Annotated in this window: 40 protein-coding genes, 1 tRNA gene and 1 pseudogene (2 of these 42 only partly in view); 22 read left to right on the forward strand and 20 right to left on the reverse strand. The window is 51.2% G+C overall.

The genetic code is table 11. From position 1 onward, the window contains the following. Both Pan161_RS00890 and Pan161_RS00895 read right to left on the reverse strand, forming a co-directional pair. Nucleotides 1-1,632, reverse strand: the 5' portion of a protein-coding gene (locus Pan161_RS00890) for a DUF1553 domain-containing protein (protein WP_197995625.1). It extends 882 nt beyond the left edge of the window; the window shows 1,632 of its 2,514 coding nt (coding positions 1-1,632); its start codon is at nt 1,630-1,632; its stop codon lies beyond the left edge, outside the window. 411 nt (nt 1,633-2,043) lie between these two features. Next, nucleotides 2,044-3,708 (reverse strand): sulfatase family protein, encoded by a 1,665-nt coding sequence (locus Pan161_RS00895; RefSeq protein WP_232103576.1) that lies wholly within the window; start codon nt 3,706-3,708, stop codon nt 2,044-2,046. 293 nt (nt 3,709-4,001) lie between these two features. On the opposite strand from Pan161_RS00895, the gene Pan161_RS00900 reads away from it, so the two are divergent. The 3 genes from Pan161_RS00900 (at nt 4,002) to Pan161_RS00910 (ending at nt 11,789) form a co-directional block, all read left to right on the forward strand. Continuing rightward, complete coding sequence (locus Pan161_RS00900; RefSeq protein ID WP_145223738.1) at nt 4,002-4,913, forward strand: hypothetical protein; 912 nt, start codon at nt 4,002-4,004, stop codon at nt 4,911-4,913. A 268-nt stretch (nt 4,914-5,181) separates the two neighbouring features. Continuing rightward, on the forward strand, nt 5,182-7,557 hold the full coding sequence (gene katG, locus Pan161_RS00905) for a catalase/peroxidase HPI (protein WP_145223739.1): 2,376 nt from the start codon (nt 5,182-5,184) through the stop codon (nt 7,555-7,557). A 266-nt stretch (nt 7,558-7,823) separates the two neighbouring features. Then, nucleotides 7,824-11,789: a HEAT repeat domain-containing protein gene (locus tag Pan161_RS00910; protein ID WP_197995626.1), complete on the forward strand. Its 3,966-nt coding sequence runs from the start codon at nt 7,824-7,826 to the stop codon at nt 11,787-11,789. Between the two features lie 74 nt (nt 11,790-11,863). Here the strand turns inward: Pan161_RS00910 and Pan161_RS00915 are convergent, their stop codons facing one another. The 3 genes from Pan161_RS00915 to Pan161_RS00925 all read right to left on the reverse strand — a co-directional run bounded on the left by Pan161_RS00915 (nt 11,864) and on the right by Pan161_RS00925 (nt 15,564). Continuing rightward, nucleotides 11,864-12,592, reverse strand: coding sequence for an SGNH/GDSL hydrolase family protein (locus tag Pan161_RS00915; RefSeq protein WP_145223741.1), 729 nt, complete (start codon nt 12,590-12,592; stop codon nt 11,864-11,866). A gap of 221 nt (nt 12,593-12,813) precedes the next feature. Beyond that, on the reverse strand, nt 12,814-13,746 hold the full coding sequence (locus Pan161_RS00920) for a DUF1559 family PulG-like putative transporter (RefSeq protein WP_145223742.1): 933 nt from the start codon (nt 13,744-13,746) through the stop codon (nt 12,814-12,816). Between the two features lie 84 nt (nt 13,747-13,830). Next, a complete protein-coding gene (locus Pan161_RS00925; RefSeq protein WP_145223743.1) occupies nt 13,831-15,564 on the reverse strand; it encodes a choice-of-anchor I family protein in 1,734 nt (577 codons plus the stop codon). A 461-nt stretch (nt 15,565-16,025) separates the two neighbouring features. Here Pan161_RS00925 and Pan161_RS30350 point away from each other — a divergent pair, with 461 nt between their 5' ends. From Pan161_RS30350 to Pan161_RS00940, 5 genes are all read left to right on the forward strand, one after another. After that, nucleotides 16,026-16,175, forward strand: coding sequence for a hypothetical protein (locus Pan161_RS30350; RefSeq protein WP_197995627.1), 150 nt, complete (start codon nt 16,026-16,028; stop codon nt 16,173-16,175). 10 nt (nt 16,176-16,185) lie between these two features. Continuing rightward, nucleotides 16,186-16,257, forward strand: a tRNA-Cys gene (locus Pan161_RS30355). A gap of 805 nt (nt 16,258-17,062) precedes the next feature. Beyond that, complete coding sequence (locus Pan161_RS00930; protein WP_145232458.1) at nt 17,063-18,673, forward strand: TROVE domain-containing protein; 1,611 nt, start codon at nt 17,063-17,065, stop codon at nt 18,671-18,673. A 205-nt stretch (nt 18,674-18,878) separates the two neighbouring features. Further along, nucleotides 18,879-19,223 (forward strand): 1-deoxy-D-xylulose-5-phosphate synthase, encoded by a 345-nt coding sequence (locus Pan161_RS00935; RefSeq protein WP_145223744.1) that lies wholly within the window; start codon nt 18,879-18,881, stop codon nt 19,221-19,223. A gap of 150 nt (nt 19,224-19,373) precedes the next feature. Continuing rightward, the gene (locus Pan161_RS00940; RefSeq protein ID WP_145223745.1) at nt 19,374-20,096 is read left to right on the forward strand and encodes a DUF434 domain-containing protein; all 723 of its coding nucleotides are present in this window, start codon (nt 19,374-19,376) and stop codon (nt 20,094-20,096) included. 66 nt (nt 20,097-20,162) lie between these two features. Here Pan161_RS00940 and Pan161_RS00945 read toward each other — a convergent pair whose 3' ends face one another. The 10 genes from Pan161_RS00945 to Pan161_RS00985 all read right to left on the reverse strand — a co-directional run bounded on the left by Pan161_RS00945 (nt 20,163) and on the right by Pan161_RS00985 (nt 28,683). Then, on the reverse strand, nt 20,163-20,624 hold the full coding sequence (locus tag Pan161_RS00945; RefSeq protein ID WP_145223746.1) for a nuclear transport factor 2 family protein: 462 nt from the start codon (nt 20,622-20,624) through the stop codon (nt 20,163-20,165). 289 nt (nt 20,625-20,913) lie between these two features. Then, the gene (locus tag Pan161_RS00950; RefSeq protein WP_145223747.1) at nt 20,914-21,144 is read right to left on the reverse strand and encodes a hypothetical protein; all 231 of its coding nucleotides are present in this window, start codon (nt 21,142-21,144) and stop codon (nt 20,914-20,916) included. A gap of 39 nt (nt 21,145-21,183) precedes the next feature. Further along, nucleotides 21,184-23,085 carry a dienelactone hydrolase family protein gene (locus tag Pan161_RS00955; protein ID WP_145223748.1) on the reverse strand — a complete coding sequence of 634 codons (1,902 nt, stop codon included), beginning with the start codon at nt 23,083-23,085 and terminating at the stop codon, nt 21,184-21,186. Nucleotides 23,086-23,317: 232 nt separating this feature from the next. Then, entirely contained in the window at nt 23,318-23,866 is a 549-nt protein-coding gene (locus Pan161_RS00960; protein ID WP_145223749.1) for a hypothetical protein, read from the reverse strand. A gap of 88 nt (nt 23,867-23,954) precedes the next feature. Continuing rightward, complete coding sequence (locus Pan161_RS00965) at nt 23,955-24,599, reverse strand: hypothetical protein (RefSeq protein WP_002649586.1); 645 nt, start codon at nt 24,597-24,599, stop codon at nt 23,955-23,957. Nucleotides 24,600-24,679: 80 nt separating this feature from the next. Continuing rightward, nucleotides 24,680-24,928: a PF20097 family protein gene (locus tag Pan161_RS31320; protein ID WP_390620721.1), complete on the reverse strand. Its 249-nt coding sequence runs from the start codon at nt 24,926-24,928 to the stop codon at nt 24,680-24,682. A 195-nt stretch (nt 24,929-25,123) separates the two neighbouring features. Continuing rightward, the gene (locus tag Pan161_RS00970) at nt 25,124-25,522 is read right to left on the reverse strand and encodes a hypothetical protein (protein WP_145223750.1); all 399 of its coding nucleotides are present in this window, start codon (nt 25,520-25,522) and stop codon (nt 25,124-25,126) included. Between the two features lie 175 nt (nt 25,523-25,697). Further along, entirely contained in the window at nt 25,698-26,558 is an 861-nt protein-coding gene (locus tag Pan161_RS00975) for a hypothetical protein (RefSeq protein WP_145223751.1), read from the reverse strand. A gap of 50 nt (nt 26,559-26,608) precedes the next feature. Beyond that, nucleotides 26,609-28,108, reverse strand: a complete 1,500-nt coding sequence (locus Pan161_RS00980; protein ID WP_145223752.1) for a serine/threonine-protein kinase — start codon at nt 28,106-28,108, stop codon at nt 26,609-26,611. Nucleotides 28,109-28,119: 11 nt separating this feature from the next. Continuing rightward, nucleotides 28,120-28,683, reverse strand: a complete 564-nt coding sequence (locus tag Pan161_RS00985; RefSeq protein WP_145223753.1) for an RNA polymerase sigma factor — start codon at nt 28,681-28,683, stop codon at nt 28,120-28,122. Nucleotides 28,684-29,038: 355 nt separating this feature from the next. On the opposite strand from Pan161_RS00985, the gene Pan161_RS00990 reads away from it, so the two are divergent. Together Pan161_RS00990 and Pan161_RS00995 are read left to right on the forward strand one after the other, a co-directional pair. After that, nucleotides 29,039-29,437, forward strand: coding sequence for a BlaI/MecI/CopY family transcriptional regulator (locus Pan161_RS00990; protein WP_145223754.1), 399 nt, complete (start codon nt 29,039-29,041; stop codon nt 29,435-29,437). A gap of 13 nt (nt 29,438-29,450) precedes the next feature. Next, entirely contained in the window at nt 29,451-33,911 is a 4,461-nt protein-coding gene (locus Pan161_RS00995; RefSeq protein ID WP_145223755.1) for a M56 family metallopeptidase, read from the forward strand. A gap of 135 nt (nt 33,912-34,046) precedes the next feature. Here the strand turns inward: Pan161_RS00995 and Pan161_RS01000 are convergent, their stop codons facing one another. Beyond that, nucleotides 34,047-37,328, reverse strand: a complete 3,282-nt coding sequence (locus Pan161_RS01000; protein ID WP_145223756.1) for a LamG-like jellyroll fold domain-containing protein — start codon at nt 37,326-37,328, stop codon at nt 34,047-34,049. A gap of 455 nt (nt 37,329-37,783) precedes the next feature. Between Pan161_RS01000 and Pan161_RS01005 the strand changes: the two genes are divergently transcribed. After that, complete coding sequence (locus Pan161_RS01005) at nt 37,784-38,149, forward strand: hypothetical protein (RefSeq protein ID WP_145223757.1); 366 nt, start codon at nt 37,784-37,786, stop codon at nt 38,147-38,149. 359 nt (nt 38,150-38,508) lie between these two features. Here Pan161_RS01005 and Pan161_RS01010 read toward each other — a convergent pair whose 3' ends face one another. Then, entirely contained in the window at nt 38,509-39,885 is a 1,377-nt protein-coding gene (locus Pan161_RS01010; RefSeq protein WP_145223758.1) for a HEAT repeat domain-containing protein, read from the reverse strand. Between the two features lie 458 nt (nt 39,886-40,343). Here Pan161_RS01010 and Pan161_RS01015 point away from each other — a divergent pair, with 458 nt between their 5' ends. From Pan161_RS01015 to Pan161_RS01035, 5 genes are all read left to right on the forward strand, one after another. Further along, a complete protein-coding gene (locus Pan161_RS01015) occupies nt 40,344-40,769 on the forward strand; it encodes a BlaI/MecI/CopY family transcriptional regulator (protein WP_145223759.1) in 426 nt (141 codons plus the stop codon). Beyond that, nucleotides 40,769-44,077 carry a M56 family metallopeptidase gene (locus Pan161_RS01020; RefSeq protein WP_145223760.1) on the forward strand — a complete coding sequence of 1,103 codons (3,309 nt, stop codon included), beginning with the start codon at nt 40,769-40,771 and terminating at the stop codon, nt 44,075-44,077. Before Pan161_RS01015 ends, Pan161_RS01020 begins: the two co-directional genes overlap by 1 nt. A 592-nt stretch (nt 44,078-44,669) precedes the next feature. After that, a complete protein-coding gene (locus Pan161_RS01025) occupies nt 44,670-45,050 on the forward strand; it encodes a hypothetical protein (protein ID WP_145223761.1) in 381 nt (126 codons plus the stop codon). A gap of 56 nt (nt 45,051-45,106) precedes the next feature. Further along, nucleotides 45,107-46,342 (forward strand): B12-binding domain-containing radical SAM protein, encoded by a 1,236-nt coding sequence (locus tag Pan161_RS01030; RefSeq protein WP_197995628.1) that lies wholly within the window; start codon nt 45,107-45,109, stop codon nt 46,340-46,342. A gap of 29 nt (nt 46,343-46,371) precedes the next feature. Further along, complete coding sequence (locus Pan161_RS01035; protein WP_145223763.1) at nt 46,372-46,761, forward strand: hypothetical protein; 390 nt, start codon at nt 46,372-46,374, stop codon at nt 46,759-46,761. 472 nt (nt 46,762-47,233) lie between these two features. Here Pan161_RS01035 and Pan161_RS01040 read toward each other — a convergent pair whose 3' ends face one another. Both Pan161_RS01040 and Pan161_RS01045 read right to left on the reverse strand, forming a co-directional pair. Then, entirely contained in the window at nt 47,234-47,770 is a 537-nt protein-coding gene (locus tag Pan161_RS01040; protein WP_145223764.1) for a hypothetical protein, read from the reverse strand. A 224-nt stretch (nt 47,771-47,994) separates the two neighbouring features. After that, nucleotides 47,995-48,255 (reverse strand): annotated as a pseudogene (locus tag Pan161_RS01045) (integrase core domain-containing protein); the annotation flags it as partial. Nucleotides 48,256-48,603: 348 nt separating this feature from the next. Here Pan161_RS01045 and Pan161_RS01050 point away from each other — a divergent pair. The 6 genes from Pan161_RS01050 to Pan161_RS01070 all read left to right on the forward strand — a co-directional run bounded on the left by Pan161_RS01050 (nt 48,604) and on the right by Pan161_RS01070 (nt 57,279). Next, nucleotides 48,604-49,329 (forward strand): AsnC family protein, encoded by a 726-nt coding sequence (locus Pan161_RS01050; RefSeq protein WP_145223765.1) that lies wholly within the window; start codon nt 48,604-48,606, stop codon nt 49,327-49,329. Nucleotides 49,330-49,338: 9 nt separating this feature from the next. Continuing rightward, nucleotides 49,339-51,756 carry a GAF domain-containing protein gene (locus tag Pan161_RS01055; RefSeq protein WP_145223766.1) on the forward strand — a complete coding sequence of 806 codons (2,418 nt, stop codon included), beginning with the start codon at nt 49,339-49,341 and terminating at the stop codon, nt 51,754-51,756. Between the two features lie 40 nt (nt 51,757-51,796). Then, on the forward strand, nt 51,797-52,255 hold the full coding sequence (locus tag Pan161_RS01060) for a hypothetical protein (RefSeq protein ID WP_145223767.1): 459 nt from the start codon (nt 51,797-51,799) through the stop codon (nt 52,253-52,255). A 1,239-nt stretch (nt 52,256-53,494) separates the two neighbouring features. Then, nucleotides 53,495-53,722, forward strand: coding sequence for a hypothetical protein (locus Pan161_RS30360; protein WP_197995630.1), 228 nt, complete (start codon nt 53,495-53,497; stop codon nt 53,720-53,722). Between the two features lie 988 nt (nt 53,723-54,710). Further along, on the forward strand, nt 54,711-56,531 hold the full coding sequence (locus tag Pan161_RS01065; RefSeq protein WP_232103578.1) for a GspE/PulE family protein: 1,821 nt from the start codon (nt 54,711-54,713) through the stop codon (nt 56,529-56,531). A gap of 85 nt (nt 56,532-56,616) precedes the next feature. Beyond that, nucleotides 56,617-57,279, forward strand: coding sequence for a CvpA family protein (locus tag Pan161_RS01070; RefSeq protein ID WP_145223768.1), 663 nt, complete (start codon nt 56,617-56,619; stop codon nt 57,277-57,279). Nucleotides 57,280-57,303: 24 nt separating this feature from the next. Here the strand turns inward: Pan161_RS01070 and rdgB are convergent, their stop codons facing one another. Next, nucleotides 57,304-57,671, reverse strand: the 3' portion of a protein-coding gene (gene rdgB / locus Pan161_RS01075; protein WP_145223769.1) for an RdgB/HAM1 family non-canonical purine NTP pyrophosphatase. Its footprint extends 253 nt past the window's final position; 368 of the gene's 621 nt are visible here — the last part of the coding sequence; its start codon lies beyond the right edge, outside the window — the gene reads right to left on this strand; it ends in the stop codon at nt 57,304-57,306.

The following is a 57,671-nucleotide window of genomic DNA, read 5'->3' on the forward strand; positions in this document are numbered from 1 at the left end:
GGTGACGCGTGCGACCAGCGGATTCTCGCGGGCAACAAGCCAGCGGGCAAACTCCAGGCGGTCAGGCGTCGCGTTTGTTTTAAGGGGATGCAGTGCGTCCGGAGTGCGGGGTGTGACTGCGGCGCCTTTGCTGAGGAAATCGCCGCGTTTGAAAATATTATTCATGCGGGGCTCCGGCATCTCTACCATCACCAGCGTGGAATCGGGTTCCAGTGCAGTCAGTTGTTCGCGGACCTGGCTCAGTTTCTGGTCGAGGTCGGTGTACTCCGCGTCCTGTTGTTGTTGATACTGCGTTAAGGCGGTGGTCTGCTTTTTGGTCCTTTTTTCTGCTTCGGTTCGCAGCGATTTGCGAACGTTTGCGGGGATTTTGCCGGCTTCTTCACTGTTCTCCAGCAGCGCCAGAGTGGTCTCTTCCCATTCCGACCAGGCGGTTTTCAGATCTTTCTGACGCTGGTTCAACTGCTTCTGCAGTGCCAGGCGTTCCGCCGTCAGTTGCTCTCTGGTTTTCAGTTCTTCTTTGGCCAGGGGAATCGCCAGTTTGGGGCCGGTAACTTCAAACGTCACGCTCTTGCCAAGCTGCTTGACCTCTAGCGGGGTGTTGTTGAAGAAGGCGAAGATCTGGTAGTAGTCCTGCTGTGAGAAGGGATCGTATTTGTGGTTGTGACACTGTGCACACTCGAATGTGGAACCGAGCCAGACCAGGCCGGTGGTATTGACGCGGTCGAAAATCTGGTTGACGCGATTCTCTTCGGGGTCAACGCCTGCTTCGACATTACAGGTCGTACAGCGATGAAAGCCGGTCGCGATTTTCTGGTCCAGTGTTGCTTTGGGGATCAGGTCGCCTGCAATCTGTTGAATGGTAAACTGATCGAAGGGCAGATCCGCATTCAAGGCGTTGATGATCCAGTCACGATACAGCCACATCTCACGCAGCTGGTCGGCCTGAAATCCGTTGGAGTCCGCATAGCGGGCCAGGTCGAGCCACTGCCGCGCCCATTTTTCACCATAGCGGGGTGATTTGAGTAGCTTGTCGACATATTTTTCATACGCGGCCGGAGACGGATTTTTTTCGAATGCGATCACATCTTCGGGAGAAGGGGGCAGGCCGATCAGGTCGAGGGAGACACGTCGCAGCAGCCGCGCGGGACTGGCCTGGGGAGACTGAGCGAGTGGCGGCGTTTGTTGTGATAATTTCTTTGCAACGAAGGCATCAATGGCATTGTTAATTCGAAAAGAGCTGTTTACTTCCGGCAGAGGACTTTTCACCGGTGGGATGTAGGCCCAGTGCTTCGGTTCTTCTGATTCCGTCGGCCAGTCTGCGCCGGCTTCGATCCATTGTTTGAGAGTCTGGATTTCCTGTTGTGTAAGTCGTGTGCCGGCATCGGCGGGAGGCATCTGTTCGCTCTCGTCTCTGCTGGAGACGCGATGCAGGAGCAGGCTCTCTTTACTGTTTCCGGGAATGATGGCCGGCTCACCCGAATCGTTGCGCAGCAGAATATTTTTGCGGCTGGTTAATCGCAGGCCCCCTTCGCGGGCATCGGGTCCATGACAGTCCTGACAGTGTTTGACAAACAGCGGTCGGACCGATTTCTCAAAGTCGATTTTGTGAGTCGCCGGTTTTTCTGCTGACACAGGCGCACCATGAGAAGTGGCCGGAGTGCTCAACACAAGCGAGGTGAGAACCGCGAGACAGCTACAGACAGTTCGTGGAACTTGAGAACCATACATACGCGTTCAATCCCTGTCAGGCCACCCGTAAGACTTTAAGAATCTCAAGAGGGAACCTGGTGAGATAATTGAAAGTAATGCCGGTCCGTCAGAACCGCCGAATTCGGGGGACGGTAGTCAGACACCATTGCCTGACGGGCTGAACTCATTTTGGGGAGAGTCGATTGACGTTGTTCTTTTCCTATCGGAATAATTCAATACGTTAGAATAACGGACGAGTCGAGAAAATTCAAGTTTTTTCATCTGAACGTCAGACATTCGCATCACCGGTAATTGTGGAATCACCGGTTTACTAAAGTCCGAACAGAGTACGACTTAGGATTTCTTCTTCAGGGCTTTCTTCGCGGGCTTTTTCATGGTTTGTGCTGATTTTCCCGCTTTGAACAGATCGACTTCGCCCGTATTCGGCTGCGATTTGCCCGGAGTCGAGCGTCCACGGTCCGCATAACTCTGCAGTAATTTCGTCAGTTCTTTGACGACTTCCGGATGTTCCGCCTGCACATTTTTCTGTTCGCTGACATCGTTGTTGAGGTCATACAGTTGGATGGCGGGGAGTTCACTCAGGTTGTCTTTGCCTGGCTTGGGAAAGCTCCAGCCTCCCGAACCCGGACAGAGTTCGAGTTTCCAGTGATCTTTGCGAATGGAAAACGCACCGCGAATCGAATGGTGGACGGCGGCTTCCCTGAGTGGCGTATCGGCTTTGCTTTCCATGGCGGGAAGAATACTCACGCTGTCTTCGCCGGCATCATCGGGGACTTTTGCACCCACGATGTCGGCGGCGGTGGCAAACAGATCGGTCAGGCAGGTGAGCTGATCCGAATGCGTGCCCGCTTTAATTCGCGCGGGCCAGTTGGCGATGAAGGGGACCCGGTGTCCGCCTTCATAGATGTCGGCCTTGTGTCCGCGAAACTGGTAGCTGGGTTGATGATCTTTGTCGGTCATCTCTTTGAAGTTGGCAGCGGGAGAGCAGCCATTGTCGGCGGTGAAGATGACGAGTGTGTTTTCAGCAATGCCCTGTTTCTTCAGCGCCTGCATCACCTGGCCGACGGTGTCGTCGACCTGCATGACAAAATCACAGTAGGCGTTGATGCCACTTTTGCCCTGCCATGCGGGTGTCGGCAGAATCGGCGTGTGAGGTGCATTGAGGGGGAAGTAAATGAAGAACGGTTTTCCCTGTTTCGCAGCGGCCGCCCGTTGATCGATGATCTCAACCGTTTTGTCGGTGATGCGGGGCAGCACGTCGATGGCTTCGAAATCTTTATGCGCCGGACCATCGCGAAAGAAGGCTTTGGTGACCGTGGGGATGCCCTGGCTGCGATCGTTTTCAATATAGACATACGGGGGCATGTCGAGTGAAGCGCTGATACCAAAGAAGTAATCGAAGCCGACGCTGTTCGGGCCGTTCTGGATCGGTTTGGCATAATCGACTTCCCAGCCTGGATTGGTTTTTTTGTTATATGCGGCTTCTGTGGCGAAACCCCCTTTTTTGAGTGACCAGTCCATGCCCAGATGCCATTTGCCGACACAGGCAGTATAGTAACCATGTTCTTTGAGCATTGAAGGAACCGTTTCGCGGTCCGGTTCAATCAGACGTCGGGACAGTCCCCAGAGCACGCCACTTTTGAGCCGCGAACGCCAGTTGTAGCGACCGGTGAGAACTCCGTAGCGGGTGGGTGTGCAGACGGACGAACTGGAATGCGCGTCGGTAAAAATCATGCCGCCGTGTGCGAGTTGATCGAGGTGCGGCGTGGCAATTTTACATTCCGGATTGAGTGCCCGAATGTCGCCGTAACCCATGTCATCGGCCAAAATGTAGATGATATTGGGATCGTTTGCTTTTTCTGCGGCGTGCGTTGTATCGGGTAAACCTGATCCGACAGAGATGGTTATCAGTATCAGACAGAGGGTCGCGAATCTGTGTAATCGATCTGTAATTACAGTATTAACCTGGCGCTGTGGAAAACATGTAACAGTCTGCATGGTGGCTCCTCGGAAAGGAATTCTTCTGGGATTCTCTGAATCGTTCCTTTCAGTATCAGCTGCGCGAACCACGGGGTCAAGGCAGAGAGTCCCGCCGACAGCAGTCGCTTGCCTGGAAGTACAGGTCACGCATACCAGCTTCGTTGCCGATTCGGGCACGCTGGTTCATAATGAGAGAGCCTGTAATATTGATGCTGCGTTTTACAAATATGAGGAAGATCTCACGGAAATGCTGAATGACTACCTGGCAAAGTCAACACATAGTCAACAAGCAGAAAAAGTAATTGACACAAATGTCTGAAAAGATTCGCGCACGCCCTCTCGCCGATTTTGAAACCGTGATCGGAAACCGAAACCTGATTACGGTCACGGTGGGTCCTCGACTCAATCCGATCATGCTCTCTCTGGGAAAACTGCCGGATTACCGACAGGAAAACTCGGGTGGTGCCAGCTTTGCAAAGAAAAAGTCAGAGACCCTCAATGACTATCGTATCCATTACTATGCAGGAGAAGACTGGTTCACTGTCGATCTGACTCCTACTTTAGAGAACTTTCATTCTGTTCAACCGATTGGCGATCAAAACTGGCTGTTAGTTCGTTGTCGAGCGTCGGGAGATCAAGATCGTAACGCCCATGTTTATGATGCTTCTGGAAAACATGTTCGGTGCTTTCCGGCAGGAGATGGGATTGAAGACGTGCAGGTTACGAAAGACTCAAAAATATGGATCAGTTATTTTGACGAAGGTGTCTTCGGAGATTGTGAACTGAGTCGAAGTGGTCTGGTCTGTCTCGACCACGTCGGAGAACAGGTATTTGATTTTCGTGCTGTTTGCATAGAAGCAGACCCGATCATTGACTGCTATGCACTCAATGTATGCTCAAGCCATGAAACATGGTTGTACTATTACACCGATTTTCCCGTTGTCCGAATTACAGACCATAAAGTTAACGGAATCTGGCGGAACCTTCCCGTTTCCGGTTCCAATGCTTTTGCTGTTTCTAAGGGAAACGTGCTTTTCTCAGGAGGCTATAATAATCGAACAGACCTCATCAAAGTTTATCTTCCTACCAATCAGCTCAGAAAAATACAGCCAATAACAGAGAACGGCAAAGCAATTAAAGACTTTAGTGCCTTCGGGCGATCACACAGTCTATATCTATCAACGGAGAAATCGCTCTTTGTTGTAGATGCAAATTTCTGTTAACAATCTGGCCGAATAAAAGGCGTCAGTGACAATGTCGGAAGTGATTGACGGCCTGTAAGTAATTATTCTGTAATGGCTTAGGGTGCACTTTTTTTCTGGTCAGCAGTCTCACGCTGCTCGCGGCTTATCTATGCATCTAATGCATGGCGTGTATAATGAAAATGCATTAGATATATCAGAAGATCGCATCCATAATGGTGAAGCATGGTGAGGTGATCTCACTTTGTACAGAATCCGCATCACTATTCATTTCTGGAGAGACATGACCATGAAAACTCACTTGAAGCGTTTCGTTTCGAGCTGTGCGGTGCTCTGCATTGCAGGAGCCGCGTTAGCTCAGCAGCATCCGCCTCTGACGAAAGAGGCGGCTCAACAGGCTGACAAAAAACAGGACATCAGTAAATGCCCGGTGATGGGGGACGCCAGTAATCCTTCTGTGAAGAACACTGTTATCGGCAGCATGTCAAACGGGGGCTGGTGGCCGAACCAGTTGAATCTGGATGTGCTGCATCAGAACTCGCAGAAGAGTAATCCGATGGGCGAAGATTTCAATTACGCCGCGGAATTTCAGAAACTCGACCTGGCAGCCGTGAAGAAAGACATCAAAAAATTGATGACCACCTCGCAAGACTGGTGGCCTGCGGACTACGGCCATTATGGTCCGTTGTTTATTCGCATGGCCTGGCATAGTGCGGGCACCTATCGTGTGACCGACGGTCGTGGCGGTGCTTCGGATGGGACACAACGCTTTGCACCCCTCAACAGCTGGCCCGACAATGCAAACCTCGACAAGGCCCGCAGATTGCTCTGGCCGATCAAACAGAAATATGGTCGCAAAATTTCCTGGGCCGACCTGATGGTTTTGACGGGTAACTGCGCTCTGGAATCAATGGGATTCGAAACGTTCGGATTTGCTGGCGGTCGTGAAGATGTCTGGGAACCACAAAAAGATGTGTACTGGGGACCGGAAAGTGAATGGCTGGGCGACGAGCGATACACGGGGGATCGGGAACTCGAAAATCCGCTGGCCGCCGTTCAGATGGGGTTGATCTACGTCAATCCGGAAGGACCAAACGGGAAGCCTGATCCGCTGGCTGCTGCCCATGACATTCGGGAAACATTCGCTCGGATGGCGATGAATGATGAAGAGACCGTCGCATTGATCGCTGGCGGACACACGTTTGGAAAAGCACACGGCGCCGCCAGTCCCAAAGGAAACGTCGGCCCGGAACCCGAAGGTGCGAGCCTGGCGGAGCAGGGATTGGGCTGGAAGAACAAATATAAAAAAGGAAACGCAGGCGATACGATCACCAGCGGTCTGGAAGGTGCCTGGACGTCAACGCCGACACAATGGTCGAACGGTTACTTTGATAATCTGTTCGGTTACGAATGGAAGCAGGTGAAGAGCCCCGCGGGTGCGTGGCAGTGGACACCGAAGGAAGAATCGGCTCAGGGAACGGTTCCCGATGCACACGATCCCAAAAAATCACACGCGCCCATGATGTTTACCACCGACCTGGCGCTCAAGATGGACCCCGCGTATGGCAAGATTTCCAGACGCTTCCATGAACACCCGGATGAGTTTGCCAAAGCTTTTGCGAAAGCATGGTACAAGTTGACTCACCGCGATATGGGACCTGTTTCCCGCTGTCTGGGACCCGAGGTGCCAGCCGCTCAGTTGTGGCAGGATCCCGTGCCCGCCGTCGATCATGAATTGGTCAACAAGCAGGATATCGCGGAATTGAAAGCCAAAGTACTGGCTTCGGAATTAACAGTACCCGAACTGGTTTCTACCGCCTGGGCGTCGGCTTCCACATTCCGCGGTTCCGATAACCGCGGGGGTGCCAACGGTGCTCGAATTCGTCTGGCTCCTCAGAAAGACTGGAAAGCCAACGATCCTGCTACACTGGCGAAAGTGATCAAGACACTGGAGCAGATTCAGTCCGAATTTAACAGCGCACAGTCGGGTGACAAAAAAGTTTCGCTGGCCGACCTGATCGTGCTGGCGGGTTCTGCTGCTGTGGAAGCAGCAGCGAAAAAAGCCGGGCATGAAGTTCAGGTTCCTTTCACACCGGGACGCACCGATGCGACTGCAGAAATGACGGACGCCGCAGCATTCGCTGTGCTGGAACCCAAGGCGGACGGATTTCGCAATTTCCAGGATCACGGTCACGTTTACGATCGATCCGCGGCGGAGATGCTTGTGGATCGCGCCAATCTGTTGACGTTGACGGCCCCTGAGATGACGGTTCTGGTGGGCGGCATGCGGGCGTTGAATGCCAACGCCGGGAATTCTTCGCTGGGTGTGTTTACGAAGCAACCGGGCACGTTGACAAATGACTTCTTCGTGAATCTGCTGGACATGAATACCAAATGGGACAAGTCCAAAATGTGTGAGCATTTTTATGAAGGACGCGATCGCAAGACAGATCAGGTCAAATGGATGGCCAGTTCGGTCGATCTGGTCTTCGGTTCGAATTCACAACTGCGTGCCATCGCGGAAGTGTATGGCAGCGAAGACGCCGAGCAGAAGTTCGTGAATGATTTCGTAGCCGCCTGGACGAAGGTGATGAACCTGGATCGATTTGATCTGGACCGGTCACAGCAGAAAGCAGCAAAAGCGGTGGCCGTCGGCCAGCGCTGAACTGCGACCTGCTTCAGGAAAGTGAGTTCGCGGATGCGTACCGATCGGCTCTGTGAGTCGGTCGGTCGCAGCGTGAAATGAGAAGGTTGATGCCCGCTTCGATTTCAGCAGGATGAAATCCAGGCGGGCATCTTGCGTTCAGAATGTCAGCCTGATAGTTTAATAGACATGAGAACAGGTTGCGTGTTGCGCTCTCGACAGGACAGCTGCGACCGAAAGAACAGCTCAACCCATTCTTTCAGCCATGTAGGACTATGAGGACGAAAATGTCTAAATCTGCTTTATTGAGTCTCTTTTTGTTAACCATTGTCGGCTGCGGTGCTCAGCCTGCTCCCGAGGAACAGAGTGAAGCAACTCCCAGTCAGGCTGGGCCTGAGCCAGCACCGGCTAAGGAACCTGCGACTCAGAAAGAAAAAACGGCGCTGAAAAAAGAGGAATCTGACGACGATGATTATGTTGAAAGCGTCATGGCCAAACATCGTGAGAAAACTTTCCGGTCGTCATTAAACGATCTGAAATCGCAGGATCGCGATCAGCGCGTCATGGCCGTCTCCATGATGGTCACGTCCAAGATAGACCCCAACCGCGTTGTCACCGGTTTGTTGAATGTCGTGGATGACAAGGATGAACAGGTGGCAAATATGTCGCGGAAATACATCCAGTCACACACCTTTACATCCAAAGGCCAGCTTGTCGATTTCTATGCAGACTGGTGTGGCCCCTGTCGGCTGATGAAGCCGGTGGTGAAAGAACTTCAGGACGAAGGCTACCCGGTCATTCAGGTGGACGTCGATCAAAATCCGGATTTGAGTGCGCATTTTTATATCACCAGTATTCCGACGTTTGCGCTCATCGTCGACGGATCGATGCGCCAGCGCAGGATCGGCGTGGTGGACAAGTCGGAATTACTGAAACTGCTGAAAGAGATCCCTAAAGAAAATCAGAAGGAGAAAGAGAAATCGTATGTGACCGATCCGAAGCTGAAGGTGTATGGCGCCCTGGTGACAATGCAGTCAGAGAATCCCTGGTATCGGTATGAGGCGAAGCAGCAGTTAGGACAAGCTTCCTTACCGACGCTCATGGAGCTTCTGCGAGATCCAGGGCAGCGCGCCGTGTTTCGCGAGTCTGTGATGAAAGTACTCGAATCGTTCATGAAGTCAGAAGAGCAGGCGGCGCAAATCGTCAAGGTAATGACGGAGATCATGAACGATACTGAAGAGTCAGAGGAATTACGGGGCATGGCTGTCATTTTCCTCTCACGCCATGATCCCGTACGGAGCGGTACGCTGGATGAAAAACTGGTGGCCCTGTTAAACACATCCCGTCCCGTAGCGTTGCAGGCAGACGTGGCGGCAGAAATTGGTAACCGGAAAATCAAGCAGGGGTTGCCGGTATTGATTGAAAAGGTGAAGCATCTGGATCAGACACCGGAGGATGTACGAACTGCGTATATCTCGGCGCTGGGACAATTTGGTTCCCAAGCGGATGCCGCGGTTCCGACACTGCTGGCCGCCTATCCGAAATATCCTGACGAGAGCGATGCCATTTCCGAAGCGCTCGAGCAGATCTGTCCCGATTCCAAAGCGGCCACAGAGACGCTGATCAAAACGCTTGCGCAGGATGACGAAGAGAGCAGATCACTGGCGGTCTCCCTTCTGGATCAGGCGGAATATATTACAAAGGCCAGCAGTTCCCTGCAGAAATTATTGAACGACCCCGATCCTGAAGTGAGTCTCAAAGCAGCGAAACTGCTGGAGAAAATCGGCGGGGCTGACCAGAAAATTGTTTCCGTGCTGATCAAGCAACTGGATGAAGGGGAAGTGGACTGGGAAATCCGTTCCGCGCTCCAGAACGCCTGGAGGTACTCGTATCCCGCACTGATCAAAATCATCTGTGATTCTCAGAGTGCTCCCCAGGTAAAAATAAATGCGATGTCTTTGCTCAGGGATTTTCATCATCGCCCCAGTCCGGGAGAGCAGGCTTCCCTGGAAGCGGCTTTAGGACAGAAAGACCTGCTGACAAAACAGTGTGCAGCAATCATGCTGTCCTCCTCGGAATCTCAGCAGGCGCAGATTGATTCCATTCTCCTGGAAGCATTGCAGTCAGAAAACGACTCCGTCCGACTTCACACGCCTCGGGCATTGAGCAGCCGTCAGAAATCCTTTTCGAAACAGCAGCAGGCTCAGGCGAAAGCAGCATTGCTGAAGCTGTTTAACGGTTCCAATTCCCGGGTCAGCGAAGCCGCTGCGTCTGCACTTGCCAATTTTGAGTTAACTGAGGACGAGTTGAAAGGGGTGATCAGAACCCTCGCAAATCCTGACTTACAGTACTCTGTGGTGAGCATCCTCACTGGACAGAAATCGCTGCCTTCTTCAGCCATTCAATTACTGTCCGACCAATTAGCGAGCAACCAAATCGATGAGGGACTGGCCAATCAGATTTCCACACTATTGATTTCTGCAGGAAAACCAGCTCTGGGCAGTCTGGAAGCAGTTGCATCCAATGCTGAACTGGATCCGGGTCGACGTGCCAAAGCGGTTCTGGCACTGGGGGAGATGACGGAAGAAAATCCTGAGGTCGTTAAATATCTCAAGGGGTTTCTGAAAGAGAAACAGCCTCAACCGCTGCAGATCGCGGCTGCGATCGCTGTGGCAGAAACTGGCCAGGATACGGTGTTGCTGATTCCCCTTCTACTCAAAGGGCTGCAGAGTGAAAACTGGGAGATAAAACAGGTTGCTGGTGATGTATTGAGGAGGGTAGCGACGACGTCTCCCGAGACTCTTAAGCAAGTACTGACACAACGGGAGGATCTGGAACAGGAAGAGCAGAATGAAGTGATACTTAATCTCTCCCAGGAGGAGTCGCTGCGAAAACAGCTGCGTCCGCAACTGCTTTCCCTGATTCTGGACATGCAGGCAGAAAAGAATCTTTCACAATGCAGGACCGCCATCGGGTATCTGGTCCAGGAGACGGAAGCTGGTACCGAGATTACCAGGTTGCTCGCAGAGCCAGATCAGGACATTGTGCAACAGACGTTGATGTCACTGGGACAAACCAGGGAAGAAATTCCGGAGTCCGTCCTGTATGAATTGGAATCTTTTTTGAAAAGTTCCGGTCGAACGACCAGCCTGCTGGCGGCGCTCTGCCTGTTGAAAGCGGGTTCCGGAAATGATTCGCTGCTGCCCATCGTGCGGGGGGCTCTGGAATCGGATGACGGGGAACTGGTAGAACGGGCAGGGTATGGCCTGGAGATGATTGGTTCCCTGGATGAAAAATGGGTTCCTGTCCTGATCGATTTATTGGAAAACCGTGATCATCGGCAGGCGGCTATTAAACAGTTGGGACAGATCGGGCCTGCTGCGAAATCAGCAGTGCCGGCTTTGATTGATCTGCTGGGCACGGTCAGTTATTACGTGGATACCGCCTCTGCCCTGGGAGAACTGGGCCAGACCGCTGCAGCTGCCATCCCGGCGCTTCGGGAGAAGTTGACGAATGAGCGAACCATGTACGCGGCAGCCCTGGCGCTGAAGAAGATTGAGCAAGACCATCAACCGACGATTGACATTCTGGCTCAGGCTCTCGATCAACCGAATCTGCGAGCGGATGCTGCATTCAGCCTGGGAGTCTTTGCCCCCGCATCTCCCGATCAGATCGAACCCCTGTTATTGAAAGTTGCCAGCGGCGAAAATCAATATGATCGTGAAATGGCGATTCGTGCCGCTGGCTCGTTGAAGTCAAAAGCGGTGGTCATGATGCTGATCAAGGCACTGGAAGAAAATGACCGTGATATTGCTGGCCTGGCTGCCCGGTCGCTGGGGGAGCTGGCGATTGAAGCGGACCTGGCAGTACCTGCCTTGATGAGAGCGATGGAAGGCACGCATGAACGCGTGCAATATACCGCTGCGCAGGCCCTGGGGAACTTTGGTGCTGCCGCTCAGCCTGCGGTGCCAGCTTTGCTGAAAGCTCTGGATGATCAATCCATTCGCCTGGCCGCCGCTGGTTCATTAGGACGCATCGGTGCGCCGGCACAGGAGGCCGTTCCTCACCTGATTAAAATGCTTGATGATCCGCAGCAGCGACGTGCAGCGCTGGAAGGGCTCAAGCAGTTCGGACCACTGGCAGACCAGGCGATACCCCGATTAAAGAAACTGGAGCAGGAGTCGAAAAACTATGATCTGCGCCTGGTACAAGCGACTATCAAGGCGATCCAATCGCCGGAATCGAAACGGTGATCAGGACTGTTAGTGAAGCGTGTCTTCCCGTTTTGAACGGTCATTAGACTGACTTCAGCAGCATAGGCATCTCTTCAGTTACCAGCTGGTTTGTTTTTTTTTAATGTGGCTTTAATCTCCTGCGCGACCTGCTGCGCGAGTTTGTCGGAGCCGGCGGGTTTGAAGTGAACGTTTCCCGGGCCCGCCCAGAGGGAGGCTTCAAAGCCTGTCGCAAGTTTGTGCAGGTCGTTGATTTTGATGTCGTGCTTTTTCATGATCTTTTCTGCGACCTGGTTGTACTTCAAATCGTCACCGACAACGCGGCCTGCTTCGCTTTCAGGCACCGGGGTGGTGGTCGCCCAGATCAGTGTGGCTCCCGTTTTTTCCAGTTGCTCCACCAGTGCTTCCAGATTTTTCTCGTACTGGTCGAGAGGAACGGAGATGGTGCCGTTGACTTTGTCGCGGTGTCCCTGGGTTTTTGAGTCGGGGTGCCGATAGCAGAGATCGTGCAAACCCCAGTTGAAATGAATCACGTCCCAATTGGTCTTGCCCAGCCAGCGCTCAAGATGCTGCCGCCCCCGTTTTGTATCGCCGCAATTCGTTTTCACGCGCTCCACGTTCGCCACGTCTTTGAGCAGTTCGATGGTCGGTTTGGTATAGCCGATCGAAATGGAGTCGCCGATAATCAGAACGTGCGGTAGATCAGCGTTCTTTTTTATGCTTTGTTTCGAACCGTTCTGGTCTTGTGCCGTACTCATTGAGGTCAGGCACAACATCATGAGGAACGCTGAAAGAAGAGTGAAAGATTGAGTCAGTCGCGTCATGTTTCTTTTCCTGCCGGAGATGAAATTCTAAATCGAATTCATTCAGTATCAGGAACGGACGGAGCCGGGTCAAGCAGGAGCGGAGAGAAATGAATTATCATCCTGTTAAACAAGCGGTAGTTGTTTTTATAAAGGACAAAAAAAGCGTTCCGGCCAAAAACGACCGAAACGCCAGTGATTAAAGCAATGTGACGAGACTTGGAGATCTCGTTAAACACAGATCAGTATTCGCCAATGACCTCGCCATCGGACATGTTGCCCAGGAACTTATAGGTCTCGCGGTTGACGTTTTCCGATATGAAACGGACGGCACCATCACAAAACAGGAATTGTGCCCCACCCACGTGACGGCTGCTGGCGCTGGCCTGGTTTGCTCCATTGGGAATGAAGGAGTCCGAGTCGTTGGTACGAAGTAACGTCGCGTACTTTTCGCCATCGTAGGGGCGTCCGGCCCAGATGGAACCTTTGCGGAGCGATCCGCCTGGATCATCGTCTTTGATGGAAATTCCATCCCACATCCGTTCGCCCGAGGCCATCGTGTTGCTGGTTCCGTCGGTGATGTCGCGCATCCGCGTGCTACTGTTATAATTGAAGATGCCTCGTTCGTCTGCGGTATCACTGCGGTCGTACCACTTGTCATCATCAACGCCTTTGCTACCGCTGACTCCGGGATAGTTCGACTTGCCGAGCCCGACGCCATCTTCATTGTTGGTGAATCCGACATAAGTATTGATGCCTCCACTGGCGTCCGATGGGCAGATCAGTGAGGGAATGACCGTCTGAATCAGACTGCCGGCAGCGCTTGTGGGAAAGTTTGCTCCGTTGGGGGTCAACTGATTGTACAGCGGCGCCTGATCCATATTGGGGAGGAGGAAGGTGTTCCAGCCCCAGTTACCCAGATCGGGATCGGGACTGCCTGAGCCATTGTCAAACATCAGGGCACCTGGTGGTAAGACCCCGTGAGTGTCGTGGTAGTTGTGCAGTGCGATACCAATCTGTTTAAGATTGTTCTTGCAAGTGGAGCGGCGCGCCGCTTCACGAGCCTGCTGGACGGCGGGTAACAGCAACGCAATCAGAATGGCAATGATCGCAATGACGACCAGCAATTCGATGAGCGTAAAGCCTCGTTTGTGTTTTAAACTGTTCTGTTGCATTCGAAAATCTTTCTTCTGTAAACGGCATGTCGTTTATCAATTGATGGGTTAAAGTTGAGAATTCAGCGAGCAATATGAATTTCTCTACTCCAGTGATTGGCCCTGCTTTTCAGTAGTGGTATGGCAGACGACTTCGAACAACGCGGTCGTACCGCTGATTTCATAGGAGACAGCGAGCAACGGTTTTCCCGTCGGACTCACGTCGGCAGGTATGAATGTCAGGCCTTCGGGCCCCAGGTCGCCTGCCTCTGGTTTCTTCGTCGATTTGTCGAAGTCGCGCGTGATGACATAGTCGCAGAAGACCGGCTGTTTCGGATTGGCGAGGTCATAGATCATGATGCCGCTGTGTCGCTCCATTCCGATAAAAGCCACGGGACGACCCTCGAGCATTCCCACAACCAGTCCTTCTGGCTCCGGCCCTTTGTTGTCGCTGCGATCATCGAGGTCGTTTGACTCATGATCGGCGTTGAACGACTTGGGAAAACGATTGGCGATGATGCGTTCGAATTCGTTACCGTTGTTATAGACCAGCTGACCATCCGCACTGCGGACAGAGAATGACCGTCCGCCAAAACTATAAAGTTCCTCATAGAGTCCATCACCGTCGGCATCCCCGTTAGAGGATGTCACCATCAGCCGCCCGAGTGCTTTGTTAGATTGCAGTTCCTTTGCGTTGGGGAACTTTTTCGGGTCGAGTTTCAGATCACCGACACGAGCTTTCTCACTGAAGCCGTCGAAGTCGCGGTGGTCCCCTTCATCAGCCGTGATGACGTACGCCGTACCATCGACTTCAAAGGAATAGATGGCATCGGGCTGGTACATCCCTTTGACCGGCCAGGTGCGAAGTTGAATCTTCTTGTCTTTGTTGCTGGCATCAAAGGCATTTTCGGGAAGCGAATGATCTTTAAAACCCAGTGGCACGAGCTCGACGAGCTTACTTGTTTCGAGATCGATGATCGCAAACGCATTCGCTTCCTGCAGCGACACCCATGCGGTTTTGGAATCAGGGGAAACAGCGATGTATTCCGGTTCGAAATCCTGCGCAGGCGTCGCATTCTTTCCGAAGACGCGCACGCCAGACGGCAGTTTAGACTTGTCATTGTAAGCTGTGAAATCAATGTGAACGACGGAGGCATCGGTTACCGCTGCCACACCATCTGTCAGATCGATGAGCGAGACGCTGCCTTCTGGATTGCGCGTATAATCTTTTGTCGCCTCTCCTTCATTGGCAGTAATCAGCCAGTGCCCATCCGGCGAAATGGTGATCATGTCCGGTTCGGGGCCGACGTGAACGGTCTTCAGCACGTCACCTGCGGGTGAGAGAAAGACAACCAGGCCCGGCTCCTGTTTTGGATCGGATGAGAGGGCGGCGGCGATCACACCTCCTTTCGCCGTGATCGAGTTTGGTTTGGAACCAAACTCAGCCAGATCAACCGACTTGAACAACTGCGGTTCGGACGGGTTGTTAATGTCAAGAATATCGATGGCGACCCGCTCTCCGTCAACGACAAAGAGTCGCTTTGAGTCCGTGTCGAAGGCACAGATTTCCGCCGCCGACTTTTTCCCCGCCCCGTGTTGATATCGCCCGAGAAATTCAAGACCTACAGTATTGGATGCCGCAGGTGGTTCCGGGATAGGCTCGGCAATCTGGCCAGCTCCGCCGCTGTTGGGTTTGATATTGTTCACGGCGACATCTTTACCTGCGGTATCAGAGCAGCCGGAGATCATAAAGTTAAAGACGCCGAGAATAATCGCAGCAAAAACAGGTAGACGGCACGGGCGCGGCTTTGCTCCAGACTGTGGTGAGAGGTGAGTCATGTTGTACTTCTAAAATATGATCTGGGGGGCGGATGCTGGTAAAAAACGATTGCCGAAAAGTGCACGAATACATGTGTTGCAATGTGGACGAATTGAGGGTTTTAAAACTAACAACGGAATATGAAGAGGGCGGGAAGAAAGCGTTAATATTTAGGGTGTGCTCAGATTTGTCTGAATGCATTTGCAGTTCAGGACAGACAGGAATTAAGGAGGCAGTGAATGTTTTTTAGCCTGTGAACAGGCTAAAAAACCAGGTTTCATATCTGGTGAAAATGAAACGATCCCGAATCAAGAATCTTCAGTGTTAATATATGATGAAAAAATTGCTAAGAATTCCTGAAGGTGATTTTGACCCGGTTTATCATGCCCCTTAAGGTGACGCGCCTCGCAATCGGAAGGTCGTCGATACCAGCCACGGTTTAGCATTCATATTCTGATATTCAGAAACTGCTGAAAGTATTTTGAAAGAAGCGAACCGGTTCTCACTGCGGCCTGTCTATTACCAGCAGTCAGCCAACGCGGTTTCGTTGGTACTGACAATTATGCCTTGCGAGTGTGATGGACGCACGATGGTCTTCGGAACCATCAGACGGGGTTCGACTCCCTGGTGAGGTACTTTTAGACGCTGATACCTGATGGCCGGGGAACTGCCTGCAAAGCAGTTTGCAGTGGGTTCGATTCCCACCGGCGTCTTTAACCGACCAACTGTCGGCTCGGACTACATCTTTATGACAGAAACGATGTCTGAGTGATTTCTTCGTTGGCCGGTTTGTTGAACAATCCAACTGCCCGTCGGGATTACATTATGACGGTCCTAAGGTAGCCAACCTGGAGCGATCCAGGGAAGGTGAGCGCAACGGCATCTCTTTGAGATGGTCTGGCGTGTGCCCACTGTCGGTCTCACATGCGACCGATAAGAGCGGCCGTAAACAGCAACAATCTCGACAACCCTTCGTTGGGCTTAGTAAGAACATTTGATCGACTGCCAGACTGGAGTACATGATCTTTAATCCGGTGGTTGCGGGTTCGACTCCCGCCGGCGCTATTTTCAATGTGTGTCGCGCCGTAGCTCAACGGATAGAGCACCGTAAACGCTCTGGTTTAATACTTCGTCGATCATTTTTCACAAGAGACAAAACCGACTGCCGAATGGGAGTACATGAAAGTTTTGGGTTCGAGTCCCATCAGTGCAGAGTGTTTAAGCATTCGGCGCTGTAGCTCAACTGGCAGAGCATTAACAACTCTGGTTCAACAACTTCGTCGGTTATTTAAAACAGACTCGACTGCCGGTGTGGAGTACATGGTTAACGCTGGTTCAACTCCTGCCCGGCCGCTTTGTTACAAGAGTTATGCGGCCGGCCCCTGCGAATCGCGTGTGCGCGGTATCGCAGGGTCGTCTCTGCCCATCACTTCGTCGAGTGCTATTTACAGGATCCGGCTGCCGTCAGTGAGGACTGACGCGGTTTTCACCGGTTCCATTTTTTTGAAGGAGGCTATGATGGCCAACAAAACTCTATTTTCCAGTAGCAACAGTCACCAGCCACGTGCGAATGTGCGTAACGAAGCCGGAGGTCGGGCTTACAAGTATGAGCCGAAGCATGCGCTGGCACAGCTGGCGGCAACCGGTACATTTAACGGCGTGTTCTACGCGAATGCCCAGGCACAGCTGGACGAACTGCGTACGTTGATCAACCAGGTCGATGATAATCGGTTCCTGGCGCAACTGGCCGTGTATGCGCGGGAGCGGGCCTGCATGAAGGACATGCCGGCGGCGCTGCTGGTGACGCTGTCAACGCGGGATACCGAACTGCTGCATCACGTGTTTGATCGCGTGGTCGACAATGGCCGCGTGCTGCGCACGATGTTCCAGATGATCCGCTCGGGCCAGTTTGGTCGTACGGGCCTGTCATCAAGTCTACAGCGCGCGTTTCAGCGCTGGTTGAATGAGGCTTCCGTGGGTAAACTGCTGTCGGCTTCGATCGGTAACGATCCGAGCCTGCGCGATGTCCTGCGGCTGGCACGTCCGACACCTGTTGACAACGCACGGCGTGCGCTGTTCGGCTGGCTGACCGATAAGGAACTGGCGAAGTGGGCTCCTGCCACGGAGGCGGACTTGCCCGCACAGGTGCAGACACTGATCGCCTATCGCGGTGCAGAGACCGAGCGCGAGCAGGCTGCGATCGTAGAGGGTCTGTCCGTGCGTTGGGATCTGTTGGCTGATGCGGCGAAAGGTCCTCTGGTGTGGCGTGCAATCGCTCGTCAGATGGGTCCACAGGCGCTGCGGATGAACCTCAACACGCTGCTGCGTCATGACGTGTTCAAGGATGATGCGCTGATTGACGAGGTGGCGAACCGCCTGGTTGACAAGGAGGCGATCCGACGTTCGCGGCAGTTTCCGTACCAGTTTCTGGCAGCGTATCTGAACGCGTCCGATCAGATTCCACACAAGATCACGAAGGCGCTGCATGAGGCTGCTGAGATCGCCTGTGGAAACGTGCCTGAGTTGTCAGGTCCGGTGGTGATCGGACTGGATACGTCCGGTTCGATGGCGAGTTCGGTGACGGGCTGGCAGCATCGCAGTTCGTACAGCAAGATGCGCTGTGTGGACGTGGCGGCGCTGTTTGCGGCGGCGATTCTGCGTCGTAATCCGGACAGCGTGGTGATTCCGTTCGATACGCGTGCGTACAACGTGCGGATCGATCCAGCCGACTCGATTCTGAGTCTGTCGGAGCGACTGGCGAAGTATGGCGGCGGTGGAACCGACTGTTCGATTCCACTTCGCGAAGCCAATGTACGACTGGGTCAGCGCGCGTTTGCCGGCTGTGTGCTGGTGAGTGACAACCAGAGCTGGGTTGGTACAGGCCGACGTGGTGCGACGGCTGTGATGACTGCGTGGCAGATGTTCGCGCAGAATCAGCGGCGACTGGGCGTGACGGATCCCAAGCTGGTGTGTATCGACATCCAGCCTTACGGTTCGTCGCAGGCTCCGGAGCGTGACGACATTCTGAACATCGGCGGCTTCAGTGACGCGGTGTTCAACGTGGTGACATCCTTCCTGAGCAACAGTGCCAGCCGCTTCGTTGCGGAAGTCGAGTCGATCGAAGTCTGATCGATGTTATCGTTAAACAGGGACACCCCTGGTCTGATGTTTCGGGCCAGGGGCTTTTTGTTTGTTTTCATCAACCAGTGCGCCTTCAGAATTTTCTTGACAACTCCTTACTGAGTTAACAAAGTTGCAATTCAACTGTTCGTTTGAGAATTAGATAAACAGTCTAATTCAAGTAATGCTCCAAGTAACCAAGGGAGTAAGGCAGATGAAACAAGACAAGCCGCATGACCAGCTTCCCAGAGAATTCCGCTCCAGCCAGTCTCGAATCATGTATGTCGAAGACAAATCTGATGGTCTTGAGGGCGAGGCCCGAATTGGTCGCGTCTACTTTTCCAAATCGGGAAAGACACTCTATTACAGAGGGCGTCGCTTCCAGAGCCTGAAGGGTACAGGATTCAAGGCAAATTACCGTGATGTCGAAAGTGATGCGGAGTTCTGGATCTCTGGTCCACGCAAGGACCAGAACGATCGCCTTTACGGCGGCTTTCGCAACGTTATCATCGACGAGGACGTTAAGGCCGATTACCTGACTTACATCTCGGGTAAATAAGAATATTTTCGAGCGGAATCGCTGCTGCGAGCTACTTCACTTCGATCCCAGGAAGATATATTTTAATCTTCGAAACAGCCATTCGGTTCTCTCTTCACGATTCTTTTTTATGCGGGCCAACTATATCTCAATTGAGGCAGGGGAAAAGCTATGCCTGACCAGCGTCAACATCGTGGTGCGCATCCGCAGGATCAAAGTTTGTTTGATACTGTTTCCGAGCCGGGACTGCGGCAGGCGACCTGTGACTTCAGCTGGCTGTTGACTCGCGGGTATGCGCCTGTTTCTGCACTCAAACTGGTGGGGGACCGGTATGCTTTGAATGCGCGGCAGAGAACCGCTGTGGGGCGTTGTGCCTGCGGTGAAGTGGAAGCTGGCCGACGACAGGCACATCAGGTTAAGACGCAGGACCTCGCGGAGCAGGAATTGTGGATCGATGGTTACAATGTGCTGATGTCGCTGGAAGCCGCGTTGTCAGGCGGAGTCATTCTGCAGGCCCGCGATGGCTGCTATCGTGACATGGCCAGCATGCACGGCAGTTATCGCAAAGTGGCTGAGACGATCCCGGCGATCCAGATCCTGGGCGAACTGATGGCGGAATGGAACGTTGCCACCTGTCGCTGGCTGCTGGATCAACCGGTCTCCAACAGTGGGCGATTGAAGACGATGCTGCGGGAGATCAGTGAAGCGCATGGCTGGAACTGGGAGATTGACCTGGTACCTGACCCCGATCCCGTGCTGAGTCAAACCGACCAGATCGTGGCTTCCGCTGACAGCCAGATTCTCAACGAGGCCGAACGCTGGTTCAACCTGGCACGTTGCGCCATTGAGACGCGGGTACCCGCTGCCTGGATTGTGGATTTGTCGGGAGAGTGACGAAAGCTCAATCAACAGTAATCAGGGTCAGTCTGAATCTAAGCAGCTGACCCTGATTCTGTTCTGTCAGGCGACAGCTGGAATCCCAGTGTGATCGGCGGGGCGTGGAGCGGAGGTGGGCCAGTGAAACCGGCGTTGATCTTCCGCGATAGGGACGTCGTTGATGCTTGCTTCGCGGCGGCGCATTAAACCTTCTTCATCGAATTCCCAGAGCTCATTGCCGTAGGCGCGAAACCATTGACCGGCCGCATCGTGGTACTCGTACTGGAAGCGGACCGCGATGTGGTCGTCTGAAAAACTCCAGAGTGCTTTGACAAGTCGGTAATCGAGTTCCCGTTCCCATTTGCCAGACAGGAATTCCCGAATTCGATCGCGGCCCTGCAGGAACTGGTCGCGGTTTCGCCACTGGGAATCCGGGGAATAAGCCAGGGAGACTCTTTCGGGATCGCGACTGTTCCAGGCATCTTCTGCGGCTCGGACTTTAGCGGTGGCAGTTTCGAGAGTGAACGGTGGTTTGAGAGCGGACATGAGATTCTCCTTTATTGGTTTGGGTTGTATTGAACAGACAGGTCTGTATTTTATGTGCTAAAAAAAGTGGATGACCTCATTCAAAAACGTAACAATTTGATTGCACATTATATTAAAACAAAAGGCTATTATTTCAGATGAAGTTCAACCGGGGCTAACGCCCTGCGGCTAATGGGTCTTTTTGCGAACCGAGCGTCTGAATAAATAAAGTATACAGACCTGTCTATTATCGGTCAAGTGGAATTTGATCGGATCATCGCTGATATTTCGATTTCACTGCGATCTTTGATTATTGGCCCCCAAAGGCCTGGTCATCATCGCGCATATTTTTCAGTGCGCGGTCGACGATGCGGCGGAACTGCTGTTCCAGTTCGTCGATGTTTCGCTTTTCCTGGGGGAGAAGCATCCAGCACAGTTGCAGCGCCTGGCGTACGCTCTGGTCCACCTGTGCCGGGCTGAAGAGGTCGCGCATCTTGTCGAACGACTCTTCGTCATCAGGGTCGAATGTCTGAAACGCCATGGGTTGGGTCCTCATATTGGAACAGAAAGAAAAACAATATTACGGGTCGACCTGCCAGTGCAGGTTTTGGAATGTGGGTTGCGGGCCTCGCCAGTTTTTGCCGAGGATGCGTTGTTTCGTTTTGCTGCCGCGAGCGGGACGCTGGGCCTCGGCGGGGGTGAGCTTCAATTGATGGATACCTTGCCAGTCTGATAACGATTCGCCGACCAGGTTTTGAAAGTCGGACGGTTTGAGGGTAATGGTCTGCCAGTCGGGGCCGCCTGTCAGTTCGACTTCGGTAGCGTAATCATCCAGGACGACCACCATTTGATTGGCTTCGACAGCGCGGACTTCCAAAGCAAGTTGTGCCTGCGGCGGTGCTTTCCAGAGACCGTCATTCAATTTGTGGGTTGTAATGGTCCATTTGTCGGGTTGATACGAAAACCATTCCTGCCGCCAGTTGTCCTGGAAATCTTCAATCAGCAGGGAAGGCTCGCGCGTGGCCTGAACGCCGGCTGCTTGCAATTCCGCTGGTGAGACCATCTGCAGCAGCGATGAAAGGTTGAACGACTTTGTGGTGTAAGGGCGATAATAATAGCCAGCGCCGGACACCGGTTCATCGAGAGCATAGCGGATGTTGGCATACACCCACAGTGGCTGATCGACATTGCCCAGGGGCAGATTCGCAATCCAGGCGTCCTCGGCTTTCACAGGTTTGACGTGATGCCAGAAGCGATGCTTGGTATTGAGCCGGTCCTGGGGACCTTCATCTGTTTTGCCCTGTCGCGAGAAATAGACGTCGATGGAGTGAATGGTTCGGGATTCGTCGGGGGTCACTGTGAAGCGGGGCACGCCGTCTGTGGTGGTGAGCGTCAGCTCTGTTTTGGGTGTCTGGGGAAACGTAAAGCTGCCTTTGAGATGCTGATCCATCCACAACATGGTGGCGACCTCGAAGTCGGGGGTGTCCTGATGATTGTGGTGCGGCGAACAGGTGACGCGCCACTCGCTGCTCTGAATTTCGTTGATGGCGGTCGGTAGATTACCAATGCGCCCGTGAAAATCGTTGGCGGGGCTGAGGAAAATAATCGGGCAGGAGATCTGTTTGAGGCTGACGTTATCTCCCAGCGTCTGACAGAACAGGGGGCTTCGGTTGTAGCGGTCGCTGATGCCGCCACATGAGGGGGCGGCTGCTTTGACGCGGGCGTCGGGAGCCGTCAACACGGTGAGCTTGCCGCCCATCGAATGGCCATAAACTCCCAGGCGATCGGGGTCGACCAGGGGCTGCCGTTCGAGGAATGTCAAAGCCCGACGCGCGGCGAGCGCACACAGGAACCAGCCACTGTTACGCGGCGATTCAATGTTGTCGAGCGTCCAGGCATCCGGCTCAATGCCGGGGAACTGATTGCCCGGGTTTTTTCCGGGCGCATGATAGCCGTCGAGTGCGCCCCAGTCTGTGGTGACTTGATAGCGGGGATCGTCGGTCTTGCCGTCCCAGAACAGTTTCACTTCCGCGGGCGTTACCTGGTAGTCGGGGGCGTTGATGCGTCCGGCCCAGGCGATGGAGAGGGTCGCGTACCCGCGTTTGGCATTCAGCAGGCAGGCCCGGTAGTCGGCGTACTGTCCGCCGCCATGAATCTGCAGCAGGCCCGGCAATTTCTGTTTGTTGGCGACAGCCTGTTTGGGATATCCAAACACGGCTGCCAGGCGGGCGGTCTTACCTTTGAAGACGCCGATACGGAAACGGACGATCTGCAGGACGACGCCGTCTTCTTCCCACTCTTTAAGCACTTCAGTTTCCAGCGGTTCGCTGCGGGGATCAAAGCCGGCCCACATTTCTGCGAAGTTCTGTGGCGCGTGCTCGTTTTGAAGTGCAGGTAGAGTTTCGGCTGCCTGCACTGAAGACTGCATGATTACGAACAGCAGGCAGACGAAGAGAGTTCGTTTATGAATGGTATGAGTCATGAAGGCAATTCGCTTGTGAAAAGTAATGTAAGCCTGAAGAGATCTATTATATAAAATAAAAGATGACCGAAGCCATAAAAATGTTTATGCTGAGGATTAAGGGTTCGGGGGTCGCTTATGTATTTTCTGTTCGAGTGCGGTTGATTGACCAGTCCGGTAATTTTGCTACCACGAAAGACACGAAATGACACGAAAAGAATGTGTTTCGGAGGCTGTTGCTGGGACATTGATGTCAGTCGTCATAGCTGAGTTCTCCGATTTCCTCATCGACGATTTTGGTTTCCGCAGCGAACTTCTGCATGTAGTAAGCAACACCGCTGACTGCGATTACGAATAAAAATCCGAACAACATGTAGATTGATGCGGGAGTCAGCTGCCACCAGGCGACTGCAATATAAAGTAAAAAGGCTGATGCCAGGAAAATGACGACGAAATGAATCAGCGATTTCAACCGGTAAGCGGGACTGCTCAAGTCATTTTTGAGTGGAGGATAAACAAGTTTCTGGCGTTTGATGTCATTGCCGTTTTTGCTTAATGTGCAGAGAAAAGGTCCTTTGGAAAGGCTGACCATTTTCGTTGTCGTCGTGTAACGGTTGTCACCTATCATGAAATTATGAGCGGTTTCGGTAGCGACGCTTCTTTGTGTCGAGACCAGAGTCCCGTCAACAAACACCTTTTGTAAACCGGATAACGAACTGAACCACGCCTCAATTATTCTGCCGTCATCCTCGAACGAAAATGAATACCCTTTCAGAAAGCTGAATGCTTTTGGTTTGCTCATCAGTCAGAGTTCTGTTTCACTTGAAATCGAGTTAGAGACCGGCCTGTTTCAATGATGGCTACGCTACCCCGGTAGTTCGTTGATTCTACTACGATTCTGCTCCGTTTAAAATGAATTTCTGAAGTTCAGGAACATACCGCCACCAGCTGCGTTCGCTTTCCAGTCTCTCTCGATACTCTTGATCGAGTTTGCAATAAACGAAATATTCTTCCGGCGTCCATTCGTACTGTTCCTTGTATGTTGCCACGCCGACATAGAGTTGCGGAAAGGAGCGGCGGTGAACCAGACCGAAATCGGCGATGGTCGCGGTGCGACGGCGCGCAGGATACATCGGCCACAATCTCAGGAAATCATCTCGAATCTGTGGCGACACGGCAAAAACCGTCATCATGGTACGTTTTTGAGACGTGGTTTTATAGCGCTCTGTGCAGAACCGGTCCCAGATCGGACAACGTTCCTCCGACCACAGTTCGTCCCCTTTGAGTGTGATCCGGAAGTAAGGCTGATTTCGGTTTCCTCCGACTTCAAGCACACCACGCTTACATAACCACTTAAGGCGGTCTTGTAATTGATCATCATCGAAGTCATGTGAGTAACCCAGATTCCACTGCTCGCAGAAGACCTCCTGCCGCAGGTATTGAAACCGAACATCACAATCAAAAAGAACATCCAGCAGAATCAGATCATTGTCTGAGAGACAGGTAGAATCAGTACGATAGGGCAGTTTCTGCATAGCGTGGGGGATTTATTTTTCGGTTCCTGGAACCTTTAATGTTTAGCTTTGACGTTCAATATAATAATACAGGAAACCAGTCACTTCGCAAAGGAGCGCAACAGGCCACATTCGGGGCAGCGATAGGAAATGATCTTTCTTGTTCGGGATTCTTCAATTCTGACAGTCTTAGTTCTGTTTTTCGTCTTGAACCCGAAAAACGTGCCGCCCGCGCTTTCTGGATCGTCCGGATGCCACGTGGTCTGGAGAGCACCCAAGAGCGTATTATCTGGAATGAACCCTTTTTCCATCTGTTTTTCACAGTCCGGGCAGTGAGGTATCGTGTTCATCAAACTCTCCCCTAAGTCAAGTTTTCATAATTGCTGACCTGGGTTGAACGTAGCACGATCGCCATGGGATCATTGAAATGTCAAATAATTCCAAAACGCCATCACAAGGTTGTGTCCCGTTTTACTGTAGCGTCTCCAGGGGCATTGGGAGCGAGTATAATCGATTGAGAGACGCTCTGGTAAAATATGATTGGTCTAGAAGTCTTTCAGCGATTCTTTCAGATCGATGTCGAGATCGGCTGAAAGCGTGATTTGCAGACTGTTAAGGCTACTTTCTTGAAACTCGATCGATTTGAAGGGCATTTGAGAACTTGGTGACTTGCAGAGAATGACATGTTTGCCTCGTAGAGAATAATAATGGTCCTTCAATCCATCCCTTCCGAGTGTCACAAAAATCAAAACTCCATCTCTGACTCTCACCCCTTGAATTTTATTGAAGAGCATCGTTTTTTTCTGTGGGATTTGGTTGAGTGGAGCGGTCAGCGTCTGTTTCTGCTCGCCCGATTGCACATCGGGTCCATCGGCCAGAAACAATACCGACAAACTGAACAGGATTACAAATATGGATGAAATGGTCGATAGATAATCTTTCATGCTACTTCTCCACCCGTGCGTATCAGACATTATCTGATACTGGATTCTGCCAGTTGGCTCCTGCCAGTCAATTCCTCCTGTAATTAACACACGTGCCGCGGGTGTTTGTCACGCATTTCCTGAAAAAAGATCTCTCAAGTTCTGAGAATTAAATTAGCTAATACGACAGGGCAGTTCATTGATCGACCCGACTGATGGTCGTAAGTCGCCACTTTCCGGTAGTACGCTTCAGCTCGAATATGAGGCGCTCACCGCCAGCAGTCGTCACCACATGGGAATGGAGTGCGTCAGTATCGAGGAGCACGTTTTGAATTTGAGGGGCATGTTTTTTGAATACCTCACCCCACTGCTTCAGAGTTTCTTTCTCTGCCAGTTTGTTGGTCGCTCCGTTGGCTGCTTTTCCTGTATCCAATACGATAGCGGCTTCAATATAGTTCTTGACCGCATCCCGAGGGTAGACGAATACGTCCGACGATGGTTGCAATTTCGAAACGCTGGGAGGTATCAGAGGGGATGTTGTTTTTTTAGTGGTAGATCCAAGCCACGACAGATCCTCGCTGCTGGTGAGTTCTTCAATCCGACGCCGGATGATAATGTTGGCTTCCTGTTTACGCTGGGTGAGTTGTGCGCGGGTATCACGCAGATTCTGTTCGACCAGCTCGATTTGTGCCATTTGCAATTGATGACGCAGATTGAATGCGCGCTGGACCGCATCCGATAATTTGCTTTCGGCTTTTTTTTGATCGAGGGGACTGGTGTTCTGCGGACTGCTAGAAAAATCCGATCCATTTTTCTTTGCACTGCGTTCCTGCATTCCGCTGCGTTTCAATTCAGCTGCATACCTGGCGGAATCGCGTTCCGCCTGCTCATAATTATTGTGCAGTGCCTGTATCGCCTGTAGACGTTCACTGTTTTCCTTTTTGCTTTTGTTCTCTGGCTTGTCGGCCGCATTATAGCCGATCAAGTCGTTCTGTTGCGCAAGCGTAAGACCGACAATGCCGGAGAAAAGTAAGAAGAACGTTTTTATGAAACGCATGAGAGTCACCTTGTTAATGAAGAAATCGATGAAAATAGTTTGGTGTCCATTCAATCCTGTTTTGCTGTGTCTGGCACTGGTCTGCTCTGGAAAGGACGATCTGCGTCTTGAGAGAGCGCGTCGGAATAGTCAAGCAGGTTGGATGTGTCCTGCAGTGACGGTCCTGAATTCCATCCGGTTCCCTCTGCAATCCCAGGCGTTTCCTGTGTCGCGGGGTCCTGTTCTCGCGCAGGAAGCGTTTCGTTGGCTGGCTGATGCTGAACGGAAGTCGGCGTCAGGACTTTGCCGATTAGAAGAATGATCAGCGTTATCAGCAGGATCAGACTTAAGCTACCGGCAATCAGCCAGCGCTGGTTGTTTGCGGGACGCGATGCCTTCCTGATCAAAACCGTGCTGTTCTTTCCCTCAGACGGAAGTGCTCTTACCGGCATCGGAACTGAGTCGGGTGTTTGCAGATGCGCCAGCCATTGATTCAGTAAGCCGGATATTTCTTCGGCGGATTGAAAACGGTCTTCGCGAGGTTTTTCAAGTAACTTCGTCACGATCTCTTCGAGCCAGAAGGGCACATCGGCGTTGATGCTCCTTAAACTGCGTGGAGTGTCTTTTCCAATACGATTTAACACGCCCATCGTCGTTTCGGCGCGAAACGGGCTGCGACCTGCGAGCATGAAGTACATCACGCTGCCGAGCGAAAAAAGATCACTGCGATGGTCGATCGAATCACCGTGAGCCTGTTCCGGCGACATGTATTGAGGCGTACCCGCGATCACACCACTGCGGGTCATACTGGCATCATCGACCGCGCGTGCCAGACCAAAGTCTGTGATCTGAACCCGTTCGACACCATTCTCCAGAAGGATGTTCTCCGGCTTTATATCTCGATGAACCAGTCCCTGGACGTGCGCAGCTGAGAGCCCGTCGGCGACCTGTGCAGCAATTCGTATGGATTCAATGACAGACAGTGGCCCGTATTTCTCAATGCGTCGTTGCAGACTTTTCCCTTCCACGACAGGCATCACCAGATACGGCAGTCCATTATGTTCGTTGACAGTTAAAATCGGCACAACGTGCGGATGCACCACCGCTGCGGCGCTCTTTGCCTCTCGGGAGAAACGCTTGCGGGCTGCAGCGCTGCTGGCGAACCGGGGAGAGAGAACTTTGATTGCACATTGGCGATCGAGTGCCGTATCGAGCCCCCGCAGCACAATCCCCATGCCGCCTCGTCCCAGAAACTCCAGAATTTCGTAACGCGCGAAACGTCCCAGCGAATCGTCACGCTCGGTAGGTTCCAGCAAATCTGTCTGGTCGTCTTCCTGTGGGCGAATACCAGGGTAGTCTGCCGACAATGCGAACTCGGAGAGTTCATCGTCCCGCAGCATTTCTCCCACATCGTCCCATGACAGTCCCTGCCGGGACAAAGTATCAATTTGTTCCAGGCAGACTTCGCATGATTCGACGTGTTCGATCAATGCACTCTGCTGCTGATCGTCAAGCTGATCACGCAGGTAGCGTTCCAGCGTCGTTACGTCGAAATGAAAACGTGCCACCATACTATTTTACCTTATTCTTCGAATTGGCGTACTTTATCGCGTAACCGGGCCAGAACACGACAGCGGGCCGTACGTACCGATCCTGGCGATTTATCCAACTGCTGTGCGACGTCAGCAATCGAATGTCCCTCCACTGTCGTCAGCCAGAAGGAAAGCCAGATGGGATCTTTAAACTCAGTCTTCAATTCCTCAGCCGCCGCACGAAACCGCACCCGCCGCAATTCCATATCAAACAGTGTTGCCGTGGGTTCATCACACGCAGGAATCTGTTGCAGCATTTCCAGTACCTTACTGTCGCCCGAGCCAACGGGGCCTTTGAAACGTGTCAAATGGTTGATCACCAGATTCCGGGTAATCGTTCTCAGCCAGCCTCGAAAGGAACCAGCGGCATGCGGGTCGAAGCGTTCGATTGATTTGCGGACGGCGGTCAATACGTCCTGAGACAGATCTTCTGCGTCGGCGTACTGTAAACCTCTCATACGAGCAACTCGCACGATCAGCGGTCGATAGATGCCGTTGAATTCATCCCAGGCAGCATCCTCCGTGGGATGCTGTAGTCTTGCAATCAGCGACACTCTTGTTTCAGGACCTTGCAAAGCGACTCCTCCAATGAATTACACACAAGAATGAAGCGGTTGTTACAAAAAAAATAAAAAAATCGAAACAGATACCTTCAGGCAAGTTGAAGTGGCAAGTAAGAAAACGAAACAAGTTCTGTTTACGATGATTTGCCAGTTCTTGCAAGTCCTTACCTGGGTTGGTATTCGAATACATTTGACATGGGAAGGCCTTCTGTCATTTATATCAGTTTCCCATCTGAATGCAGCATCGTTTTCTGCTTCTGACCAGAATGAGGTTGACGACAAGTGTCGTTGGTTTATACTGACGACACCTGTCGTTTAAACTGCTATCACTAAATGAGGTCAGCCAATGACGAATGCCGAGGGGACGCTTACGGCGGCTCAATACCAAATACTGGAAGTAATCTGGAGCGGACCGGACGCCGGTGCGACCGTGACACAGATCTGGCAAGCGATTTGCCACCAGCGCGAGGTGACGCGGACGACGGTTTTGAATCAAGTTGATCGTCTGGAGAAACGTGGCTGGTTGCGACGGAAGAAACACGACGATGGTTATCGTTATGTGGCGACACAGAGTCGCGAACAGGCAGCGCGCGAAATCACGGCCGAGTTTGTGGACTCGTACTTTGCCGGTTCGGCCAGTGAACTGCTGATGAGTTTGCTGGGCACGAAGAAGCTGAAGCCAGCCGAGATTGCAAGGCTGCGTAAATTGCTCAATTCGAATTCAACAGACCGTAAGAAACAATAACAGGAGTCGCCTGATGCCATTCTTTGGATTATCACCTCAATTCGGTTTGCTGGTTCTGAATATTGCGGCCGCTTCAATCTTTGTGGGACTCGTGGCCATTTTCGCGGGACGACTGGCGCGCAGCGGATCGCTGCCGACGCGGCATGGCATGTACTGTGTCGCACTCGTGCTGATGCTTATCAGTCCGCTTGTGATTTGGGGGGCCGCCAGCCTGGGACTGGGAGCGGTGCCAATTACTATTGGATTAGCAGTGTCCGAGGCTGTGTCTGCCTCAGGCCGTTCTCTGCCTGTGATCAATGAGGAACTACCCCCTGTGCAGGCATCGGAGTCAATCACCACAAACCAGGCAGAACACATTGCTCCTGATAGAATCACTGCTCGCCCCGATAATCAACCTGGGATGCCTGTGGCGGAACTCTCTGGTGAGTCTCTACCACCAGCAGTCTCGACGGAATTACTGCCTTCGCAGCCGAGACTCTTAAGAGGCGAAGTGATTCGAGGTGCAGGTGCTGTGCTGGTCCTGATCTGGTCTTTCGTTTCTGCCTGGTATCTGGTGAACTTGGTGCGAAGTCTGTTTACCATTCGTCGGCTGCGGCGTTCCTTGCGACCGTCCACCGATCCACGTGTTATCAATGCTCTGCATCAGGCAACCCCTGATGCGGGACAGCGCGTCTGCCTGACTGTTTTTGAATCGCATATTGTTCCTGCTCCCTTAACCTTGGGGCTCTGGCGTTCGGCGATTGTGATTCCTGATGGACTGGCTGAGACTCTCGGTGAGGATGAGTTAACGTGTGTACTGGCGCATGAAGCAGCTCATGTGAAACGCCATGATACGACAATTGCGTTTCTACAACAGTTAGCCGTGATCGGGTTCTGGTGGAATCCTTTGCTCCATATGATTAATCGCAGGATAGGCCAGTTACGCGAACAGATCTGTGATGACTATGTGGTCGAGCAGCGCGGAGCGGGGTTACCTCTGGCAGAAGCGATCGTCAAAGTTGCGGAATGGTCGGTAGGCAGGAATGTTCCTGTGCCTTTAACGATAACGTTACTCGACGATACGGGGGACATGGAACAACGCATCATACGACTGATGAAACCTGCCCGCCCGCTTTCGATCAGACTCAATCTCCGATCGGCGACGCTGGTCGGATTGTTTGGGATGCTGCTGGCTGCAATACCGCTGATGCCGGTTGTTCGTGCTCAGATTGTCTCGCCGGAAACCGCAGCCCCTGAAAAAGTCACGACACAAATCGTGGAAGCCAAACCGGTCGCCACTGATGAGGAGCCTGGGGAATGGCACGTTCGTATCCATGCAGTCGATGCAGAAGGGAAACCCATCCCGAATCCCCAGATCGGTGTTCGCACTGGTTCTCAAAAAGAACCGGACTGGCAGACGGGAAGCCCTGATGGGAAATTCACTCTGACATTTTCGACGCGGAAACAACGCTATTGTTATCTGCTCGCACGGGCCAGCGGTTATGCGCCCATGCGTGCGTTCTGGGGGAGGAGTCAGAGTCAGGCCGAAGAAATGTTGCCGGCTGAACTCACGTTTCAAATGACAAAGGCGATCACTGTTGGCGGTACGGTTGTGGATCAAGACAACGAGCCCATCGCGAATGCCAGTGTGCTGTTTTCTGCGGGCAGCCAAAAGACGAATCCGACGCAACGACCGGAAAACAGTTTTTACGAAGAGAAATATGTGACTGACCAGCAAGGTCGCTGGCGGTGTGATCTGGCTCCGTCGGACATCAGTAGTGCCTCCCTCAAAGTCTCACACCCTGATTATGCAAGCCAGCCCACTACTTTTGATCAAACGAACCAGATCCCGGAATTACGAAAGCTGACACATTCCTGGACATTGAAGAAAGGCTTTGTCATTACGGGGCGTGTTGTGGACACGGATGGTGAGCCCGTCACAGGAGCCATACTGGGTTTAGGAGAATTAAATACTTCTTCACAAAAAGGACCTTTTGCGCGGACCGACGCAGCAGGCTGGTATCGTTTTGAACGCGTCAGCCCTCAACATGAGCTGCGCAATGATGATGATCCGATCCGCTTCACAATCACGATATTGAAACGGGGATATATGCCGGTCCTGGAATCTGTTCCCGGTTACGGCAAACGTCCACTCGGTGATTCGACTGAACAGAAGCGCGTGGTGAATTTTACGCTGAAGCCCGGCGTGAAGGTCAAGCTGCACGTCGTCGACACACAGGGTCAACCGGTGTCAGGCGCATGGGTGACACTCAATAACTGGCACGATACAACGACATTGCGAGTACTGCAAAGATATGAGTTACCTGCCATGACCGATGAGGCAGGCAACTGGGAGTGGAATAATGCGCCGCCGGATGAGTTAATCAGTTATGACCTGGGAAAAAGTGGATATGCCATGGTACAAAATCTTCGAATCACTGCCAGTGACGCGGAAACGAAACAAACAGTCATACTCAAAGAGCCGCAGCTGATTACAGGAAATGTCATTGATGCGAAGACGAGGCAGCCGATTTCTGAGTTCGTTGTAGGGCGTGGGTTTGAAAGAGTTGCCGGTCATCCGGACGGCCTGTATTGGACCAGTGATTTGGCGAGAGGAAAAAACGGTGTCTATCAAATGCGAGTGACCATGCCTGGCAGCGGACGTTATACCTATCGTGCTCAGGCTAAAGGCTACGAGACAGCCGTCAGTAAGTCCACGCGATTCAAGCCCGGCAAAACAACCCTTAACTTTGAACTGCAGCCTGTCCCTCAAGAACCTGATATGAGAGGTGTCAATACAGACTCTCAAGTGAAAGACATCGTCAGGCAGAATCAACGTGAAGCCGATAAAGTGAAGTCCGCAGTCTTTGTTCCCCGAAAAAACACAATCTCCGGCCGCATCGTGAATCAGCAGCAGCAGGGGATCGGTGGGGCGACGGTAGCGCTGGTCGCTTTCTCCAATATGGAGATGCAAAACTTTTCTGGTCAAGGGCGTGTCATTGCAGAGACAGTTGCGGATTCACTGGGAAATTATGCAATTCAGGTTCCTGCTGAGGAGTTGAAGAAACGAAACTTCGGTGCGGTATGGGCGAAGGCGAAGGGGCATGTTGCGGCCCGCAGCAACTGGTCGACCGTAATTTCTGCTTTGACGGAGAAAAAACGACCGGAGTTGGTGCTGAGCGCAACTCCTGGGACCTGGGTTGAGGTGCTTGACGCGACAGGTGCTCCGCGTGCGGGAGTGCGTGCGATTCCGCGCAGTATTGGAGTGCCTCGTGGTGTAGGCCATCCACTGCCGATAAAATGGGAAAAAGAGTCGACCGGAACCACAGACGAAAATGGGAAAGCCCATTTACCACACGTTGATCCAGCCGCTCTGAAGGAGATTGTACTGATCCCGCCGGGTGGCATGGGTAGCCTGCGATATAACCAGAACTTTTTCCTGAATGTACGCCCTGCGGAAGAGGAGCCGCATTTCAAACTGCAGTTGCCTGAAACCGGCTCAGTGAAGGGGCAATTGGTCGTCGCCGAAGGATTCGTATTACCACAGGATTTACAGTTCCGCTTAGAATCTGTGCCCTACAGACCACCGGGATTTCAACATGTTGTCGACGTTCCGATTGCCGCTGATGGAACGTTCTCTATCGACAAACTGGCCGTTGGTCCGATTTTTGTACCGGCTTTTTTACCCGAGGACCAACCTCTGCGTGCGGATGTAGCTGCTCGAATCGAGGTGAAAGCGAACGAAGAAACTCAGCTCAAAATTCCTGTGGCGCCCGGTGTGAAAGTCCAGGGACGCATTCAAAAATCTGATACGCAGGAGAACGTCAAAAATTACGAGATGACTTTGATTTACGGGCAGTCCATCAGTAACAGAGGATCGCGTTTTGGCGGGTTGAGTTTTAAAGTGGTGACTGATGCTGAAGGACGCTTTGAATGCATCGTTCCGCCGGGCCCCATAAATCTGCGGATGAATCGTATTGCAGATGGTTATGCAGCAGTCACATCCTGGCTGCCACGAGAGCAGCGCGGGACCTGGGGCATGAAGTTTGACATTCCGGACCAGGAGTCATTCGACCTGGGAACGATTGAGCTTGTTAAGAATGAGCGTATTACCGGAAAGGTGGTCGACCTTAATAATCGACCTCTGGTGGACTGGCGCGTTTATGGTTTTCCGAAGATCCCCAATTTCACCCAGGGGGAAACAATGAATTCGATGGCAGGAGTCAGCACTAATCAAGAGGGGGTTTTCAAAGGCCGTTATCCTCAAACGTACCCTCCCGCCTACTGGAAAGTTTCGCATCGGGTCTGGGAGACGAAGTACAAGTTTAAAGATATGAGGTATGTGGCCAGAGTCATCTCTCACAAGCCGTTCATTCTGCAGATAGACACTGCAAAGGTATGGACCGAGGGAGAACCGATTCCCTACGACCCCATCCCCCTGTCAGAACCCGTTCCCGCAACGAAGGCTGAGGATTCTACTGGTGAAAACAATTGAGTGCTCACTCTGCAACTTCCCAGGGATCTATCAGCGAGCGCTCGGTATTTTTGCGACCACGAAAAGTACGAAACGACACGAAAATGATTTAATTCGGATATCTGGTTCCGGACACCTGTGATGTTGTCAGCGTGGTCATTTGGCATTGATTTCTGCTGTGTTTTGCACACGAAAATAAAACACGCCTGTCTGTCCCGAGGCCAGTTCCCGGACGTGAACTTTCCACATCCCGGGCCGATCGTTGCTGGCAATGTCGAGCTTTAAAGGCAGTTGTCCCTGTTCGGCTCCGTAATATCCGCTGAATTCGGCGACCCTGCCGGCGGGATCGGTGATCTTTACTTCCAATGGAATCACAGCAGGGATGGTTTTTGATTTGCTATCAAGTACCGACACCAGCAACTCGAGCGGCTTTCCGGCTGGCGTGCTTTGAGCGCCGGTGATTTTCACTGCAGCGATTGGAGTGGGAGTCACCAGAAACACTCTTCCTTCGCAGGGGCCCAGTTGCACGGGCCAGCTTACCTTGTGTTCTGCATTCTGAGCCGGGATTTCCCGGTTTGCCTGTAAATCATAAACGTGACCACCGTCGCGTAATAAAGTGAGTTTACCTTCTGCTGGCAGGCCATCTTCCATCACCAGGCCATGCTGTCCCACATACGTTCCAAATTCGCGTCGATCATTGACCACGAATACATAATCACTGATTCCAGCCGAGCGGGTTCTGGTCACGATCTCGGGAGTCGTAGACTGCGAATACCATTCATACCGTCCTGCCAAAGCGGATTTTAACTGCGCTGCATGCTGCAGAATGGTCTTCTGATCTTCCTGTGTCCGTTTGGAACGTACAAATTTCGGCAGCACGATGTCCGCTTTGATCGCCGGTGTCAAATTGGGGTCGCCAATGACGATGCCTCCCCGTTTCTGAAAGGCCAGGATCTTTTCTACGACGGAGCGGGTCAGCACATCACAGTCAGCCAGTACAAGCAGCTTGTATTGGTCCAGCCCTTTCTTGAGCAGTGTCTCTTCAAAAATCACTTCGGGCTGCAACTGTGCATGCAGGAGCGTCAGGTATGCTTCGTCATGGTAATACCCGTAACTCCCGCGGCCTGCGAATATTTGCGATGTGAAGCTGTCGAGGTACGCGACATCAGCCTGACGGTCGGGGACTTTTAACAGCGTCGGTCCCAGCGGCTCCAGGATTTCCCGATGCAGGCGTTTGAATTCCGTCTGCAGATCGGGCTGCGTGTATTTGTAGGCATGTGTGCCATCGGTGGGCACCAGGGAGGACCAGCCGTGATACATCAGGCCTGTTACGGGTCGTGCAATTTTGCTCCAGAAAGCGCTGCGTAAATGTGTGGGTGCGATGGAAATATAAGCGGCATCGGGATCATGATCATCAAACGGGGAGGCGATAAATTCTTTGCCGGTTTTCTTTGGCGCGCTGGAAGAGCGGTACCAGAACAGTTGTGTCATTTTCATGACATCCTGTGGTTTGTCTGAAGCGGCTGCCATCGCAAAGACTTCATCACAAAAATAGCCCACGCGTAATGCCGAAGGTTCGGTATAGGTCCACTGGCTGATCACATCCACCTCTCCGCCTGAGCCGCCGATACTGGGAGCACGAATCGCAGGATCATAAAATGTCCAGATCCGATCTCGCCCGTCGGCTTTCAAGCCACGGTGCAGCGCGGTGTGTAACGGATTCCAGCCATCACCGACGGTCCAGAACCAGCGATAAAACTTCAGCAACCGATCATCATCGGGCAGCACCCGGTTTTTGGGGAAATCGGGGATGGTATGCCAGCGTGGCCCGATTTTATCAGTCACCTCTGCCGGAATCTCTTCGCCAGAGAATTCACGATAACGTGCAAAATCACTCTTGGAAAAACTGACGTGTGTACTGTCGCGAACTTCACTGTTGATGAGTGCTGCTGCTAAAGCGGGATGGTCACCATACATCTCCCCCACACTGCGGCCATAGTTTTCTGAGAACTCCTGCAGCCCGGGCAAGGATGCGTTGCAATCGTGCCGTTGATAAGGCTGACCGTTTCGATCGACTCGGCTCAACTCTTTACGAGCTTTTAAAAAGTGGCCTGCATAGAGTGAAGCAGCGATATCAAAATCATTCGCCAGGGCTGAATCGAGCATGCCCCTGACGGCATTGATCGTTGCTGGACCATCTGTCGGCACCGGTTTGCCGGCGTCCCAGACTTTTTGTGGTGATGTCGAAAAACCGAGGCAATGGTTAAAACCCAGATCCTGCAGGCGCGGCAGTTCTTTTTCGAATTCACCAGGACTGCCAATGCCCCACATCAAGACAGGCATGCGTCCCGGTACTCTTCGCGGTACCAGTTTGAGTAACAGGCTCTCTTCGCGCGACATCGGGTAGTCGCCTCCGACACTGACCTGTCCCAGGAGAATGTAATCATCGGGCCGCAGAGAAGTGTCGAAAGAAACCTGTTCGGTATACTTTCCCTCAGCGGGCAGTTCCGGCAGGTCAATCTCGCGCTCCATCCAGCCCGGGCCGAGCAATCGCAGTTTCGCGCCACCCAACGATGTCTGCTGCTGGTTGCGGACGGTGACTTGAATCTTTGGTGAGGATTCAAAGCGGCGCCAGACACTCCGGTCAACGGTCAGCGAAATGGTCAGGGGATTGAATTCGAGCGCCCCCGAGCTGATGCGCACCTCATCGATGAAGCCGGGAAAACCGCCGTAGTTACTGCCGATCCGATCTCCAATACTTAAGGGAAGTTTACCGGCGGCGATTCCGTGTCGGCCAGGTCGGGTGACATTTCCGACGGAGGATCCATTTTGATAAAAGCGAACCGTACCCGCTCCATCGTAGCTGAACGCCACATGTTGCCAGACGTCCTGTTCAAAGCTGAGAAAATCGGTGACAAAGGTTTCTGTCTCTTCTCCAAAGCCCAGCACCACATTCATCCGCCTTCGACCGGCAGGGTTGGGTGGACTCAATAACCACTGGTAGTCATGCTTTGAGGCGTATTTCTTATCGATCAGATAGGTCAGGCTGGCCTCGCGTAACTGCGCCTTTGGCTTGATCCACATTTCTACGGTGAAGGCACCGGGGGGACTCAGCTCCGGATGATCTGTAATCATGAGCGCATGATGTTTATCATCAATGGGCCAGCCTGGGAATGACTCCAGGCCTCCCCCAAATTTTCCAGCGGTCGCGGGCACCGCGCCATCCAGTGTTCCGGTAAGGCCAAGACGCCCGGAATCAACCGTTTCGGCCCCCTGTTTGAATTGCCAGTGACCAATGACCGTCGGCCCGTTCGTATCGCTGCCAGAGTAATCGGCCTGCCAGTTTTGAGTGATGGTCTCTGCTGACAGGGTAGCATTTCCCGCAACCTGGAGAGCAGAACAGATCAGTAGTAGAACAATAAAACAGGGACGGTTCATGGTGAAAATCCTGAGGTGTGTAAAATAGTCATATCGCGAAGGAGTGAAAGAAAATCCGATTCAGCGTAAGCCGCGATGCGAGATAATACGTGCTCGCTGACTGACTTAGAAGGGACTCCCCTCGCAAAGATCAGAGTTTCAAGCGATATTGAGATTGTAATGACACCGTCCGTGCTGCGTCTATTCTTATTTGAGAGCTGATAATTTCTGAAACAGGTGAAGCACAGGGGGGACATCGCTAACCGGGCACCGTGCGATTCGGGTACGAGCGGGTGACCAGCCTGGTATTTCTGCGACCACGAAAGGTACGAAACGACACGAAAAGATTTGATTCGCGGAGCTGGTTGTGGGAAGCTGGTGTCTGTCGGAATGGCTGTGGCTTTACTACTGGCGTGAGGTTCCGTTTGGTGGCGCAGCTTAATGGTGCCGGACATTATTGATTTATCTGGGATATCATGATGCGACTCGTGGATCATCCTCAAAATAAACCTGTAGTAAAACAGATTCAGGATGTTGATGCCTATCATGTCATCTTGCGACAAGGGGCTAAGTACGCAAGGTATCTGCTGGGAGAGCCAGACGATGACATGCGGGACTATTATGCAGAAGGTATGTGGGTGCCGATGATGTCGAAAGTCCGCTATGCTTTAATGTGCCTGGGAATCAAAAATCCTGAAAACGAGGAACCCTATCACAGGTTTTGTGAGATCCACATGACCCGGGGAGAGAGTTGCAGTCTGACTGATTACAGGGGGAATGTCGTGTTAATAGAATGCATTCACCAACTCGAACTGGAAATCAAAGCGCAGCAAGACAACTAAATCTGGGATGCTGTTGAGTACAACTAAGGTGTCATTCAGGGCGATTGCGTGACCAGCCCGGTATTTCTGCGACCACGAAAGGCACGAAACGATACGAAAAAGATTTGATTCGCGGAGCTGGTTGTGGGAAGCTCGTGCCCGTTGGAATGGCTGCGATTTAATTACCGGCGGCAGTTTCCGTTTGGGGAGAGGATCAACGGTTCCGGTCAGCTTTAAATCGCATCGTGTACCGCAAACGACAAGTTTCGCGAATAGAATTGGGCGAAAGACCTACCCAAAGTTAGTTTTAAAGTTGGGCGGAGATAGTCGTTATCTTTCCATGGGCAATTGATTCGCTGAGGTGCGGTGCCTGCTCACAATCAGTTGCCTTGAATGCTTTCGTTGATTACGTTTTCTTGCGACTCGACCACTTTGAAGTCCTGCTTGTGCGCGTCCCACCAGTCACGCCATTTTGGAATTCTGGCGATTTGGATCGCCTGTGTCGTTGATGATTCGACCATCCAGGACTCCGTTTGCTGGTTCGATCGGCGCACGAGCCAGTACAACGCGAAATCGATAGGTGCGCATGTGGATGGATTCTCAGTGAGGGCTGTCAGCATCGTCTCAAAAGAACTGGTATCTCCAAGGGAGCCGATGGCTTCGATCGCACGTTGGACGCCATAGCTACTGGCTCGTTCGAGAATCGGTAAACTCTTCTTGTGGCCAATCTTTCCCAAGGCTCTTGCTGCAGCGTCAGAAATAGCGTGGGCTTTGGGGTAACGTGGTGCCATTGATTTCAGCAATACGCCAAGCGGATCAACGGCCCGTACGTCGCGGGACCAACCCAGGAATTGAATCGCCTGCACTCGGACTTGTTCGTCAGGGTGTTTCAGAAGGAGTAAGGCTTGCGGCACTGCTTCAAGATCACGCATTCTGGCGAGTGCCTGAAGCGCGTCCTTGACAATCTGCGAATCGGTGGATGTCAGACGATTTCTTAAATACCACATCGCTTCTTTTGCGGTGGCCGTTCCAACCCGTTCAGGCAGCCTCGCATCGAGAGTGACCGAAAAACGTGGTTTGAGAACTCGTCGTGCGTATGGTGATTTGTAGCCGATCAAGAGGTAATGCGTCAGGCATGTGCTCAACGCTCCTTGCGGTTTGGCTGCGATGACTCTGACTTTGAAGCCGTTTTGCGGATCTGCTGCGCACTGTAACGTCACGACTCCCCGCTCCTTCCAGGGTGCGACTTCGTAGAACGGCGGTCCCATCCACTCGAGCGATGGAATCTCTTTGCTCGTTACATTCCACCCGGTAAACTGTTCGGCAAGTACGTAGATGAAGTCGCTGCTCTCCGGGAATTGACTCACATCCAGAAAGCGCCCCGGATCAGCAACCATCTCGATCGCCTCTCGTACCGCCTTGAGATGATCGACGGTCTTATAGCTGCCGAGAGCGAAGGGGGCATAATCTAATCCATCCTTCCGCAGCAGAAAAACACCCCGGTTACCAGGCTTGATGGCAACTTCATCGTAAATACCGACATTGACGCGGCTCAGGACGATCCTTTTCAGTGGATTTCCTTTGAGCACCTCGGAGATATGTATTACCGTCTTGTTGCGCTCCGTGGTGGCTACCCCAACAACAATGATGTCTGCGAATTGCACCAGCTTCGGGGTTGGCCACGGAGCGGCATCATAGGCAGCCGATGCCATTGCCGGCACGCACAGCAGCAAGAGAATCAGGCGAATGGCACTCATGATTCCGTCCTCTGAAATCTCCAGGAAACTAACTTAGTTATTTACCTGTATGGACTATTTTAGATCTCATTCCGTACATGATACCTGACCTGAATCACATTGCAAGATGTGACTTCATTTCGCTTGAATTCTTACAGCAAGTTATCCACAGATGCAAATAAGAAAACACAACAGGGAATGATACGCATGCAGGGGCGTTTTCTGAACCAGTACGTAAAACGTATGAAAAAACGGTTCTGATACCACACTTCAGTGGAGCTCCAACACAAAAAGATACATCGAACACGAAGGCATATGACCGTCGTGATTCATGGACTCAGGTCAATTCTACTGGAATTCGAATCGATCAGATTATCCAAAACATTTTAGACAATTGTCTAAATACGTATTGACCGCATATAGACGTATGTCTAAATTGGTAAAGTATATGAAACACCAGTTACTTCAGGAGAATTTCAATGGCAAAGAAATCCAGGAGTGGTCACTCCGTTTCCCAGGATCTACCTGAGGCCGAGCTTGAAGTTCTGGCTTGCCTCTGGAATGCAGGTGCTTTGACGGCTGGCGAAATCCGAAAGCAATTAGAGTCATATCGTCCTATGGCGCATGGTTCTGTGCTTACGCTGCTCAATCGATTGTCTGAAAAGGGTCTCGTAAAACGGGAGAAGTCAGGACAAGGCAAATCATTTGCTTACCGCGCGACACGAGGTCCAAAATCCACTCATCGTCGCATTTTGCAGAAGCTCAGACAACGAATATTTGGAGGAAACTCAGTCGCCATTGTGGCATCCCTGCTGGAAAGTCAACCCACCAGTCCGGAAGAAATAGAGGAACTCAAGGCTCTCATCGAACGTCTTGAACAGAATCAGAATCTGGAGGACAAATAATGTCCGTGGATACAATTAATTCCGTGGCCGATGCGTGGCTCTTTATAATGATGCACATGGTTTGGCAGTCAACTGTCGTCGCATTGCTTATCTTGGTCGTTGTCTACTGGCAGGATCATATTTCAGCAAATATTCGGTATGCGTTGCTGATGCTGGCTCTGATCAAATTTGTTGTGCCACCGTTTTTTGCGATGCCGGGTGGGATTTTCAGTCAATTGGAAATATCAAACGGTTCTTCGGTTGAAAAGACGTCGAGTATGATTTCCGTCCTCCCGCCAGAACGTGAGAACCTGGTAGTGCCGTCTTTTGAATCAGTGACACCTGGCAGAAATGATCTGCCTGTTCCAGTCCAGAATCACCCGAAGAAAGAAGTGAGATCGACTACAGAAATAGCTGATCTCCCGGTTTCGATAATACCCTCAGCATTAGAAATCCAGAAAGAACCGATGGTCGGTATCAGTTCCATTGCCTGGTTAATGATCGGCTCCCTCATCGTAACCCTGGCGTTTCTGCTGTGGATGGCGAAAAGCAGCTTTCACCTGATGCGAATCATTGCTCGTTGTAAGAATGCAGATGGTTCAATGCGGGAAGAATTCAGAGAACTGACTCAATCAATGGGATTGCGCCGCCGCATACGTTTGCTTTTAAGTCCGGCTCCAGTGACTCCGATGGCATATGGCCTGATTCGTCCGACAGTCATTGTTCCCGCAGCAATGCTGACCCAACTGTCGGCGACTGAGCAGCGTGCTGTTTTTGCGCACGAACTGGCGCATCATCGTCGTTTTGATCCTGCTGCACTTTGGATTCAAGGTTTCATTCGCGCTCTCTGGTGGTTTCATCCAGTGGTTTGGATGTTGCATCGAAACATGCAGCGCGTCCGAGAACAATGTTGCGATGATCTTATTGTGGTTGAAAATCTGGTTTCGAAAGACGAATATTGTGCAGCATTAGTCCGTGCACTGGAATGGTGCTCTGTGCGAACACGGATCTTGCAATTATCTGCGTTGCAGATGCGACCGCTTCAGTCTCGCATCACACGCGTCCTGAATCCACGGGTCCGTCGATCGGCCAGGTTATCAAAACTTGCCTGGGGAATCGCGATACTCTTGAGTGCAGCCCTACTTCCAGGTCTTGCTTTGCGGTCTGGAGACGCTGTAGCCGATGTTCCCACAACGAACAAAAGTGAGCAGCAAGAGAATGACCAGACGGTGAAAAAATCGAATCCCGACCACGCCAAAATCGGTGGTTTGATTCTCGACGAGAAAGGCAATCCCGTAGAGGCAATCGTGCATTGCAGCCATGTGATAAAAAAAGTTACTGACTACCAGTCAACGAGGACAGCTGCAGATGGTCGTTTCCATTTTGATGATATTTCAGCAGGTCGATACGCATTAACTGTCGCTGCTGCAGGGAAAAGCTACACCGGCACGTACGTCTCTGTTCAAGCAGGGCAGATCGAACGGAATCTGAAACTGATTGTTTCCCGTCCCGAATCTCTGGTGCTTAAGATTCAGGACAAGCAGGGAAAACCTGTTGCCGGGGTCGAGTATTCTTACGTTAGCTGGAATGTGAAGGGCGGTAGTCGATGGTGGCTTCAGCGGGAGTCGCTTGAACGACTTAAAATTAATTGTTCCGCATCAGATGCGGGGGGCAGACTTGTCATTGAAGGAATTCCAGCGGATGTTGATTGTAAGGTGCTCGTCAAACACCAGGACTATGTCTCTAGTTTAATTGAAAACGCCAGAACATCAAAAGAGAACTCAATCACTCTGGAAGAAGGAGTACCTGTAGAAATACAGGCAATCGAGGCAGAAACGGGGAAGCCTGCGACAGAAGCCACCGTCAACATCTCAGGTTATCCGAAAAGTATTAACATAAGAAACATTCCCGTAGATTCGGAAGGCAAGTATCGCACTCGATTCCCGATCATCTCGAATCTCGTCGATATCAGTGTGCGACATCCATCGCTGGCGACAACTGAATGGGCTCGAATACATAGTGGAACGGCTCACAGTAAGTATGAATTCAAGCTATACCGCCGGGGAACAGTGCACGGACATGTATTGAACCCGGAAAACCAGATGCCGTGTTCCGGAGTGAAGGTGCAACTCATCAGCAACCGGGCAATTATTCTAAGCAGTTTCACCGACAGTGAGGGACGCTTCGAAATGAACCCGCCATCCGGCAGATTTGGAATTGTTGTGGGAACAGGAAATGGTTTCTATGGGGAAGACAAGAATTGGAAAGACGTCCACATTAAACCTGGCGAAACGACGGAGCTGGAAGATCTAAAAGCCAAACGGCTTCCGCTGATTCGTGGTGTCGTGCTTTTACCGAATGGCCAACCTGCCGTCAATACATTGGTGACGCATGGCAATGATCAACCTCAGTCCACATTAACCGATGAGAATGGACGGTTCGAATTGCAAATGATGCATAAGCCATGGGTAGCAAATATCATGGCGTGCCATTTGACTGAAAAGTTAAGCTCGGGCGTGAGCCTCTCGGTTTCCAGCCTGGAAGAGGGGACTGAAGCACGCATTCAGCTTGAGCGGGAATCGATGTTGATCGGCTCAGTCGTCGATACAGCAGGGACTCCGTTAGAAGATGTAGATGTGACACTTTGGTCAGTATATGGTGATAAAAAAAGAAGTGAATTCAGAAGGCTCTCGACCCATAAAACAGATGCTTCAGGTGAATTTCGCAGTTGGGGACTAAGCAGACATCAAAAGTATCAGGCATCGGTCAGCGTAACGGATAATACCCAATTACCTGGATTCGTCAGCGTCAAATCCGATACGACTCAACTTACAAAACCGGTACAACGCCTGGCACCAATCAAAGTGGAATCCCAGATCTCTCGAAATCATACTCAAACCCCGGATTCGGCTGCGGAGATCGTGTGCCGTGACTGGATCAATTCGGACGAACTGAATCTGGATTCACTCCGCGGCAAAGTCGTCTTACTGGACTTCTGGGCCACATGGTGTGGACCTTGTATGGCAGATTTGCCCAGGCTTCAATTGGCGCATGAGCTTTACGGGGAAAAAGGATTGGTGATTATTGGCCTTCACAATAATTCAGTTCCAACAGACGAAGTAAAAGCGTTCGTAAAAAAACGGGGACTGACCTTTCCGATAGGCCTCGATACGTTATCTGGTGAAACTTGCGGGAATTATAATGTTAACAGCTATCCGACGAAGATTTTGATTGGCCGTGACGGAAGAATCATTGCCACGCAAATCAGTACTGCAGAGTTACTGCCGATTCTTCGAAGGAATGTCCTCTATCACAACGATCAGAAATAGATCGAATGCACAAACTTTGAATTATGCCTGAATCCGCTAAAAGGTAAGAGTTCTTCATGTGTGTATAACGATCGTTAAAGTTGACTGTACCGTGAAAGACGAGTTACGCAAAAATTGGTCTTTCTTTCGATCTAAAGCAACGTTCGAAATCAGAGAAAACGGTCGCCGTTGATACACAGCCTCAGAAACTCTTCGTCGAATACCATTTCGCGAATTGGGTCGTTTAAATCGGAATCCCAGAATTAATATGGGTTCGTGGAATCAAGACTGTGTCCAGTTTTGCTGTAGCGTCTCCAGAGCAATTGGACCGAGTATCATAGATTGAGAGACGCTATGGTTAAATGTGATGCGCTCTAGATCAATAAATGAGACGATGCGCAAGTGCTGACTATTCACTCAAATACGGGTCAGTTGAGTTTTTGACCTTACGCGCTCTGCCTAAGACGCACTTCCTTCATCCTACCTAACTTTCAGTCTCCACAATCACTAAACATTTCCATTCTTCAGAAAATCCAAATTTAACGCGTTACATTTACCATTTTATTTCGCCATACATGTTAGGAATTATTTCACCAACGAAAGCATCGCCTGTATGTCCAATGTCAATCACACCTTTGCATGGTTCTGGATTTTGACTGGGCTCCTCTCGGGAGCGTCGATCGGAATGTTCTTTCATGACGAAAGCTGGCTCGGCGGATACGCATCCTGGCGGAGACGAATGGTGCGGCTCGGGCATATCTCATTTTTGGGGACCGGCCTCTTGAATCTCGGATTCGCGCTTTCGGCAGTATCCCTTTCCCTTGACCCACTGCCGCAAGTGGCGTCGCTGACCTTTCTCGTCGGAGCCGTGACGATGCCGACAGTCTGTTTTCTGTCGGCATGGCATGATTGCTTTCGGCATATGTTCTTCATTCCGGTGGCAAGCCTGATTGTCGCAGTAGTTGATTTTCTGATTGAAGGGCTATTGTCATGAGAATTGGACTGATCGCCATGAGCGGTGTCCGCGCCTGCGACCCGGAACTGCTTGAAATGGGTTTAACTCTACCTGGTTTCCTGGAACGTGGGAAGACGATCGCCGCGTTGCCCAGCCTCGGCTTGCTGACTCTCGCGGGGATGACTCCGCTGGAACACACGTGTGAATACCTGGAGATTAAAGACATTCGGGAGCTGAAGTCGCTACCAATGAGGTTTGATCTCGTGGGGATTTCGAGTTTCAGCGCCCAGATCGGTGAGGCATACCAGTTGGCTGACGACTATCGGGCACAAGGAGTCCCGGTTGTGATGGGGGGGCTGCACGTCACGTCGGTGCCCGAGGAAGCCGCTCGACACTGCGACGCGGTCGTGGTCGGCGAAGGGGAGCCGGTCTGGCTGAACGTCTTACAAGATGCGATGAATGGATGTCTCAAACAATTTTACAGATCCGACGGCAATTTTGCCCTGGCTGAGGCTCCGATGCCGGCCTTTGATTTGATGGTACCGGAACACTACAACCGCCTGACCGTTCAGACCAGCCGTGGCTGCCCGTTTCGTTGCGAGTTTTGCGCCAGTTCCATTTTGCTGACGTCGCGATACAAACAAAAACCGATCGACAAAGTCCTGGCTGAGATCGACCGCATCCGCGAATTCTGGCAACGTCCCTTCATCGAGTTCGCAGACGACAACGCCTTCGTAAACCGGCGTTACTGGAGGGAACTCCTTACGGAATTGAAATCCCGCAAGGTCCGCTGGTTTGCCGAGTGTGATCTGTCGGTCTACCAGGATGAAGAACTACTGACGTTGATGCGGGACAGCGGATGCGCTCAGGTCCTGATTGGATTTGAGAGCCCGGTCGACTCGGGACTGAAAGGACTAGAGCTGAAGTCCGACTGGAAACGAAAACACCTGGCGGAATACAAGGACGCCGTCTACCAAATTCAGTCGCACGGCATCCGCGTCAACGGCTGCTTCATTCTCGGCCTTGACGGTCAGCGAACGGATATCTTCAATCAGGTGTACGATTTCGTCGTAGATTCGGAGCTCTACGACGTACAGATCACTATTCAGACGCCATTTCCGGGAACTCCGTTGTATCATCGGCTCAAAAGCGAAAACCGTCTCCTGTTCGATGGCGACTGGGAACGCTGCACCTTGTTCGACGTGAATTACCGGCCGGACTCCATGACCGTCGATGATTTGCGAGACGGATTTCGTGACCTGGCCTTTCGACTCTATGCAGAAGACCTGACCAGCTGGCGGCGCGACAATTTCAACCGCAAGCATCTCTAGCCAACTTTACATTCTCCGGAGATGATGATATGAACCTACGATGTATTCGCCTGTTGTACGTCATCGCGGCTCTATATGACGCGGCATTGGGACTGTTGTTTCTCGTCGCTCCCAGTTTTCCATTTGCAACATTCAACATCACGCCACCAAATCACATGGGCTACGTCCAGTTCCCAGCTGCGTTGTTGCTAATCTTCGGGTTGATGTTCGCCACAATCGCCAAAGCTCCGCGTGAAAACCGGCAGTTAATCATCTATGGAGTACTACTGAAACTCTCCTATTCCGGACTCACGTTTTGGTACTGGATGACGACCGACGTGCCTAGTTTCTGGAAGCCGTTTGCGGTGATTGATTTCGTGATGCTGGTTCTGTTCGTGTGGACTTATGCGGCTCTCGCTCCAAAATCCGCAGAACATTAATTTTGAAATGAAGTAAAAAAACGCAAGAATATTATTGAAGTTAATTATGTCACCAAATTTCGGTCAATCTCTCTATTGCGTAAGACAAAACAATAGAGACCCTCTTCAGGCATGGTGATTTCAGAGCTAGACTGTGTCCAGTTTTACTGTAGCGTCTCCAGGACCATTTGGACCGAGTATAATAGACTGAGAGACGCTATGGTTAAATGTGATGCGCTCTAGCGACACTGGAGTGGTGAATCTCGACCGAGATCTTTGTGTCGGAAAACGTTGATTAAAACGTGCATGCTGAAGGCCATCCCTGTCGGAGTCATGAAGCTAGATCGGTTGAGCCGTAGAACGATTGAGGTAACGGGGGGGCGAGGAGAGGAACTTGACTTCAGGTCTGGCTGCCCCGAGCCCTCCCGTTCACCGATTAGTTCGGCAATATGTCATCTCGTTGTGACGTTTGAAGTGAGATCACTGACACACATCATCCGTTACCGATATTAAAAAATGTTCGCAATATAGCCACAAATAAACCAATCGAAATTAGCGCGATATTCTTTACGAGATCCGACGTGTTTGTGTCGCCGACTCTCACCCATGTGATGATGCCGGCAATACCGATCATCAGATAGACCAGCACATAGACCGCAGACATGGCCGGGAGAAAATTGCTGTAGCTGAAAACATTTACCGAGCGGAAGAGTGCGGTGCCGCCAGCTTGTGGCCCGAACGTTGATAAGGTTTCGGGTGAATCGGCTTGGGGTGCGGCCGCAGTTGGGCTCGCATTCGCCGCACCGTCGATCGGCACTTTGGGAAGTTCCTCGTTGAATACCATTGCGGCGACGCCGCCGACGAGTCCTGCAAGTATTGTCGCAACGTAAACGTATGCGGTACCGTGAGCCTGCTTAACAGTCGGTTGGCGCCATGCCTCAAACATCGCTTTCGCGTAAAGAAAGGCAAATCCGCCGATCGCAGCGATGGCAATTATGGCGGCTGCTATTTGTGCGATTTCGGTCTGCATGGTCTGTCCTTCATGGGGTGAGGTTATGACTGCCTAACTATTGATAGACAGATGATAGACTGATAGACAGAATATATTTTTGTTTAAGTTTATCAGGATTTCTGCCTATTATCAATTGGTCAAGAGTGAATCTGCGTTCACGTTTGGCGTCATTCAGGGAAGAACGACATGACAGCGGATGTTGATCCTCTCTATCAGGATCATGCAGAATGACCACTCTGCTTGCGGGCGGATCTCAGGTTCTCAAATATCTCACAGTTCATGAGCTCATCACGTGTCCGACTGTGAAAGCTCTCTGCGTAGCCATTCTCCCACGGACTGCCCGGTTCGATATACAACGTCTCCATGTCGGGCTGTTTAAGCCATTTACGAATCGCCTGGGAGACGAATTCACTGCCATTGTCACTCCGGATATGTTCCGGCATTCCGTGCGTCTTAAACAATTCAGCCAGGACATTGATCACGTCCTCACCGGTGATATGACGGACCGCCAACTCCACATTCAAAGCAAGCTGGGCATACCTTAGGAGTGATATCGGGGGTTGGCTCTTTTTGGTTCGATAAAATCTAGCATCTGACTATATTGTTTATTTCCTGCTTTCCCCCGATGACTTGCACATCTCTAGTTCCGGTATGTATGACCTGCAAGTGATTGCTTTGAAGAGAGTTAACTCCCAGTTTCAAATGTCGAGATCATCTCGAACACGGACTATTTTAAAAATATTTCAAAATCTGAAATGATCATTTTGAATTTGTTAACTCTGATTTGCTAAACTCAGAAAGTTGAGAGTTTACTGGTTGTGAACCCACGAGACATTGTTGGGAGTAACATCATGACTCGGTTATCCCCCCCTAAAAAAACTGCTTGTGAGCAAATCATTAGGCAAGTTGAAAAAAACTTCCCAGAACTACAGGTGGTTCAGTCAAAAATCTCACAGGCACTTTGTAATCCTGAATCCGGTGAACTCTCTGGGATGGTGAGCAAATGGTTTGACGAAGGGTGCCACAAAATTGACTTGGATCGGGTTCGTCATGAGCTTGACATGAGTGGTATTCGTACTGTGGATATTGCAAAAGAGCTCAATGTGAGCGCTACAACAGTCTGGCGGCGACTCGAAAGAGGAACAGGAACCGCTAGTCAGTGGGATTCTATGCTTGCGATATTTCGAGAAGAACTGACGTCATTTACTCCTGCCACACCCGATGAGAAGTTTGTAGGGGGATATTGCTTCGCAATCTCTACACTCAGAAAAAAAATAGCAAAAGCACTGGGGCTTCGAGCTCCTCGCCCAATCGAAAGCAGAGAATTCTGTTTCTTGTGGCATGCTATTCAGAATGATGCCTGGGTAAAAACGATAGACTCTGGAAATGATACTCTTTTAGATCATGTATCTCGTCAGATTCATCAGGCTGTGTTGACTTCATTTCCATCGGATAAATCTGCGAAATTGCTGTCCGTAGCTGAAATCAAGCAGGTGCATTTTGATTGGTACTCGTCGTATATGATTATTATCTGTTGCAAGATTCCGCGATCGAATCGAGGAACTTTCTTTAATTGAGGTGTGATCATGCCGACAATTGATACTGATTATCTTGATAGTAGTCATTCATGGAATGACGGCTTGGAGTTTGTTCGAGAAGCAATGCAGCAGATCGCCCGCTCGCATCTTAAGGCGAAACTGTCCGAAGACAAAAGGGTGCTTCTTAATGATGAGGTGTTAGAAACTCTCAGGCAAGACTACCTTCAAGCTGCTCAGGAAATTCGTCCTGTTTTTGCGATGTTCCAGCATGATCCCACAATTCAAGGGTTACTTGATGATCTTCTGGAGGTGGGGGGGAAATGTCATATTACGCGAATACGGTATTACCACTACTCGGAGACGGATCTGGACGGAGAACTGGTGATTGTTGATTCTGCCGGATACGATTCAGAAACAGCCAGTCAACTACGAATCGGACCGCTAGTCAGATTCCGTAGTTCTCGTCCGTTGACTTCAGCAGACTCATTTTGGTGCTTTGCTTTGGGGGTTCCAACTTTTTTTGAAATTCAAGAACACGCGTCTGACAGGCTGGCCCCGGTGCTTTACCCGGGGTGTTTTCCTTTAATCAGAACCCCTGTTGATCAATGTGAAAAGCATCTTGCCGGTACGAAAGCGCGGCAATGGTTAGATATACCTCTGCAATACAGTGGAAGGACATGCGGTAAGCTCAGTTGTGATTTTGATGCCCCAACTACCAAAATGGTTGATTTAAGAAATGATTTGATTCATTTTTGGTGTCAGGCACAACAAGTCACACCCTACCTGGATGCACTCTATCAGAATCAGTTTACAGATCCACTGGCTGAAGTATTCTCCGATTTACAGGATTGCCGGTCGATTAATGAGTTGTTCAACTACTGTACGTCAAAACTTCCGCATTTATTTGACTGCGCGCATGCCAGCATTTTTACATTGTCAAAGGATACTTTTGGGGCAGCCAGGCTTGTGCTCCGAAAGACATCCTATGTTCCGAGTTCAAATTATGAGAATACATGTTGTTATGATGTGAGTGATGATTCTCTCACTGCGTGGGTTGCCCGTAACAATATGGCGTTACGGTTGCATAACCTGGAAGATGATCAGGATCGCGAACAGCAGCTGTCTGCATATCGTACTTTTGATGGGAGGCTTCATTGGCGAAATCGATTAGTAGACAGTTCCGATCACAGTAGTTATCTGGCTGTTCCGATTACGATTGATGTGAAAACGGTCGGAGGGGTTTTACGATTTACTGAAAAGAATGAAGGGAAGATAAAATATTTTTCCGAAAAAGATCAGGTTTTTCTGCAAAGAATTGCCAAAGAGGCCATCGGGCCACGATTGCAGTTCCTGCTCGCGTGTGAACAGAAAACAACGCTGTCTTTTGATGTGTTACAGGAAGCAAATGCGCTACTGGTTGAGGAGACAAGTCCTAAATTAAAGGATATCGGAAAAGCAGTGAGATCCATGCTGGAGACATTCTTTCCGGAAATGAATGGCAGGCAGAAATTGTATCTGTTAAATGTTTTGGAAGTTGATGGGAGTACGTTTCGCCACCATGAGATCGGCGGCTCGCTAAAGAATGACATGGTTGAAGACTGCTTATATCCGCTGGAAGGGTCCCTGACTGGTTATGTGCTTGGTGCCTTTAAGGAGAACAAGACTAATGAAGCAGTATTTATCAACGATTTTTCCAATGCGAAGGCTCGGGGGGCGATGATTGTTGTCTGTAATTCAGCAGTAACAGCATTGGCATGTCCTGTTATATTTCGGGGTAAACGATATGGCGTGATTGTTGTGAAATCGAGCCATCATGACTTATTTCTGGAAATTCATGGACGACTGCTTGAAGTGGTCGCAGCGGAAGCAGCCGCCATGTTTGCCAGACGGGATTACGAACTCCTGCGTAAGCTTGACATCCGCATGGAATCATGTACGGATCACACCAAATCGAAATTATCACCCTGGATGACGAAAGCCAGGGAGTTGTTTCACTCAAGTGAGAATCCCTCGATTGAAGAACTTGATCTGCAGGAAGTGGTTGGGTTGGCAATCAGAGAAGCTGGTGCCAAAGACGCCTGTCTGGAAGTCCCGAATATGAAGGTTAAAACATGTCGACAGACATTATCGTCTATTGTGTATGCGATATTGAGAGATATGTGCATTCGTCAACAGGAGAAAGGAGAAGTGATTTTCATAAAGGCCAGTGTCGAAGATAACTGGTTGCGTCTTGAAATCGGACAAAATGGCAATTTCAAGCCCCTTCTTCGAGCCTCTTTTGATGCTGCAGATACTGCTGAAAAACTGGTCGACAATGCAGGTGCTGTGAAGGATGACGATGGTATTACGATTTCGAGGATGCTCGCTTACTATCACCAGTTTTCTCACAGTCGTCGAGGATCAGTCTCGTTCAATAGATCTGGAGATGCCAAAAGTGAGCTTGTGATCAAATTGCCGTTGGGCTGACAAATCCATCTCGAGAACAAATTATGATGAGGATGAAATCATGACAGATTCACGGAGATCTGTACCTGAAGAATTGATCAAAGTTCTTGCATATTACAGGTGGTTGGCTAGATGTGAACTGGTGAGATACGCACAACACAGGTTAGATCATCATGACTGGTATGAGGCGGAAAAAGAACTGAATAAGCTGTTCAATAGTTTGGATGCAGAAGACTGGGAGTCGTTAAGCGGAACAGTTTATGGCTCTAAACTTCAAATTAATCAGCAGGCGATTGAGACACGTGCCTATTACAAGTGGGAAGCACGTTGCAGGGAATCACAAAATGGAGCAGGAACAGGTTCAGCTGAAAAAGACTGGTGTGAAGCTGTAATTGAAGAACGTCAGGCCGCGTTTGCTTCTCTGTTTTTACGTACTTGTTCATGTCGAAAAGAGACACACGTTCCTTCTGGCGAACGGGATGACGATCTTTTAGTAACTGCTCCAGCCGATATGTTGTGAGTATCGATCTCTTTCTGAATCGCTTTACATCTGTGAAGAGCGTTTTCTCATCGCTCTTCAATAATACAGGGGCGCAGTCTGACTCTGCATTAAGGAGAGCAGAAACACTCGGTTTAAAGATGAAATGGGTGTTTCTGCTTTTTCCATTGCATGCATTATTCCTTTGAATTCACAATCAGCAGGAAGTCTCCAGCGTAACTGCGCCATCTCTTTATGAAATAAATAGAGTGGTCCATCCCTGCCATCGCAATCAGTATGAACTGGAGCGATTGAGCACGAACGATGAATCAGGATGCTTTCAACTGGGCACGTTGAGAATTTCGATAGAGCTCCTGTGCAAGGCGTTGGCGCTGGTCCAGCACCTCTAGAGCGCGGATGCAGATTTCGAGTTGTTGCCTGGTCGTATCAAGTTGAAGCTGAAAAGCGAATCTTGTATCTCGCAGGGACTGGGGAGCAACAGGTATTGAACGGGCTTGCATCATTCTTTCCTTTCGATTTAGATGTGACAATCTTTCAAAGTTATAGCTGAAACATTTCTATCAGTATAAGTGATCCCTGGATAATGTGAATCAGTTAGTTGAGAGATGAGTTCAGATTCTGCGAGCCATTGCAGGGACTGAAATCAGAATTCAGTTTCTGCATCTGCTTTACTGAGCAAGATAATTTGAATGGAGGATCGTGAAGATTGAAATGCGATCAACCGGAACTGAAAAACGTTCGTTATTGCGAATATTTGCTAAAGAACGCTTGATGAACACTATAGTCATGATTGCATGAATCCGTGCTTTCCATATTCGAATTCAAAACACCGTTTTGTCGTAAAGATGGACGAAAATCGGAATATCATTGAATGCCTCAACGGAACCCTACCCGGCAACTTCACGATTTCAAAACCAGCAACGAGGTTCTACCTGCCTCCCCCTTCCCACGTTTAATTTTTTAAAACCAGACAATAATCCTAGAAGTGCCTCACTGAAGCTCAAACACATTTTGAGGAATAATAAAGGTGTCCGGAATCAAAATTGTTTATGGTTCATTGCTAAGACCAGGCTGGTCGGAGTGTCACTGGTAATACTGCGGTCGTTTGCCCTGACAGTTTCCTGCTCGCTGTGCTCGGCCTGCATTGTTTTTGGGTTTACTCTTTGTCGACTTTCGTGTGGTTTCGTGTCTTTTCGTGGTAGAAAAATCGATTTCGAGAGGTTCATCGGTTCTCGTTGTGGTGTGATACTGGTGCGAACCGTGTCAGACGGATACGTGGGTTCCGTTCCTATGGCTGGGCAGGTTGGTGATCTGGAAACTGCTTGTGCGGTTTCTCTGACGGTTTCCTGTTGTCTGCGACAAACCCGGATTGCATCCGGGGCCATCCGTTTCTTTCACATGAGCCGTACGGCGTTAGCCGCGGTTTCTGCAGATCGGGAGACAACCGGAGCTAACGCTCTGCGGCTAATGGGGAATGTTCTACGGTGAATAGCGATGACACCTTTTGAACTTCCAGTGGTTCGAGATTTTCATCTGCGGGGCGTGGGAGCCGATCTTTATAATTTGTGGTAAATCACGACAGGGAACCGTGAGCACAATCACAGTCGGACAAGCCGAATGGATATAGGAATCCCGGTTCCGGGTGGTGCGTGGTAGCTGCGACCTCCTGCTCGCTGCGCTCGGCCCGAATTACATTCGGGTTTACCCTTGCGCTTTATGTGCAGGAGCTGGTTGACTGAGCCCTGTCGGGCAAGCCGACGGATGGCCTCGTGGTATAAGGGATGTTGAGTTATGTTCGTTGTTGTAGTGTTCAATCTGCTATTCAATCCGGGGTGTCTGGTGACTGTGATACCGTTGCATGGTGAACTATTTTCTATAGAGGCGTGGGGGCGTCAAGGGGGGATGAACCGAATCGGGTGGCGATCTGGGTTGATACCGGGACGATGCTGGTGTGAGCAGTGGCGTTGCCGGGGTGAAAGTCTGCGAAGTGCAGCGACCCGCAGGCATACATTACGAACGGGTGCGGTTTCAGGCAGTGCAAATCTGGAAAAAAGGGGCTCATTTGTAGTGAAGACCGGGAACAAATGCGTGGTGTTTCAGTGCACTGTAAACTGGGCACGCGCGCGACCCAAAAGAGCGCTTATCGCCAGCGGCGCGGCGGGGTCAAGTTCAGAATGCGCAGTATGACTTTATGATTCCCCCCTTTGTGTGCGGAATTTACACTTTCCCTTATGGGGGACTTACCGTTAAGATGTGTGGTATATACTTGTATTGTGTGAGCCGAAACAAATGGCACAGTTCGTACAAACCGCCGGGTAAAAGGGGGTTCACCGGGAGAAATCCCGAGAATGCCGTTTCTTCCGCGAGTGTTATCGATTAAATTCAACTCCTTGTATTATCTCATTTTATAGTGATCTTTGATCGGAATCCCGGTCGACCTGATTTGATTATCAGCCCAATTTTGAGGAACAACAGCGTGAAATCTATCTGGGCATATCTGTTCGTCTTTCTTTGCGTGGTGCTCTGTTCGATGGATCTCCCTGCGCAGACTGAACCGAATGGTGGCGATGGTGGTCAGGAACAGACCTCGCGTACTGTCACCGTTGCTGCTGCACAGGGTCAATATCCGCCGCTGCCGGTTCCCTTTTTTCGGGGGAATGACCCGCGGTATATGAACATGCAGGGCTTTTATTTCAGCCTGTGGAAGTTCATACCGGTCGTGCTGCTGTTTCTGTTGTGGGCAAAAACTTCGTACTGGGTGGATGATGACAGCCGCAGTTTGAAGTGTAATACGGAATTCTGGAGTTCGCTGATCCTGGTGGCGGGTGGACTGGGTTTTCTGTTTGTGTTCTGTATGCCCAGTTTTGCCTTTGGTTTTGTGGTACTGATGCTGACCTATGGGGGGCCTCTGGGTTTTTATATTCATGAGCGAAACGGGAAAGTTCCTGCTTCCAGCCGGGTGATGACACCCCAGCACATCCGGAATATGACCCTGCGATATCTGGCACAGATGGGGATTCGAGTTGGCGGCACAAAAACCCAGCAGTCAGCGATGGGACCTGATATCCGGTTTATCGGCAAATCTTCTACCGGTCGTGGCGATGACCCGACCAGTTCGCGGCGTGTCGAAAATTCGCGGGGTTTTCTGGCTGCGAAGGAACTGATGTACGATGCGATCATGCGTCGCGCAACGGACGTGCATCTGGAGCCAAAAGAAGACGAGTATGGAGTGCGTTTACGTATTGACGGGGTGATGTATCCCACTGAGGGCTTTGACCGGGGTGTTGGCGAAGCGGTATTGAATATCTGCAAAGTGCTGGGGGCAATGGACATTACCGAGAAACGGCGTCCGCAGGACGGGAGTTTCCGGGCGATCATGCCTGACCGGGAGATTGACTTTCGTCTGGCCAGTCAGGGAACGCGTTATGGCGAAAAGATGACTTTGCGTATTCTTGACCAGACAAATTCGATTGCCTCGCTGACCGAGCTGGGAATCCGCAAGCAGCTGGTCGACAAGCTGGGCGCGATCGTCAAACAACCGCATGGTCTGTTTTTATGCTGCGGTCCGACTGGTGCCGGTAAGTCAACGACGCTGTTTGCCGCGTTGCATGAGATTGACCCTTACCAGCGGAACATTATTACGATTGAAGATCCGGTCGAATACCGTATTGAAAACGTGTCGCAGATTGAGATTAACCAGAAAGCAGGTCAGACGTTTGCGGAGTCGTTAAGAAGTATTCTGCGTCAGGACCCGGACGTGGTGATGATCGGGGAAATTCGAGATGCGGAAACCGCGCGGATTGCCTGTCAGGCAGCGAATACCGGTCATATGGTGTTTTCGACGGTTCACGCGAATGATACGTTTACAGCCTTGTACCGTTTAATTGACCTGGAAGTGGAACCGTTCATGCTGGCCAGTTCGCTGTCGGCATTACTGGCGCAGCGGTTGGCGCGGCGGCTCTGTCCGGACTGTAAAGAGTCGTACCAGCCGAACCCGGAGTTTTTGAAGAAGGCCAATCTGCCTCCCGATAAAGTGAAGTCCTTTTTCCGGCAGCCTAAAAATCCGGAAGGGGTCTGCCCGACCTGTGGTGGCCTGGGATATAAGGGACGGATCAGTGTCGTCGAGCTGCTTGATTTTAACGAGCGGATGCGGGATATGATCCGGGATATGGCTAACATTTCTCAGTTGAAAGCACAGGCCCGGAAGAACGGGATGTTGTATATGAAAGAAGAAGGTTTGAGGCTGGTCGTCAAAGGAGTGACATCCATTGACGAATTACTGCGGGTTGTGAAGTGAGAAACATTGAATGAGCTTTTCATTGTGCCGTCGTATTCAACAATAGTTTTATTGATATTTTAGTTATTCATTCTGGACTTCAAACATGATTGACATCTTACTGCTGGCCATTCTGGGGATTGTCACCTGGTGTGTAGCCAGTGAAGGCGCCTGGGGAGCCGGTTTTATCTTTGTCTCAGTCCTGCTGGCAGGCCTGTTGGCGATGAACTTTTTTGAACCTCTGGCGACATTCCTGACCAATCATGTTGCGAATTCCAGTGCCTGGCAGCAGCGCTGGGACTGTATCGCTTTGATCGGGTTATTTGTGGGCTTCATTTTTCTGTTTCGAGAAGCAACCGTTCGGATAGCGCCCGCGTACATGCAGGTACATCCGCTGGTTCATGAAGTGGCCCGCTGGGGGTTTGCCGTGATGACCGGTTACATTGCGATGGCGTTTCTGCTGACCGCATTGCACACCACACCGCTGCCTCGTGAGTTTGCGGGATTTACTCCTGAGCGAAATAACTTTTTTGGCGTGATGGCGCCGGACCGGGAATGGCTGGGTTTCACGCAGTATGTCTCTGAAAAGTCCATGCGAAAAGGGGCGCTGGGGCATCTGTTTGACGGGCCGGAATACTCGTTCCCCCAGCAGGAAAATCAGGTCTGGCCTTCGTTTCCGATTCGCTATGCAACACGCAGAGGAGTGGGGGGCGTCGCGGGAGAGGCCGCGAAACCATTGAGCGAAGAGAAAGCAGACCGTTCTTTCTGAAAGAGATCTCCCCGAACACCGGAATTAACGCTGCTGACTTTGAAGCAGCCGAACCAGTCTGGGGATGAAGCGTTCAAACGCACGGGCACGATGGCTGAGGTGCTGTTTGACAATCGGTGCCAGTTCTCCAAACGTTTTATGCAGCTCGATGATTTCAAAATAAGGATCGTAGCCGAACCCGTTCTGTCCGCGCGCAGCGGCCGTCATCCGTCCCCGGCAGCGGGCCTCGACCTGCAGACAGATTTCCCCGCTGGGATCTGCCAATGCGACGTTGCAGATATAAGCGGCGGTTCGTTTTTCCAGCGGGACGTCCGTCAGTTCCTGCAGCATCTTCTGATTGTTTTTTTCATCGGTTGCATCTTCACCGCTGAAGCGTGCGGAATAGATTCCCG

The sequence above is a fragment of the Gimesia algae genome (genome assembly GCF_007746795.1).
Classification (GTDB): domain Bacteria; phylum Planctomycetota; class Planctomycetia; order Planctomycetales; family Planctomycetaceae; genus Gimesia; species Gimesia algae.

Excerpts from the sequence above, each read along its gene's own strand:
- Pan161_RS00960 (WP_145223749.1), bottom strand. The coding sequence starts at position 23,866 with ATGAGCAAACCAAAAGCATTCAGCTTTCTGAAAGGGTATTCATTTTCG.
- Pan161_RS01025 (WP_145223761.1), top strand. The coding sequence starts at position 44,670 with ATGTCCAATGTCAATCACACCTTTGCATGGTTCTGGATTTTGACTGGG.
- Pan161_RS01005 (WP_145223757.1), top strand. The coding sequence starts at position 37,784 with ATGATGCGACTCGTGGATCATCCTCAAAATAAACCTGTAGTAAAACAG.
- Pan161_RS00970 (WP_145223750.1), bottom strand. The coding sequence starts at position 25,522 with ATGAAAGATTATCTATCGACCATTTCATCCATATTTGTAATCCTGTTC.
- Pan161_RS00980 (WP_145223752.1), bottom strand. The coding sequence starts at position 28,108 with ATGGTGGCACGTTTTCATTTCGACGTAACGACGCTGGAACGCTACCTG.
- Pan161_RS00955 (WP_145223748.1), bottom strand. The coding sequence starts at position 23,085 with ATGACTCATACCATTCATAAACGAACTCTCTTCGTCTGCCTGCTGTTC.
- Pan161_RS31320 (WP_390620721.1), bottom strand. The coding sequence starts at position 24,928 with ATGAACACGATACCTCACTGCCCGGACTGTGAAAAACAGATGGAAAAA.
- Pan161_RS00930 (WP_145232458.1), top strand. The coding sequence starts at position 17,063 with ATGGCCAACAAAACTCTATTTTCCAGTAGCAACAGTCACCAGCCACGT.
- Pan161_RS01035 (WP_145223763.1), top strand. The coding sequence starts at position 46,372 with ATGAACCTACGATGTATTCGCCTGTTGTACGTCATCGCGGCTCTATAT.
- Pan161_RS00920 (WP_145223742.1), bottom strand. The coding sequence starts at position 13,746 with ATGCAACAGAACAGTTTAAAACACAAACGAGGCTTTACGCTCATCGAA.
- Pan161_RS00895 (WP_232103576.1), bottom strand. The coding sequence starts at position 3,708 with ATGCAGACTGTTACATGTTTTCCACAGCGCCAGGTTAATACTGTAATT.
- Pan161_RS01070 (WP_145223768.1), top strand. The coding sequence starts at position 56,617 with ATGATTGACATCTTACTGCTGGCCATTCTGGGGATTGTCACCTGGTGT.
- Pan161_RS00900 (WP_145223738.1), top strand. The coding sequence starts at position 4,002 with ATGTCTGAAAAGATTCGCGCACGCCCTCTCGCCGATTTTGAAACCGTG.
- Pan161_RS00925 (WP_145223743.1), bottom strand. The coding sequence starts at position 15,564 with ATGACTCACCTCTCACCACAGTCTGGAGCAAAGCCGCGCCCGTGCCGT.
- katG (WP_145223739.1), top strand. The coding sequence starts at position 5,182 with ATGAAAACTCACTTGAAGCGTTTCGTTTCGAGCTGTGCGGTGCTCTGC.
- Pan161_RS00990 (WP_145223754.1), top strand. The coding sequence starts at position 29,039 with ATGACGAATGCCGAGGGGACGCTTACGGCGGCTCAATACCAAATACTG.
- Pan161_RS00950 (WP_145223747.1), bottom strand. The coding sequence starts at position 21,144 with ATGGCGTTTCAGACATTCGACCCTGATGACGAAGAGTCGTTCGACAAG.
- Pan161_RS01015 (WP_145223759.1), top strand. The coding sequence starts at position 40,344 with ATGGCAAAGAAATCCAGGAGTGGTCACTCCGTTTCCCAGGATCTACCT.
- Pan161_RS01060 (WP_145223767.1), top strand. The coding sequence starts at position 51,797 with ATGACAGATTCACGGAGATCTGTACCTGAAGAATTGATCAAAGTTCTT.
- Pan161_RS00935 (WP_145223744.1), top strand. The coding sequence starts at position 18,879 with ATGAAACAAGACAAGCCGCATGACCAGCTTCCCAGAGAATTCCGCTCC.
- Pan161_RS00940 (WP_145223745.1), top strand. The coding sequence starts at position 19,374 with ATGCCTGACCAGCGTCAACATCGTGGTGCGCATCCGCAGGATCAAAGT.
- Pan161_RS01040 (WP_145223764.1), bottom strand. The coding sequence starts at position 47,770 with ATGCAGACCGAAATCGCACAAATAGCAGCCGCCATAATTGCCATCGCT.
- Pan161_RS01020 (WP_145223760.1), top strand. The coding sequence starts at position 40,769 with ATGTCCGTGGATACAATTAATTCCGTGGCCGATGCGTGGCTCTTTATA.
- Pan161_RS00915 (WP_145223741.1), bottom strand. The coding sequence starts at position 12,592 with ATGACGCGACTGACTCAATCTTTCACTCTTCTTTCAGCGTTCCTCATG.
- Pan161_RS01030 (WP_197995628.1), top strand. The coding sequence starts at position 45,107 with ATGGGTTTAACTCTACCTGGTTTCCTGGAACGTGGGAAGACGATCGCC.
- Pan161_RS00910 (WP_197995626.1), top strand. The coding sequence starts at position 7,824 with ATGTCTAAATCTGCTTTATTGAGTCTCTTTTTGTTAACCATTGTCGGC.
- Pan161_RS01055 (WP_145223766.1), top strand. The coding sequence starts at position 49,339 with ATGCCGACAATTGATACTGATTATCTTGATAGTAGTCATTCATGGAAT.
- Pan161_RS00965 (WP_002649586.1), bottom strand. The coding sequence starts at position 24,599 with ATGCAGAAACTGCCCTATCGTACTGATTCTACCTGTCTCTCAGACAAT.
- Pan161_RS00945 (WP_145223746.1), bottom strand. The coding sequence starts at position 20,624 with ATGTCCGCTCTCAAACCACCGTTCACTCTCGAAACTGCCACCGCTAAA.
- Pan161_RS00995 (WP_145223755.1), top strand. The coding sequence starts at position 29,451 with ATGCCATTCTTTGGATTATCACCTCAATTCGGTTTGCTGGTTCTGAAT.
- Pan161_RS01050 (WP_145223765.1), top strand. The coding sequence starts at position 48,604 with ATGACTCGGTTATCCCCCCCTAAAAAAACTGCTTGTGAGCAAATCATT.
- Pan161_RS01000 (WP_145223756.1), bottom strand. The coding sequence starts at position 37,328 with ATGAACCGTCCCTGTTTTATTGTTCTACTACTGATCTGTTCTGCTCTC.
- Pan161_RS01010 (WP_145223758.1), bottom strand. The coding sequence starts at position 39,885 with ATGAGTGCCATTCGCCTGATTCTCTTGCTGCTGTGCGTGCCGGCAATG.
- Pan161_RS00975 (WP_145223751.1), bottom strand. The coding sequence starts at position 26,558 with ATGCGTTTCATAAAAACGTTCTTCTTACTTTTCTCCGGCATTGTCGGT.